Source organism: Paraburkholderia sp. EG304 (genome assembly GCF_046543485.1).
Taxonomy (GTDB): Bacteria; Pseudomonadota; Gammaproteobacteria; order Burkholderiales; family Burkholderiaceae; genus Paraburkholderia; species Paraburkholderia youngii.
The window spans coordinates 56,143-106,571 of sequence record NZ_JBKGUA010000028.1 but is presented as its reverse complement, the minus strand read 5'-3'; the positions used below and the strand labels follow the sequence as shown (position 1 = coordinate 106,571).

Below are 50,429 nucleotides of genomic sequence, written 5' to 3'. Positions count from 1 at the left end.
TCACTTTGGCGAGCTGCCCGCTCAGGCCGAGCGACACCAGCAGGCGCTGATACGCGGCCATCTGCTCGGCGCTGATTTGCGTCACGCCGGGCGCCGGACTCGCGACCAGATTGCGCAGATTGAATCTCGACTGGGCGTCCTCGATCGAGCCCGACAGGTACGTGGCCGCGCCTTGCTCAGCGCGCACCTCGCCGATCTGGCCGAGAAAATCCGACAGCCGCGTTTTCGCGATCGGCACGCCCCACAAGCCGCCCAGATACGTGATGCCCGCCGACGTATCGCCCTCGGAGCGCAGGATCAGCCGGGTCCAGTCGAGCGCGCCGCGCGCGACCCATTGCGCCTGCGACAGCAGCCGCTGATTCTCGATGCGGCGGATCTGCACCTGCTGGCGCCACAACATGCCGGACACGAGGATCGCCGACAACGCGACGACCAGCAGCGCGCTGATGATGGCCGCGCCCCGCTCGCGCGCACGTGCGCGCGAAGCGGATGCGGACTTCTTCGGCCATGAGGAGGAAAACGTCATGTCATTCTCCGACCAGAAAAACACGCGTGATCGGCCGTGCGAGCGATGTCGCGCCGATGCTGACCTGGAGCCCTGTCACCGAGCGCGGCATCGGCGCGTTGCCGAGCTGCGGCACCTTCAGATTGTTGACGGCCTGGTTCATCGCGGTTTGCACGTCGTTCATCTGGATGGTCCAGCCGAGCTTCGGCACGTACATGCGCGCCGAGATGGAGCCGACGCCGCCCATCAGCGGCACCGCGCTCCAGCCTTCGTCGCTGCCGTGCAACGCACGCCGCAAGTCGCCGACGTTGCCGATCGGCGGCGACGCATAGCGCACCACGCGGCCGTTCGAGATCTGATAGCGCACCACCTGCAGACGCGGCGCGGCGCCCGGCAGCACCATGTGCCGCACGATCTGCAGCGTGTTGCCGGACACCGAGACCGCGGCCTGGCTGGCTTCGTCGTCGCTGGCGGCCTGGCGCGCGTCGATGCGCATCTGATCGAACAGCTGCGCGAACACCCGCTCGTCTTCCATCGCGTTCGTGATCGTCGTGCGGGCGCGGATGATCTGATCGAGCCCGCGCCACGACAGCACGGCGATCACTGCGAGGATCGCGATCGCGACCAGCAGTTCGATCAGCGTGAAGCCGCGCGCGCCGTAACGGCGGCGGCGCTCACAGCGAGCGGTTGGCTTCATTCGCGACCACCGTGACCATCTGGGCGAGATTGCCGGATTGCCCCGGCATCGTCACCATCACTTCGACACGGCGAAACACCGGATTCGGCGTCGCCGTCACATGCTCGGTACAGCGCAATTGCAGATTGCCTTGCGAGCAATCGAAGCTCGTCGAGCCAATGTTCGGCCATGCATGCTTCAGATGCAGGTCCGCGAGCGCGTTGTCCGCGCTCCAGCCGGCGAGCAGACGCCGATGCAGATCGGCTTCGCCGCTCGCCAGACTGCCGACCGCGCGCAGCGACGCGGCAAGCGCGACCGCGATGATCGCGAGCGCGACCAGCACCTCGATCATCGTGAAGCCGCGCTGGCTGTGGCACGCGATAGCGCGCATGTTGAAGAGAGAAGAGGCATGGGCGGGCCTGCCATAACGACGCATCCGCATGTCAGCGCACCTCGTAGCGGCCATTGCCGGTACTGACGATCGTCGCCTGTCCGGCCGCCGAAAACAGCGTGACCTGCACCGGCACGTCGATCGCCTCGGTACCGAATACGATGCGATCGGCATGTGAATCCGAGCCCGAGTAACTGATCGCGACACTGGTCACGCCGCCTTCCCACTTACGCGGCCCGAGCAGATCGTCACGCAGCGGACGCCAGCCGTCCTGGGTGCGCTGATCGAAACGGAAGCCGCCCTCGAACGGCTGCCACGCGATCGGCCGCGCGCGCACTTGCGCTTCGTCGCCAGCCGATTCGAACAGCAGCGCGAGACGCTGCGCTTCTTCGTTCAGATCGGTGCGCGGATTGCGGGTCATCGTAAGCGCGGTCAGCGACACGAGCAGGCCCGCGATCACGAGCACGACCATCATTTCGAGCAGCGTGAAGCCAGCCGCGCGGCCGCGGCGTTGCCGGTAGCGCGGCCGCGAAGCCGTACACGGGGTGTCCACGGGGGACTTGCAAGCGGACGTGCGCATAGTGCCGGCCATCGACGATCAACGAATATTCAAACAGCAATGCATCGGTGAAACACGCGCGCTTCGTCGCGCCATGCAAATTGCGGCGCGGCGGGCAGGGCGCCCGGTGAAACCAGCGGCCAACCCAGTGCCAACGAGGGTGCGTGCGTGAACATCATCGAGCCTGGCGGATGCTCTGTTCAGCGTGCTTATTGCCAGGACCCGACGTCGGAATCGTTGCCTTCGCCGCCCGGTTTGCCATCGGCGCCGTAGCTGAATACATCGATCTCACCGTGCACGCCCGGATTCAGATACTGATACGCGTTGCCCCACGGATCGTTCGGCAGACGCTCGAGATAGCCGCCGTCCTTCCAGTTGTTCGGCACTGGGTCGGTGGACGGTTTTTCGATGAGCGCGCGCAGGCCTTGCTCCTGGGTCGGATAGCGGCCGTTGTCGAGGCGATAGAGCTTCAACGCCTGCATCACGGTGCCGATATCCTGCTTCGCGGCGACGCGCCGCGCTTCGTCCGGACGGCTCATGATCTTCGGCACGATCAGCGCGGCGAGAATGCCGAGAATCGCGATCACGACCATGATTTCGATCAGCGTGAAACCGCGTTGACGGCGGCCGCGTGAACCCGCGTTGTCAGCGCGGCGAATGGTCGACAGTTGCATAGCTTGCTACCTCTTTTCAGATGAAATTTTTGGCTCGGGTTGTCAGATTGAATACGCCGGGCCGGTCATTTTAATGTCATGCAGTTGAAGGCTTTCAACCCACCGCAATTTTCACAATAGTCCGTACAATGTGCGCATGAACGCCATCCAAATCCGCCTCCTGTCGCTCGCGCTGTTCGCCGTTTTCTGCGCGACGCTCACGTACTGGGTCATCACGCTCACCACGATGTCCGGCGCGCCGCTACCGGCTGCCGCCGCACACGCGCAGGTCTCGACCGACCAGGCCGCGACGCTGTTCGGCGGACAGCTCACGCGCAACGTCAATCAGGACATCCATCTGTTCGGCATCCTCGCGTTGAGCGAAGGCGCCGCGGCGATCGTCAGCGTCGGTGGCGAGCCGCCGCACGCGGTGTCGCTCGGCAGCGCGCTGATGCAAGGCACCAGGCTCTCCGAAGTTCGCGCCCGCTCGATCATCATCGACCGCAACGGCGCCCACTCGGAAATCTTTCTGCCCGCCAACTCCAGCGGTCCCACCATTTACGTGCGCTGAAACCTGAAGCGGTTGCGCGGCTGATACGGCACGCCGCGCAAATCTTTTCTTTTCCTTCCTCGCGGTACGGCCACCGCTACTGCACGAGGTTGTTCAGTTCGATGATCGGCAGCATCACCGCAAGCACGATCACGAGCACCACGCCCCCCATCGCCAGAATCAGCAGCGGCTCGAGCAGGCTCGTCAGGAACATCGTGCGGCGCTCCAGCTCGCGCGCTTCGCCGTCGGCTGCGCGATCGAGCATCGTCGTCACGTCGCCGGTCGCTTCACCCGAGCGGATCAGGTGCACGAGCACCGGCGGAAACGTCTTCGTGTTGCCGAGCGCGCGCGACAGCGACGTGCCTTCGCGCACCCGCACGATCGCATCGTCGATGTTCTCGCGCATCGCGTTGTTGCTGAGCGTATCGGCCGCGGCCTGCAACGCGCGCAGAATCGGCACGCCCGCCGCGGTCAGAATGCCGAGCGTGCTAGCGAAGCGCACGGTGTTATAGCCGCGCACCAGCTTGCCGAGCAGCGGCGCGGTCAGCAGCCAGCGGTCGAAGGCGAGACGCGGCCCCGGTTGCCGGAGCGTCGCGCGCACCAGATAGACGACCACGATCACGCCGATCAGCATCGCCCACCACCAGTGGCGCACGAAACCGGACAGCGCCATCATCACGATCGTCAGAAACGGCAGTTGCTGCTTGGTGCTCGCGAACACGTTGACGACCTGCGGCACCACATAGCTGAGCAGGAACGTGACGATGCCGAACGCGATGATCGTGACGATCGTCGGATACGTGAACGCCAGCACGATTTTCTGCTTCAAAGCATTGCGCTGCTCGATGTAATCGGCGAGCCGCGACAGCACCAGGCCGAGCTTGCCCGTGTGTTCGCCGGCCGCGACGAGCGCCCGGTAGATCTCGGGGAAATCCTTCGGATGCTGCTGCAGCGCGTTGGCAAGCGAATGACCGCCGAGCACTTCGGCGCGAATCGCCGCCATCAGCTCGCGGATGTAGTCGCGCTCCGACTGCTCGGTCAGCACCGAGAGCGCTTCGTCGAGCGGCAGGCCCGCGATCAGCAGACTCGCGAGCTGCCGCGTCAGAATGGCCTGCTCGCGCTGCGACAGACGACGCCCGAGCGCGAGCCGCTGATTGCGCTCGCCGCGCGTGCGCGACGCCGCCGGTTCGACGACGAGCGGCGTGAGTCCCTGCGAACGCAGGTTGGTGCGCGCGCCGCGCGCACTGTCGGCGTCGAGCACGCCTTTTTGTGCCTTGCCCGCCGCGTCGATTGCTTCAAAACGGAATGCCGGCATGCGCTTATGCTCCGCCCGTCACGCGAATCACTTCTTCGAGGGACGTCAGTCCCGATGCGAGCCAGCGCTCCGAATCCTCGCGCAGCGTGCGCATGCCCTGGGCGCGGCCCGCTTCGAGAATTTCGGCATCGGCCGCGTTGCGGTGGATCAGCGAGCGGATCGTTTCGTCGATCAGCAGCAGCTCGTAGACGCCGCGCCGTCCCGCGTAACCGGATTGCCCACAACGGTCGCAGCCGACCGGATGCCAGCGCTTGCTACCGTCTTCCTCGGTGCGCTCTTCGCGGCACACCGGGCACAGTCGCCGCACCAGCCGCTGCGCGAGCACGCCGAGCAGCGACGAGGCGAGCAGATACGGCTCGACGCCCATGTCGGTCAGACGCGTGACGGCCGATGCCGCGTCGTTCGTGTGCAGCGTCGCGAGCACCAGGTGGCCGGTCAGCGACGCCTGCACCGCGATTTGCGCGGTTTCGAGGTCGCGGATTTCACCGATCATGATGATGTCCGGGTCCTGACGCAGAATCGAGCGCAATGCGCGCGCGAAGCTCATGCCGATCCGCTCGTTGACCTGGGTCTGGCCGATGCCGGACAGGTCGTATTCGATCGGGTCTTCCACCGTCATGATGTTGGTGGTTGCCGTCTCCAGTCGCGACATCGACGCATACAGCGTCGTCGTCTTGCCTGAGCCGGTCGGACCCGTCACGAGCACGATGCCGTGCGGCTTGCCGATCAGCTTGTCGAACTGGCGGAGCGTGTCGGATGCCATGCCGAGCGCTTCGAGATTGAGCCGCGCCGCGTCTTTTTCGAGCAGACGAAGCACCGCGCGCTCGCCGTGGCCGGTGGGCAGCGTCGATACCCGCACGTCGACCGGACGACCGCCGACGCGCAGCGTAATGCGGCCGTCCTGCGGCAAACGTTTTTCCGCGATGTCGAGCTGCGCCATGATCTTGATCCGCGAGATCAGCGCGCCGTGCAGCGCTTTTTTAGGCCGCACCACGTCGCGCAGCGTGCCGTCGACGCGAAAACGCACCACCGACGCATTCTCGAACGGCTCGATATGAATATCCGATGCCTGCTCGCGTGCGGCTTGCGTGAGCAGCGCGTTGATCATACGGATGATCGGCGCGTCGTCTTCCGATTCGAGCAGATCCTCGACCTCGGGGATGTCCTGCATCAGCCGCGACAGATCGACTTCGCCTTCGACTTCGCCGACCACCTGCGCGGCGCTGCCGTCCTGGCGCGCATAGGCCTGGTTGATCGCCTGCGCGAGATCGTCGGCGGGCACGCGCACGACCGACACCACGCCGTAGTTGCGCGCGATTTCGGCAAGCGCGGCTTCGCTCGTGCGCTCGCTGATCCAGACTTCGAGGCTATCGGCATGCTGATGCGCGACCAGGATCTGGCCGCTGCGCGCAAAACCGTATGGCACGAGCCGGGCGGCAAGCGGGGACGGTGCCGCGCGCTCGCCGGCCGCGGCATCGCCGTTCAGCGGACGTTGCGAAGGCGCGGTTTGCGCGGGCATCTGCGTCACGGACGCGCTCCCGGCGACACCGTGCTCGGCACCGGGCCGCTTGCCGGCTCGACGACGGCCGGTTGCGGCATGGTTTGCGGCATCGTCTGCGGCACGGGTTGGGTCGTGGTCTGCGCGCCAGCTTGCGGCACGGCCTGCGGCGGTACCTGTTGAGGAACCTGTTGCGGTGCCTGCTGCGGCATCATCTGCTGGCGGCGCATCTGGTTCAGGTCGAACAGGTTCATCGCCGGCACCCCGCCCTGGCTCGGGCCGAGCGGCATCGGCGGCACGACCGGATCGTCGCGATCCCTCATGATGTTGTTGTCCTGACGGTACGCGCCCTGCACACCCTGGATGTAGTCGTAGCGGTTCGCCGTGACGGCCTGCGTGGTGTCGCGGTCGGCGAGAATCACCGGGCGCAGGAACACCATCAGGTTAGTCTTGTTGCGCGTCTTCTGCTCGGAGCGGAACAGCTGGCCCAGCCAGGGAATGTCGCCAAGCAGCGGCACCTTGCTGTTGCTGACCTGGTAGTTGTCCTGCATCAGGCCGCCGAGCACGATGATCTCGCCGTTATCGCACAGCACGGTCGACTGGATCGAACGCTTCGTGAATTCCGGGCCCGCCGGGTTCGTCGCCGCGTTGTTCGTGCCGTTCACGATCGCCGAATCTTCCGTGTAGAGCAGCAGCTTCAGGATGCCGCCGTCGGTAATCTGCGGCTTCACGTGCAGCGTCAGACCGACGTCGACCCGGTCGAACGTGTTGAACGCCGCGCTCGTCGTGCCGCTCGTCAGGTTCGAGTACGAACCGGTCTGGATCGGCACGTTGGTACCGACGATGATCTTCGCCTCTTCGTTGTCGAGCGTGATCAGGTTCGGCGTGGACAGCACGTTCGCGTCTGCGGTCTGCGACAGCGCCTGCAGCAGTGCGCCGAGACCCTGCACGCCGAAGATGTTGTGGATCCAGCCGACGTTCAAGCCTTGTTGCAGGGCCTGGCGGCCTAGCGCCGTCGCGAGACCGCCGGTCGAACCAGCCGCGGCCGCCGCGGCCGTCAGGTTGATGATACTGTTGCCCGAGCCAGTCGCCAGGTTGGTACCGGCAAACAGGTTGCCGTTCGCGACCTGCCACTGAATGCCGAGGTTGCCGCTCGTATTCGAGTTCAACTCGACGATCAGTGCCTCGATATACACCTGCGCGCGACGCGCATCGAGCTGGTCGATCACCGCGCGCAAGTTGCGGTACGTCGCTTCGGGCGCGGTGATGATCAGCGAGTTGGTCGCGGGATCGGCGGTAATCATGCCGCCGCCCTGATCCTCGCTCTTTTCCTTATCGCCGCCGAGAAAGCCGCCGGTATTACTGTTCGAGCCCGAAGCGCCGCCGCCCATCGGCGAGTTCATCGAGCCGCCGCCGAGGCCGCCCGACGGCAACGGCGGCGTACCCGACGAGCCCGTCGAATAGCTGCTGTTCGACAGACCGCCACCGCCACCACCACCGCCGCCGCCGCTCGTGTTCTGGTTGAACGAGTTGGCCTCGTTCGCGCCGCCTGACGAACCCTCGCCGCCGCCCTTGCCGAGCATGCTGCGCAGCGTGCGCGCGAGCTTCGTCGCGTCGGCATTGCGTAGCGGCACGACGTGGATGTTGCCCGGCATCGTGGTCGGCATGTCGAGCTGCTTCGCGAGTTCCTTGGCCGCCGCGAGGCGTGCGGTGTTCGACGCGCGCATCAGCAGCGAGTTGGTGCGCGGATCGGACGAGATCGACACCTTGAGCGTCGCGTCCGTGCTGCCGATCGAGCCCGGATCGAGCATCTTGTTCATCTGCTGCGCGATGTCGATCGCATTTGCGTTCTTCAGCGGCACGACTGCAACCGCCTGGCCGGCCGCGCTATCGACACCCGCGATGATCTGGGCGATGCGCCGCACGTTGTCGGCGTAGTCGGTGACGACGATCGTATTGTTGGAGGGGTAGGCCGCGACCGTGTTGTTCGGCGAGATCAGCGGACGCAGTACCGGCAGCAAATTGTTGGCCGACTCATTCCTCAGCGTGAAGACCTGCGTGATGACCTGGTCGCCGCGCGCCGTCGGCGCGTTGCCGACGTAGGTCGGCACGCCTTGCAGCTTGGCGTCGGCCTCGGGCACCACTTTCAGCACGCCATGATCCTGCACGAGCGCGAAACCCTGCATGCGCAGCGCGGACTGCAGGGTTTTGAGCGCCTGATCCTGAGGCACCGAATTTTCGGACACGAGGTTCAGTTGCCCCTTCACCCGCGGATCGACGATGATCGTCTTGCCGGTCGCCGCGCCGATCGCCTTCGCGACCTGGTCGATGTCGGCGTTGACGAAGTTGAGTGTCACCTGCGCGTGTGCAGTTTGCGCGGTGATCAGTCCAGCCACCAGCAGCGCCGTTGCCACCCGACGCAAAGCCATACAATTTCTTCTCATGGGATGTGATATCGATGCCGGCAACCTCTGCCACCGACGGTCATGCGATGCGGACCCGGCGGCAAGCTACCGCCCGGTCGGTTTGTGAGCCGGCCCTAAAAGCGAGTTTCGCTTCGAGTTCCGGCGTCCCGAGGTCCGAAAAAATCGAACAGTAACAGCTTTTCATGTCGGAATTGAAACAAAACAAGGGGCCCCATGCGAATTCATGAAGATCGCAGAGCTGTTATTAAATTGAAAGCTAGCCAGCATCGTACACTCACGCCATTACCCGGCTTTGTACGGTCTTATGTCGGTTAGCCAACTTGACGAAGGTCGGACTGCCGGTATGATACGAGCCGTTCGACCCACTGTTATGTGTTTGCTGACGCGGGTTTTCCCCGATGCTCGACAAACGCCCGGCCAGCTTGCCGTTGCGGCCGAAACGCGGCCGGCGAACTGCCTTACCGATTCTTACCTCGGGTTTGCTTAGTCCTATTGACCGATGAAACGTCCGCTCGTCACCGTTGCCGCCACGCTCGCGCTGCTCGCCGCGGCCGGCTCCGCGCGCGCCGACTGCTTCGATGAAGCGGCGAAGTATCAGAAGGTCAATCCGCTGATCTTACGGGCTATTGCGTGGCAGGAGTCGCACAACCGGCCGGATGCCCAGCACAAGAACGCGAATGGCTCGACCGACTACGGTGTGATGCAGATCAATTCGGTGCATCTGCCGGTGCTCGCCCAGTACGGGATCTCGCAGGGCACGCTGATGGAGCCGTGCAAGAACGTTTACATCGCGGCGTGGCATCTGCGCCGGCAGATGAACAAGTACGGCAATACCTGGCAGGCGGTCGGAGCATACCACTCGGAGACGCCGACGTTGCGGGACAAATACGCGCAACAGATCGCTGCGATTCTGCGCAGCTGGAAGTTGATGCCCGCGCAGTAAGCCATTCCAACGCTGTCGCTCGCACGAGCCGCACGCATTTTAATGCACAATGCGACTTCGTGCTTTTGTCGCGCCGTCGCAGCGATGCCGACGATTTGACCCCGCGCGCGGCACGCCTTCCAATCTTCCCGTATTCGTACCGCGATGAACCAGCCGCTATTGCCCATCACCGTGCTCTCCGGTTTTCTGGGCGCCGGCAAGACCACGCTCCTGAAGCACATCCTCGCGAACCGCGCCGGTTTGCGCGTCGCCGTGATCGTCGACGATCTGGGCGACGCCAATATCGACCCGACGCTCATGCGTAATGCGGCCGAACTGTCGGGCGTCGACGAGCAGATCGTCGAACTCAAGAATGGCTGCATCTGCTGCACGCTGCGCGACGATCTGCAAAGCGAAATCCGTCGCCTCGCCGGCGAAAAGCGCTTCGACGCGCTCGTGATCGAATCGAGTGGCATCGCCGAGCCTATGTCGATTGCCGAAACCATCACATTCGATGGCGACGACCGCCTCTCGCCCGGCGAAGTCGCCCGGCTCGATACGATGGTCACGATCGTCGATGCGTTCAACTTCCTGCGCGATTACGCGTCCGCCGATGCGCTCTCCGAACGCGGCGTCAGGGTCGACGAAGACGACGACCGCACGATCGTGGAATTGCTGATCGAGCAGATCGAGTTTTGTGACGTGCTCGTCGTGAACAAGATTGATCTCGTCAGCGCGAACGAGCTCGCGCGTTTGCAGCGCATCCTCGCGCGCCTGAACCCGCGTGCGGTGCAGCTCGTGAGCCGCTTTGCCGAAGTGCCGCTCGATCAGGTGCTGAACACCGGACGCTTCGATTTCGACGAAGCGTCGAATGCGCAGGGCTGGCTCGCGGCGCTCGAGCACAAGCACGAGAATCAGCACGGCGATCAAGATGGCCACGTGCATCACAGCGAAGCCGACGAATACGGCGTCGGCTATTTCGTCTATCGCGCACGCCGGCCGTTTCATCCGCAGCGACTGTGGGAGCTGCTGCATCAGGAGTGGAAGGGTGTACTGCGCAGCAAGGGATTCTTCTGGCTCGCGACGCGCAACGATATCGGCGGTTCGCTATCGCAGGCCGGTGGCGCTTGCCGGCACGGCCCCGCGGGCATGTGGTGGGCCGCGCAGGATCGCAGCGAGTGGCCGGAAGGCGACGACGAGTTGGCCGCCGAAATCGCCGCCGACTGGTACGGCGCGCCGGCCGATATGAGCATCGGCGATCGTCGTCAGGAGTTCGTGCTGATCGGCGTCGACATCGACCCCGCCCTCTGGCGCGCGAGGTTCGACGCCTGTCTGCTCACCGACGACGAATACGCGATCGGGCCGCCAGGCTGGCAGCAGTTCCCCGATCCGTTCCCTGCATGGGAGTTCGACGACCACGATCATGACGACGAGCATGATCACGACCATCATCACGGGCACGGCGACGACTGCGAGCATTGCGGACATGACCACGGCAAGAATGCGCATCGTCATGACTGAACGAAGCACGCCTCGCATTTGAGCCGCACGCATGGACAAAAAAAACCCGCCACTGGCGGGTTTTTCTCGCGGGTGTCAACTGCCCGGCAGCAATCTGCTTAGCGCTTGTTGACTGCGTCCTTGAACGCCTTGCCTGCCGTGAACTTGACGGTCTTGGCAGCCGGGATCTTGATGGTTTCGCCGGTCTTCGGATTACGCCCCGTACGCGCTGCGCGCTTGCCCGAACCAAAGCTACCGAAGCCGATCAACTGGACCGCCTCACCCTTCGACACAGACTTCTTGATCACTTCAAGCAACGTGTCCAGCGTTTCACCGGTTTGAGCCTTGCTGGCGCCCGTCTGTCCTGCGACAGCGTCGATCAGTTCCTGTTTGTTCATTAAGGTTCCTTTCTGAGTTTAGGTTGATACGAACAGCGCGACCGCGCCGATTATACGTGCGCGCACCGCGCCGTCGAGCAGCTGCGGCCCCGATCCTGAAGATCTCCCACGCCGGACAGGACACTGTTCGGCGGCCGTGCTGCCGCTCCCTTCGCGGCGCTTGCTATGATAGCGCAGCGCAAACCCAATCAGGATAAGGGTTTCGAGGAATTGCACGGTTTTCGGACCGTTCTTGCAAGGAAATCGAAAATTCGCCCCTCAACACCCCTAAACGAGGGCTGAAACCCAGTCCTGGCGGGGGTTAGCGTTGGTTTTTGCCAACGCAGCAAAGCGTCTGAAAGCGTCCTGATGGGTCTTTTGCGGCGACTCGCGCGCGGCGCGCGCCGACTCCAACCATCGAACCCGCTCTTTCGAGCGATCTTTTGAGCGTGTTTTCCCGTCGCGCATGACCGATCCGTTGATCCCCGCCGTCCTCGCTTTCCGCGACAACGGCAGCCCCTTCTCACCGCACTACGACGACATCTATCACAGCGCCGTCGGCGCGCTCGAGCAGGCTCACTACGTCTTTTTGCGCGGCAACGAATTGCCCGAAAGATGGCAGAGCCGTCGAACCTTCACCGTCCTCGAGACCGGCTTTGGCATCGGCATCAACTTTCTCGTCACCTGGGCCGCGTGGCGCGCCGATCCGGCACGCTGCGAGCGGCTGCATTTCGTGTCGACCGAGAAGCATCCGTTTAGCGCCGCCGATCTGCGCCGCGTCCACGCATCGACGATCTCCGATCCGCTGATCGCCCAACTCGCGGACACGCTCGCGAACGCATGGCCGATGCTTGTGCCCGGTACGCACCGGCTGGAATTCGAAGGCGGCCGCGTCGTGCTGACGTTGATCTTCGCCGATGCGCTCGAGAGCCTGCCCGCATTGCGGCTGCGTGCCGATGCGTTTTATCTCGACGGTTTCGCGCCCGCGAAAAATCCCGAGCTGTGGAGCCCGGCGATCTTCAAGGCGCTCGCGCGGGTCGCCGGCGATGACGCGACCTTCTCCACCTATAGCAGCGCAGGCGACGTCAAACGCGCGTTGACGCAATGCGGCTTCGAGTATCGCAAGGTCGACGGCTTCGGCTGGAAACGCGCGATGCTGGTCGGCCGCTTCGCGCCGCGCTGGCGTGTGCGTCGTTATGAACCGCCCGCGCCGTACGGGCACGATGAACGACACGCTGTCGTGATCGGTGCGGGGCTGGCCGGCTGCGCAGTGATCGAGCGGCTTGCGGCACGCGGGTGGCGCGTGACATCGCTCGAGCGGCATGGGTCGGTTGCACAGGATGCGTCAGGCAATCCGGCCGGCGTATTTCACCCAATGATTTCGCGCGACGACAGCGTTGCGTCGCGCGTCACGCGAGCGGGCTTTCTATACGCGCTCAATCGTTGGACCGCACTCGAAGATGCAGGGCATCGACTGGTCCGCGGCGATCGTGGCCTGCTGCAGATCGCCGCGGACGACGACGAAGCGCGCGCGATCGGCGACGCTATCGCCACGTTTCGCTATCCGTCCGACTACGTGACGCCGGTCTCCGCGGCCGATGCAGCACAACTCGCCGGCATGCCGCTCGCGCGTGGCGGCTGGTTCTTTCCGCGCGGCGGCTGGATCGATCCCGCCTCTCTTTGCGCGGCGCAATTCGCATCGGCAGGCGGCTTGCTCGAACGACGCTTCGGCGTCGACGTCGCGCGGCTCGAACGTTGCGGCGATCAGTGGACCGTCTTCGATATCGAGGGAAAGGAGGTCGCGCGAGCGCCGGTCGTAATCGTCGCCGGCGCCCATGAAGCTGCGCGCATCGCTGGCTTGCGTCATGCGCCGACCCGTAGCATTCGCGGCCAGTTGAGCTTGCTGCCGGCGGGCACCGTCGCAGCGCTTGCGCTGCCGGTGATCGGCGAGGGCTATGCCGTGCCACTCGCGAACGGCGTCACGCTGACAGGCGCGACCTATGAACTAGACGACCACGACACGTCGCTGCGCGCGGATGGTCATCGCGAGAATCTCGAGCGCGTCGCGCAGATGCTGCCATCGTTCGCAAGCGCGCTCGATGACGCGTCGCTGACCTCGCTCAGCGGACGCGTTGCGTTTCGCTGCGTGACCTCGGACCGCATGCCGATGATCGGCCAGTTCGCCGACGAAGCCGCTGCCGCACGAGATGCAGCTCGCCTGCGCGGCGCATGGCCGCTCGATCTGCCGCGCGTCGACGGTCTATACGGCGCATTCGCTTATGGTTCTCGCGGGCTGGTATGGGCCGCGCTCGGAGCCGAATTGATCGCGTCACAGATCGAAGGCGAACCGTGGCCGCTCGAACGCGGTCTCGCCGAAGACATCGACCCCGCACGTTTTCTGCTGCGGTCGTTGCGGCAGGGGACGATCGGTTAACCGGCTTCGACCATTGCGGCGTTAACGCCCGGCAGGTTAACTCCGCCCGCGCTGTAAACCACGTTAACCGACACGCCCGCTTATCCACCGCACCCTGTGGATAACCGCGCAGTTAACCGGCGCAAGTCGTGTGGAGCCGTTGTGGACGTAAACGGGGTAACTGGGACATCGCGAAAAAGTCCGAAAAGTTGCTCGCGTATACCGGCCGCCGCCGCACACGCTGTACATCCGGTTATGCGGCCGACAACTCGATGATTCATTTCGGTAAACACGGGTTATCCACAGAAAACGAGGCAGCTTGTTAACTGTTACTACGTATACATACGGTAAACCAGTAAACAGCAAAGACGGGAGCTAACGCCCCGCCTGTCGGGCTAGAAGATTTCGTTCGAGCTCGCGGAAACGGATCACTCGATGCGCTCCGTTAACCCGGGGGAGAGCACCAAAAAACGCGGACGAAACCGCACACCAAAGTCACACGCGCGAACGTAACGCACGGGGAGCGGATTCGCCGTTCGCGACGTTGTCGAAATTGACGCGATACCTCGAAAAAAGGTCGCTTTTTCCGTTCAATATAAAAATAACGTACTTTTTTACCGTTTTGCCAGCGAGTTAACGTCTTTTCGGTTAACGCGGAACAAGCTATGGCACAATCCCGGTTCTTTTCCGCGTCGTGCCACCGCATCTGACGGCACGCGCAGCAATGGAACGGTGCCGGTCAAACAGAATCTGATTCAAGGTCGACGGCGTTCCTTCACCGTGCCTGTTGCTACTGCCGCATCCCGTGAATGTGCCCGACTCCGTGCGGTTTTTTGCGGCCGCGGCGCATTCCGATCATCCGATCATTGAAACCTCGCAACGCTGACCTCGCGAAGCGCTTGCGACAACGAGCGCTCTCGGTTCGCTCGTGCCACGGCGTGCGTGTGCGCCGGTTCGTGTCGTCTGCCGTTGCTGCCAAGGAGAACCCATTACGATGAATTCGGCGTTTTCGTTTCTGCCAGCGTGGCCGCTTTCACCCGACGCCATTTTTTGGGCAGGTCTCGCATTGCTTGTCGCTGGTCTGTGCGGAGAGCTTTGCTTTCGCGCGTGGCGCTTACCGCGCATTTCCGGCTATGCGGTGATCGGCCTCATAGCGGGCGGGGCCGGCTTTGGCGTGATCGATGCTGATTCCGCGAGCGCCGCGCGGCCGCTGCTCGACGTCGCGCTAGGCCTGTTGCTGTTCGAACTGGGCAGCCGGCTCGATCTGCGCTGGATCCGCCGTAATCCGTGGCTGATTCTGTCGAGCGTCGCCGAAGCCACGCTGACTTTCGTGCTGGTGCTGCCGGTGCTGCTATTCCTGCACGTGCCGCTGATGGTCGCGACCGTACTCGCTGCGATCGCGATGGCGACATCGCCCGCGATGGTGATCCAGCTCAAGACCGAACTGCGCGCCGAAGGCCAGGTCACGCAGCGTCTTCTGACCTTGACCGCGCTGAACAGCATGTACGCGGTCGTGATCGAAAAGCTCGTATCGAGCTGGCTGCATCAGGAGGTATACGGCAACGTGTTCGCAACGATCCTGCAGCCGTTGTACCTGCTGGTCGGCTCGCTCGTGCTCGCATATCTGCTCGCGCGCACCTGCACGTTCTTCTATCGGCGCCTGAACATGCACGACGAGCATTCGTTCGTCGCGCTGTTCGGTCTCGTACTGCTCGCGATCGCGGTCGCGCATCTGTTCAAGCTATCGACGATTCTCGCGCTGCTCGCCGCGGGCATCATCGTGAAGAATCACGAAGCGCGTCCGCAGTTGTGGCCGCAGCATTTCGGCACCGCGGGCTGGCTGCTGACGGTGATTCTGTTCGTGCTGACGCTGACGTCGTTCGAATGGAGGCACATCGCGTTGGGCGGGGTCGCGGCGCTGGGCCTGATCGTTGCTCGCCTCGTCGCGAAACTGGTCGGCGTGCTGGCTTTCGCGAAGCCGAGCGGCCTGAACCTGAAGCAGGGCATCGCACTCGGCCTGTCGTTGTCACCGATGTCGGCGCTCGCGTACCTGCTTGTCGACGACACGTACAACCTGTATCCGAGCTTCGATCCGCAACTGCGCGCGATCGTCATGTGTTCGATTTTCGTGCTGCAGATCCTCGGGCCGTGGCTCGTCTATCGCAGCCTCGCGCTCGTCGCCGAGCGGCGCGAGGGGTGAGCGTGAAACGCGCGTGGTCTGCCAGGCGCGTTTCACGAACCCGACTTTTCAAAACCTTCGCCTCAAACGACCTGACTCAGGGGACGCCATGTCACTCGAACCCTTCATCGATTCGAAACCGTTCACCTTCGGTATCGAGCTCGAAATGCAGATCGTCAATACGCACGACTATGATCTGACCAAAGCCGGCACGGATCTGCTGCGCCTTATCAAGGATGAAAAAATCCCCGGCAATATCACGCCGGAAATCACCGAAAGCATGATCGAGCTGTCGACCGGCATCTGCACGTCGCACGAACAGGCGGTCGCCGATCTGCGCAAGATTCGTGACACGCTGGTATCCGCGGCCGACCATCTGAACGTCGGTCTGTGCGGCGGCGGAACGCATCCCTTCCAGCAATGGAGCGAGCGGCAGATCGTCGATACGCCGCGCTTTCAGTATCTTTCCGAGCTGTACGGCTATCTCGCGAAGCAGTTCACGGTGTTCGGCCAGCACGTGCACATCGGTTGCCCGAATCCGAACAGCGCGCTGTATCTGCTGCATTCGATGTCGCGCTTCATCCCGCATTTCATTGCGCTGTCCGCGTCGTCGCCTTTCGTACAGGGTGTCGATACCGGATTTCATTCGGCACGACTGAATTCCGTGTTCGCCTTTCCGCTGTCGGGCCGCGCGCCGTTCGTGCTGACGTGGGACAGCTTCGAGGAGTATTTCTCGAAGATGGTCCACACGGGCGTGGTCAACAGCATGAAGGATTTCTACTGGGATATCCGTCCGAAGCCGGGGTTCGGCACGATCGAGGTTCGAGTGATGGATACGCCGTTTTCGGTGGATCGCGCCGCGGCGATCGCCTGCTACATCCAGACGCTGGCTCGCCATCTGCTGCTCGACAAGCCCATCACGCCGCAGGAAGACGACTATCTGGTCTACACGTTCAACCGTTTCGAAGCCTGCCGTTTCGGACTCGGCGGCACCTGCATCAATCCGCAAACCGGTGAACGAAAGACGATTTCCGAAGATATCCTCGAAACGCTCGAACAGATCGGATCGCATGCGGAAGCGCTCGGCTCGGTCAATGCGCTGGCCGAAGTCGGCGCGATCGCGCGTGGCCAGGTCAACGACGCGACGTGGCTGCGCAGCGTGTTTGCGCAGGAAAAGTCCTTGCACGAAGCGGTCCGGCAGCAGTGTTTGCAGTGGCGCGCCTAGTCGCGAAGACCTCATGAAAGCGTTTGCGTGCGTCTAGGTACGCGACGTTCGGACGAAAACCCGCCATGCGCGGGTTTTTTTTCGTAAAAAAATTTTTAGGACTTTTCGTCCGCGCAACCCTTCAGGTTTGTCGAAAGTTTACGTATACCAGCCTAGGAGCAGTGAGCAGGCGTTGCCGAAGTCTGTGGACAACTGAATAAATACCTGCAAAGTCAATGCTCTGGGGAATTGATAACCGGGTCGATAAAAGACGCTCCGGCCACGCCTGGCAGGCGCAACCGAGGAAACGCTCGACACGCTGCAAGTGCTTGTTGCAAAACGGTACACAGGCTGTCCAAACGTTTTCCCCTGCTTATCCACAGCTCGCGCTGGATAAGTTAGCTGTACGATTTGCAGGTCTCGCATAGAATGTCGTTTTTTTGCCGCCTTCGGCTTCCAAGGCGGTGTATTTTTGAGATAGTACAAACGGCTTCATCTGCGGTTGGACGAAGCTACCCACACACGCAACGGGCGTACCCCGGCAGACAACGGCCGGCATCGCACCCCAGCGGTAAATAAACGAATCGAAGATTATGAGCGAAGGCGTATACGGAGAACAGGCAAACGGGCGAGTGACCCACAGCCTCTTGCGATTGAGCACGGCGATGCGAAGCCAGGCTTGGGAATGGGCGGAAGGCGCGGGCCTGACGCCGACCCAGGGCGAAATCCTCGTGCTGTTGATGCAACGCAAGGGGCCGATGCGTCTCGGCGAGATCGCGCGCGAAACGGCGCTGACCGCCGCGACCACTAGCGATGCGGTCAGCACGCTCGAGACCAAGGGTCTCGTCGAAAAGCGTCGCGCACTTGACGACGGTCGCGCGCTCGCGGTACGCCTGACCTCGCGTGGCCGCACCGCTGCCAAACGCGCGGCGCAATGGCCGGACTTCCTGTCCAAGGCGGTCGGCACGCTGCGCGAGGACGAACAGTCGGTGTTCTATCGCACGCTGCTCAAGACCATCTATCAGCTCGAAGCGCAAAACACGATTCCGTCGCATCGCATGTGCCTGAGCTGCACGCATTTCCAGGCAAGCAAGAATCCGAAGAAGACGCCGCATCACTGCGCGCTGCTCGACCTGAACATGTCGGATACCGATGTGCGTCTCGACTGCTCCGTGCACGAAACGGCGGACGTCGCCACCCAGAAGAAGACCTGGAAGATCTTCGCCCAATAACCGGCGTCTTCCGGAACAATCCGCTAACATGACCTGGCCGGCCAAGGCGGGCGGTGTACGCCGTCTGCTTGCCGGCTGGTGCCGTGCAAGGACAAAGTCGTTGGCGGTAAGTCGTTAGTCAACCTGAAGATAGGGCAGGCCGATGAATCGGGAAGTACTCGCCATCCGCCATGTGCACTTCGAGGATCTGGGCAGTCTCGAGCTCGTGCTCGGCGAGCGCGGGCGTCCGGTCCGCTATCTCGATGTCGGCGTCGCCCGTATCGAGGCCCCCAATCCGGTTGCCGCGTCGCTGATGGTCGTGCTGGGCGGCCCCATCAGTGCCACCGACGACGCGCTGTATCCCACGCTCGCGCCGCTGCTGTCGTTGATCGAGAAGCGCATCGCGGCCGGTTTGCCGACACTTGGTATCTGCCTTGGCGCACAGCTGATCGCCCGGGCGCTCGGTGCGCGCGTCTACCCCGCGGCTCAGGCCGAACTGGGCTGGGCACCGCTTACGCTGACCGATGCGGGCCGCGCCTCGCCACTGCGTCATCTCGATGGCGCTCATACGTCGATGCTGCACTGGCACGGCGACACCTTCGATCTGCCCGCCAACGCGACCCGTCTGGCATCGACTCCGGCCTGCGAGAATCAAGCCTTCGCATGGGGAGATCACGTGCTGGGCTTGCAGTGTCATCCTGAGATCCGCACCGATCGGTTCGAACCTTGGCTGATTGGCAATGCCAATGAACTGTCGAGTCACGGCATCGACGCGCGTCAGTTGCGCGCCGACACCGCACGATACGGTCCCGCGCTCGAAGCCGCCGGGTGCCGCATGTTCGGCGAATGGCTCGATCAGGTCGAGACGAAAGTCTGAATGGCTCGCCGAATGGCGACGTGAGTGGCCAGCGAGGTGCCCCCGTTTCTGCAGCAAACCGCGCGCGGTGCTATGCTCGATCGCTCTCGGGCTTTCACTGGACGTAATCCATGAGCGCGCTTTTTTCTCCGCTCACGCTGCGTAGCGTGACGCTTCCCAACCGTATCGTCGTCTCCCCGATGTGCCAGTACTCCGCCGAACGCGGCGAAGCGAGCGCATGGCACATGATTCACCTCGGCGGTCTCGCGCTGTCCGGCGCGGGCATGCTGTGCATCGAAGCGACCGCCGTCGAGCCGGATGGCCGCATCACCCCCGGCGATCTCGGTTTGTGGGACGACGCGACCGAAGAGGCGCTCGTGCCGGTGCTGGCCGCGATCCGCAAGCATTCGCACATCAACGTGACGATGCAACTGGCACATGCGGGGCGCAAGGCATCGAGCCATGTGCCGTGGGAAGGCGGCCAGCTGATTCCGGTGTCGCAAGGCGGGTGGCTGCCGCATGCGCCGTCGGCGCTGCCGCACAAGCCGGGCGAGGAGCCGCCGCTTGCGCTCGATGTCGCCGGCCTGCACCGGATTCGCGAGGCGTTCGCCGCGTCCGCGCGGCGCGCCGCGCGTCTCGGCATCGATGCGCTCGAAGTGCATGCCGCGCATGGCTATCTGCTGCATCAGTTCCTGTCGCCGATCGCGAATCAGCGGACCGACGACTATGGCGGCTCGCTGGAAAACCGCATGCGTTTCCCGCTCGAAATCTTCGACATCGTGCGGGCCGCATTCCCTGCCGACAAACCGGTCGGCGTGCGCGTGTCGGCGACCGACTGGGTCGAAGGCGGCTGGACGCTGGAAGACACGATCGCGTTTGCGCACGAGCTGGAAAGGCGCGGCTGCGACTGGATCGACGTGTCGTCGGGCGGTGTGTCGCCGCTGCAGAAAATCCCGCTGGAGCCGGGCTATCAGATTCCGTTCGCGAAGGCGGTCAAGCACGCAACCGGTCTGGCGACGATCGGCGTCGGGCTCATCACCGATCCGCTGCACGCCGAGCAGCTGATCGAAGCGGGCGATGCCGACCTGATCGCGCTGGCTCGCGCGCTGCTCTATAACCCGCGCTGGCCGTGGCATGCCGCCGCCAACCTCGGCGCGACCGTCGAAGCGCCGCCGCAGTACTGGCGTTCACAGCCGCGCGACCAGAAAGCGCTGTTCGGCGACATTACGTTCGGTCAACGGTGACGCTCGTCGCACGTTGAACACACGCATCGGCTGACGGTTGAAGGAAGCCGTCCACAGCGTGTAGGATGCCGGTTGTGGCGCGATGCGCGTCGCAAGTCGACGCGGCGCTCGCAGGGCGCCGCGTTTGCTATTCGCGTCAGAAAAAGCCGCGCGCGAGACGCGCCTGACGATTGCCAGACTTGATTCTCCAGTTCTTCACAAGGATTCATTCAATGAATTCACGCAGGATCGCCGTGCGCCGTTCGGGTGTGCACGGCAAAGGCGTGTTTGCTCTCGAACCGATCGCGGCGGGCGAACGACTGATCGAATACAAGGGCGAGCGGATTACCTGGAAAGAAGCGTTGCGCCGTCATCCGCATAATCCGGCTGAACCGAATCACACGTTTTATTTCGCGCTGGATAACGGCAAGGTTATCGACGGCAAGGTGAACGGCAATAGCGCGCGCTGGATCAATCATTCATGCGCGCCGAACTGCGAAGCCGAGGAAATCGACGGACACGTGTACGTGCATGCGCTGCGCGATATTGCGGAGGGCGAGGAAGTCTTTTACGACTATGGCCTCGTGATCGACGCGCGGCAGACGAAGAAGCTGAAAAAGGAATACGAATGCCGTTGCGGCGCGCGTAAGTGCCGCGGCACGATGCTGGCGCCGCCGCAAAAGGGCAAGGGCGGCGGCAAGTCGGCAAAAGGCGCCGACAAGCCGGAAAAGTCCAGCAAATCTGCGAAGAAATCGAAGAAGAAATGAGCCAGAAATGAGCCACGCGCCGGCGCGCGGCGTTAGCTGTCTGCGCTGATCGAAGCGCCAAGGCGAACGCTGCCGCGGCAGCCCGGCAAACCTTCTACAAATCGACCGGCGCCGAGTGCGCCGGTTTTTTCGTGGCGCGTCGCTCGTTGGCATCGCTGGCGGTGGCTGCGTCTGCCGACGCACTGGGCGGCAGCAACGGAATCCGCACGATAAAGCGTGCGCCACCCTCCGGCGCGTCCTCGTAATGCACGCTGCCGTGATGCAGCACCATGATGTCGTGGACGATCGCAAGGCCCAGACCCGCGCCGCTGTCGACCCCCGCCTCGGCCTGCCCGTCGCCGCGGAAGAACCGCTTGAACAGGTCCGCCTGCTGCGAACGCGGCACGCCAGGCCCGTTGTCTTCGACGATGATCTCGGCCATGCGCAGATCGTCGATCAGGGTCTGCGAAACCGTCACCGTGATGCGTCCGCCGTCGGCCCGCGAAGGTGGCACATATTTCAGCGCGTTATCGAGCAGATTTGCGATCACTTCGTGCAGCAGTACCGGGTTGCCGCGCGCCATCAACGGGTCGTCGTTCGACGGATCGTCGAGGCGCTGGAAGCCGAGGTCCACGTGTACCGCTAGCGCGCGCGGCACCCATTCGGCGCCCGTGTCGAAGGCGAGCGCGGCCATGTCGACATTGACGAAGCGGGCCGCCTGTTCGCCCGGCTCGGCGCGCGCGAGCGACAGCAATTGATTCGACAGCCGCACCGCGCGATCGGCCGCGGCGCGCAGTTCGTGCACGGCGGCGAGCGTCTGCTGCGGATCACGCGCGACGACCGCCTGCTCCGCATGCAGCTTCACCGCGGTGAGCGGCGTGCGCAGCTGATGCGCGGCATCGGCGATGAATTTGCGTTGCGCATCGAGGGCGGCTTTCAGACGATCGAGCAGCGCGTTCAGCGCGCCGGTCAGCGGACGGATCTCGACCGGCACATAGGTTTCGTCGACCGGCTCGAGCGACGTGTGCGTTTGCCGGTTCAGCGAATCGGCGAGCGCGGTCAGCGGATTGAGCTGCTGATTGACGACGCGCCACACGATCACCCAGCCGGCGAGCAGCAGCAGCAGCAACGGCATCATGATCGCGATCAGGAACTCCGCGGCGATGCGGTAGCGGTGATGCACGGGCTGCCCGACTTCGACGACGATCGGATTGCCGCTCGGCTGGTCGACGCGCACCTGAGCGACCCGCACGGTCACGCCTTCGTGCTGCGTCTCGAATACGTACGCGTAATGCATGCGGCGCACGTTGGTGCCTTGCAGCGGCAGATTATGGTCGCCGGCGATTTCGCTGTCACCGGTGCTGATCCGGTAGACCAGATGTTCGACCGGGTCGGAGAACATCGCTTGCGCGAGCGGCGGCACCGTGATCGGCGCTTCCGGTCCGGCAATCTGGATCTGTTTGGAGATCGCGGTCGCGAGGTCCGCGAGCGAACGATCGACCACGTGCTGCGTGTACTGCCAGGCGAGCCAGTAGGCGATCAGGCCGCTCATCAGCGCGAGCAACGACAGGGGAGCAGCGAGGCGCCGCAGCAGCGTGCGGCGCAGACTATTGGCGGCCGGCTGGTGCATGATCGTAGGCGCGGGAAAGTTGTGACTGCGGTGGAAACTGCGGTAGCAACGGCGCGAAGCGCCTTGAGACAGTCCGGGGTCCGGCCCGACGCGCAGCGGGCACAGCCGATGCGCGGCGCCGGCGCGGCGCCGTTAGGCCGCGACGCAATGCGCGGCCTTCACGACGGTCATGCGGCCTGGCGGATTTCCTGCAACAGATAGCCAAAGCCACGCACGGTGACGATTTCGACACGGCAGTTTTCGAGCTTCTTGCGCACACGGTGCACGTAGACTTCGATCGCGGTATCGCCGAGATCGCCGCCGAAGTGCGTCAGGTGATCCTGCAGTTGCGCCTTGCTGACGACGCGGCCATGACGCAGCAGCAGCATTTCGAGCACTGCGAATTCGCGCGGCGACAGTTCGAGCGGTTTGTCGTCGTTGAAGATGCGGCGGTCGACGCCCGACAGCCGCACACCGCCCAGTGACACTTCCGGACGCGGCATGTCGCCGTGCGGACCGCTGCGGCGCATCACCGCGCGAATACGCGCTTCGAGCTCAGCCGGTTCGAACGGTTTCAGCATGTAGTCGTCCGCGCCCGAGTTCAGGCCTTGCACGCGGTCGTTCAGTTCGTCGCGCGCGGTCAGGATGATCACCGGCGTGTGACGGTTGCTCTGGCGGAAACGCGACAGCAGTGTCATGCCGTCGATGCCCGGCAGACCCAGATCGAGGATCACGAGTTCGTGGCGGTTTTGCGTGAGGGCCTGTTCGGCAAAGATGCCGTCATGGACCATGTCGACGGTGAAGCCGGCTTGTTCGAGACTGCTTTGGATGCCGCGTGCGATGGGGCGGTCATCTTCGATCAGAAGGAGTCGCATGGATTTCGCTCAAGTACAATGGGTTTAGGCGTTTTGGCAAGCGGTTCGCCGGGGCGCCTGCAACACAGCCAGCGTGCGACGCGGCGGCAGAGGCCCCACGAAGCAGCTGTCGAGCCGACTCGAAGCGCCGTGCCAGTCATCACGAAGTCATGTCCGAGATCAGCATTCACGAACTGGAAGCCGCGATCAACTTCTGGCGCGCCCGCTCACCTTCGAGCGGCGACGAACACGTTCTGTGCAAGGAGGCAAGCGCGCTCTCCAAGCCGTATGCGCTGCTGATTGTACAGCGTCAGCAGTCGCTATCACTCGATCGTTTTGACCCGATTGCAAGGCAGGCCTGGGAAGCTTACGTTCAACTTAAGAATAGCCTGTAGAACTGAAGGTTTGCCCAGGGTATTGCCTGCATTGTCCTTTCATTGTGGACCGATTACGCGGCGAGTTGTATATAAACGCGCGTCAGGGCCCGTAATTATTTGTATTACGTAGTAACACTGTCGATGAATGTCGCGAGCGCGATGTCGCGTTCGGTCACGCCGTTCGCTTCATGGGTGGAGAGCGTGATATCGACCTTGTTGTACACGTTGAACCACTCCGGGTGATGATCCATTTCCTGCGCCTTGATCGCCACGCGTGTCATGAAGCCGAACGCCTCGTTGAAGTCGGCGAATTCAAAGGTGCGGCGAATCGCGTCACGCTGCGCCACGCTTTCCCAGCGAGGCAGTTTCGCCAGTTGCTGGGTGCGCTCGGCGGAAGTCAGCTTCTGAATCATGGTGTTACCTCGTTGGTCAAACACGCTCGCCGGCGGGCGGGCGAAACCGTTATTTTTTCACGGTTGCGCAACGCTCGCCGCGCGCCGGGCGAGGGCGGGTCGGTCTAAGGCGGCTTGGCGTTCAAACGTCGCCGCTGGTTTGCCATCCCTCGCGGGTTCCGCGCGAGATCACGCGGTCGCCATCGAGTACGTCGCCCGCTGCGTAGGCCGGTGCATTGGCGAGCTTCGTCAGCAGCGGCGCGAAGTCGGATTGTGCGACGCGGAACAGTTGCGCGAAGTCATCGATGACGAAGTAGGTTTGCTGGAACGTATCGATGCGATAACGCGTGCTCATCACCCGTTCCAGCGCGAAGCCAAGCCGGTTCGGCGCAGCGCTTTGCTGGCTGTATACTGTCTCGGCCTTGCTCGAGACGATGCCGGCACCGTAGATCTTCACGCCGTTCGGACTCGCGGCATCGCGGATCAGCCCGAACTCCACTGTGTACCAATAGAGCCGCGCGAGCAGCGGCAGTGCGCCCGCTTCGTTGGCAGCGAGCGCGGCGCGGCCGTACGCGTGCATGTAGTCAGCAAACACCGGGTTGATCAATAGCGGCACATGGCCGAACAGATCGTGAAAGCAGTCGGGCTCCTGCAGATAGTCGAGCTGGTCGGGGCGGCGCATCCACCACGTGACTGGAAAGCGGCGATTCGCCAGGTGCTCGAAAAACACCTGATCCGGCACGAGGCCGGGCACGGCGACGAGGCGCCAGCCGGTTGCGGGCGTGAGCTTCGCGTTGACGTCGTCGAAAGACGGCACGCGCTCGGACGGCAGGCCGATACGTTCGACGCCCGCGAGGAATTCATCGCAGGCACGGCCTTCGAGCAAGGCCGTTTGGCGCGCGTACAACTGTTGCCAGACCGCATGGTCGACCGTGCCGTAGCGCTCGAGCGGCTGGTCGATCGTAAAGTCGGCGTGGGTCTCGAGACATGCGTCGAACTGTTCTTTGAGTTTGGCGGTGCTGGCGGCGGACATAACGAAGCTTTAACAGAGGAAAGCGCAGGAAATCGATGTATGCGAGTGTAGAGCGGAGCGGATGCGGAAGGGGCGCAAGATGGGCGTGAAAACGCAGACGTATGCCATAATTGTGCATTAACTGGCCAATTGATGCGGGATATCACCATGCTTGAACTCGACCACTTCGATCTCGCGCTGCTCGACGTGCTGCAGCGCTTTGGCCGCGCCACGCATCAGCAACTGGCAGAGCAGGTGCCGCTGTCGCCGTCGCAGATCGGGCGACGCCTGCAGCGGCTGGAACAGGTCGGCGTGGTGGATGGCTATCGCGTCGTGCTGCGGCCCGAAAAGCTCGGCCTCGGCGTCACCGCTTTCACGAGCCTGAAGCTGAAGCATCACGGCGATTCGATCATCGAGCAGTTTCAGCAGCAGATCGACGTGCTGCCCGAAGTGCTGGAATGTCACGCGGTCGTCGGCGATGCGGACTATCTGCTGCGCATCGTCGCGCCCGATCTGAATTACCTGTCGACTTTCGTGATGAAGAAGCTGATGCGCGTGCCGGGTGTCGATAGCGTGCGCTCGAATATCGTGCTGACCACGTTCAAACGCAACGGGCCGTTGCCGCTGGGGCATCTGGCGCCGGGGGCGGCACCGGTTTGAAGGTTTGAGGCGGTTGCCGGCGGTGTCGAGGGCAGGAAGAGGGAGCCGCGCGAGTCGCGCCGCGGCCCCTACAGAAACGCGATCTTTATGCTGCTCGCTTAGGCTCGTCGTCGGCATTCAGCAGATCGACATACGCGACCGGCACCAGATCCGCTTCGGATACGCCGAGGCTCTTGAACAGCGCTTCCGCTTCGGCGTGGCCGCCTTCTTCGTCGTCGTCCTGCGCGAGCACCACTTCGAGTTCGATGAAATCGCCGAGACCGTCGACGCGATCGAGATGAATCCGAGTGCGCCCGCTCAGATACACGTGACGCTCTTTCGAGACGATGCCGCGGGTGGTCAGCGCGGTCGCGAGCAGCGCATGCATCGCTTCGGGATTCGTGACCGGACTGCGCGTGTAGTACGACGCCTTCGGGCCGTCGCGGTCGTCGCGCTGGTAGAAGATCAACTCGGCTGGCGTGCCGTCGTCGAACTGGCGCAGCTTCAGGCGGCCGCGCGGCACGTCGTAAAAAAAGTCCTGCTGGCGAAAGATCAGCGGCGCGTCCGTCGCGAGCTGCGCGGCGCGCTCGCGAAGTTGGTCGAAATGCTGGGCGCGGGCTTTGATTTCGATGTTGCGTGCCATGTGGGCTCCTGTAAATGGCCGGAGTGATCGACGGGTTCCGGGGGCTGCTGCTGGTGTTGCCGGGGAGAAGCCGCCGGGAAGGACGAAGGAACGGAAAGCGATACGAGGGCGCTGCGCGAGCGCAAACCGACAATCTAGCAAAAACTCCGTGACGAAGTGGTTTCAGCCCGGGCGGTAGGTGGGAGAAGGGCGGGCATTAGCGGGACTCATATCGCAGCGCGTCAGACCGTCCTCGCTCAGATCGTCCACTGCTGTTCGATCAGCTTCAAGGCCGCCGCGATCGCCGGCTCGTCTTTGCGCTCGTCGAGCGTGATGAAGCTCAGCTGCGTCGGCACGGTGATGCCATCGACGATCGTCAGCGCGTGCGCATGCGCCTCGGCGATTGCGGTTGCGTCGCGCGCGAGCGTGAGACCGACGCCCGACTTGACCAGATCGAGCATCGACGGCTCCTGGTCAACTTCTGCCACCTTGACCGGTTTCACGCCCGCCTCGCCGAAACAGCGCGACAGCAGCCGGTTGTGCGCGGACGCCGGCGGCGTCCAGATCCACGGCAGCGCCGCGAGCGAGCACCAGTCCCGCGCACCCTTCACGCGATCTTTCCAGCCCGCAGGAGCGAGCACGCGATACTGGAAGTGGGTGAGCGTGACCGCGTGAAACGTGGCGCCGTCGCGGGTGTCGTCGTCGGAGGGCAGGCCGATGTAATAGCCGACGTCGAGTTCGCCTGCGCGAATCTGTTCGCGCACCCAGCCCGACATGCCGTGGCGCAGCGCGGTTTCGATCTGCGGCCAGGTCTCGACGAGCTGCTTCAGGAAGCCGCCGAGACGCAAAAACTCGGGGTCGAGAATGGTGCCGATGCGCAGGCGCCCGCGCACTTCCTGGCGCAGCGATTGCGCCGCGCGCTGTACGTCGGCTGCCGCGCCCAGCGCGCGTTCAGCGTGCGGCAGCAGCGCCTGGCCGTCGCGCGTCAGCGCGAGCCCGTGGGAAGTCCGCGTGAACAGCGTCACGCCCAGCGTCTCCTGCAAGTGTTTGACTTGCAGGCTGACGGCGGGTTGGGTCAGGTGCAGTTGCACCGCGGCACGCGTGAGGTTGCCCTCGCGTGCGACGGTGACGAAAGCCCTAAGCAGAGTCAGATCCATATCCTGATATTAGCGCGGCTTATAGCGCAGTTGAGCATTACTCATTGGATTTGTCGCTCGTGGACGCCGTACGCTGAGCGTTGGGCATGCTTCGGCGCGCGGTATCGAGCGCGAAGCGGAAGATTTCACAGCAAAGAGGAACGAGATGAGCGAGACATATTCCGACGCAACCGCGCAGGACGACACCGCACGCAGCGCGGCGGGCGCACACGCGCTGGGCCATTTCATCAACGGCAAGACCGTCGACGGCACGAGCGGGCGCTTCGGCGACGTCTTCAATCCGGCGCTCGGCAGCGTCAGCGCACGCGTGCCGCTCGCGAGCGTCGCCGAGGTGGACGCTGCTGTTGCCGCGGCCAGAGGCGCGTTTCCCGCCTGGAGCGAAACCGCGCCGATCAAGCGCGCGCGGGTGCTGTTCAAGTTCAAGGAACTGCTCGACCGCCATCACGACGAACTCGCGGAACTGATCACGCGCGAGCACGGCAAGGTGTTTTCCGACGCCAAGGGCGAAGTGATGCGCGGCATCGAGATCGTCGAATTCGCGTGCGGCATCCCGAATCTGCTGAAAACTGATTTCACCGATCAGATCGGCGGCGGCATCGACAACTGGAATCTGCGGCAGCCGCTCGGCGTGGTCGCCGGCATCACGCCGTTCAATTTCCCGATGATGGTGCCGTGCTGGATGTTCCCGGTCGCGCTCGCGTGCGGCAACACCTTCGTGCTCAAGCCGTCCGAACGCGATCCGTCCGCATCGATCCGGCTCGCCGAACTTCTCAAGGAAGCGGGCCTGCCGGACGGCGTGTTCAACGTCGTGCACGGCGACAAGGTCGCGGTGGATGCGCTGCTCGCGCATCCCGAGGTGAGCGCGCTGTCGTTCGTCGGTTCGACCCCGATCGCCGAATACATCTACACGGAAGGCACGAAGCACGGCAAGCGCGTGCAGGCGTTGGGCGGGGCCAAGAATCACCTCGTCGTGATGCCCGACGCCGATCTCGATCAGGCCGTCGACGCACTGATCGGCGCCGCCTACGGTTCGGCCGGCGAGCGTTGCATGGCGATTTCGGTGGCGGTCGCGGTGGGTCATATCGCCGATGAGCTGATCGAGCGTCTGACGCCGCGCGTGAAGAACCTAAAGATCCTCAACGGCATGGAAGCGGCGGCCGAGATGGGGCCGCTCGTCACCGGCGCGCATCGCGACAAGGTGGTCGGCTATATCGACGCTGGCGTCGCCGCGGGCGCGAAGCTCGTCGTCGATGGACGCGCTCATCAGGTCGTGGGACACGAGAAGGGCTTCTTCCTCGGCGGCACGCTGTTCGACGACGTGTCGCCTGACATGAAGATCTACCGCGAGGAAATCTTCGGGCCGGTGCTGTGCGTCGTGCGCGTGCCAGACTTTGCCTCGGCGGTCGAGCTGATCAACGCGAATCAGTTTGCGAACGGCGTGTCGCTGTTCACGTCCGACGGCGGCATCGCGCGCGCGTTTTCCCGGCAGATCGAGATCGGCATGGTCGGCATCAACGTGCCGATTCCGGTGCCGATGGCCTGGCATTCGTTCGGCGGCTGGAAGAAGTCGCTGTTCGGCGATCATCACGCGTACGGCGAGGAAGGCGTGCGGTTCTACACCCGCTACAAGAGCATCATGCAGCGTTGGCCCGACAGCATTGCGAAGGGCGCGGAATTCACGATGCCGGTCGCTAAATAAGCTGGCGGCTTTGCGCCGCGTCAAGTCGGCGAACGCGCGAACAAAAGAGTAAAAGCGAATAAAAGCGCGTCGCGGCGTAAGCGTGGAGGCGATCGAGCTTCCACGCCTGCGCTGCGAAAAATGCTTAGGAGACTGAACGATGGGTCATACCGACAGTACGCCTCGCGCCGCACGGCGGCTCGAAGGCGAGTTCGACTACATCATTGTCGGTGCGGGCACTGCGGGCTGCGTGCTGGCGAACCGGCTCACCGAAGATCCCGACATCCGCGTGCTGCTGCTGGAAGCCGGTGGGAAAGACGACTATCACTGGATTCATGTGCCGGTCGGCTACCTGTATTGCATCGGCAATCCGCGCACGGACTGGCTGTACAAGACTCAGGCAGAGCCGGGTCTGAACGGCCGCGCGCTGTCCTACCCACGCGGGCGTGTGCTCGGCGGGAGTTCGTCGATCAACGGCATGATCTATATGCGCGGTCAGCGTGAAGACTACGACGAATGGGCCCGTGTGACCAACGACAGCACGTGGTCATGGAACGCGGTGCTGCCGGTCTTCAGGCGCAGCGAGGATCACCACGGCGGCGCCAACGAAGCGCACGGCGCAGGCGGACCCTGGCGCGTCGAGAAGCAGCGGCTCAAATGGAAGATCCTCGAAGAGTTCGCGCAAGCCGCGCAGCAAACCGGCATTCCCGCCACCGACGATTTCAATCGCGGCGACAATACCGGCGTCGGCTACTTCGACGTCAACCAGAAGCGCGGCATTCGCTGGAATGCGTCGAAGGCGTTTTTGCGGCCCGCGTTGAAGCGGGGGAACCTCACGGTTATTACCGGTGCGCACACGCAGCGCGTCGTGTTCGACGGCCGCCGCTGCAGGGGAGTCGAATATTCTGGCGGCGACGTCGAGTATCTCGCCAAAGCGCGTTGCGAAGTGATCCTTTCCGCCGGCGCGGTCAACTCGCCGCAACTGCTCGAATTGTCCGGCGTCGGCAATGGTGCGCGTCTGCAGAATCTCGGCATCGAGATCGTTCAGGATCTGCGCGGCGTCGGCGAAAATCTGCAGGACCATCTGCAACTGCGCATGGCGTATCAGGTGCAGGGCGTGCGCACGTTGAATACGATGTCCGCGCACTGGTGGGGCAAGCTGATGATCGGCATGCAGTACGCGTTGTTTCAGAGCGGACCGATGTCGATGTCGCCGTCGCAACTCGGCGCGTTCGCGAAGTCCGATGCCGACGATCGCTCGCTGTCGCGACCCGATCTCGAGTATCACGTGCAGCCTTTGTCGCTCGACCGCTTTGGCGAACCGTTGCATCGCTTCAATGCATTCACGGCGTCGGTGTGTCAGCTGCGCCCGACGTCGCGCGGCAGCATTCATATTGCGTCGGCCGATTCTTCCGCGCCACCGTTGATCGCGCCGAACTATCTGTCGACCGACTATGACCGCCACGTCGCCGCGAACGCGCTACGTCTGACGCGCCGCATCGTCGCGGCGCCCGCGCTCGCGCGCTATCAGCCGCGGGAGATTCTGCCGGGCCTGCAGTATCAGAGTGAAGAAGAATTGCAGCAGGCCGCGGGCGCGGTCGGCACGACGATCTTCCATCCGGTCGGCACCTGCCGCATGGGCACGACCGACGATCCCGCCGCGGTCGTCGACAACCGGCTACGGGTTATCGGAGTTGAGGGCTTGCGTGTCGTCGATGCATCGGTGATGCCTAACATAACGTCGGGCAACACCAATTCGCCGACGCTGATGATCGCCGAACGCGCGAGCGACATGATCCGCGAGGATCGTCGCGCGCGTGTGAGCGGCAGCATCGGAGCGCAAATGGGTGTGGCTGCGTCGATGTCGCCTGTGTGACATTCAACGTGCGATGGAAACTGAGCGGATCGGTTATGTTTTCCGCCGCATACATGAAACATGCTAACCGCGTGCCAGGTGCGCACGGCGCGGGCCTCGTTCACTAAGTGCAAATCCCAATGAATGCGCTGCATCATTGGGGCGACAATGGCAGCCATGCTGCGTGCCGCGCCATGGATCACCGTCCGGATTGGTGCAGCACGCCAACGAGCGGCAAGGGGTGCCGCCAACATAACAAGTCGCGCAGAAGTTCGCGCGGAAAGATCGTAGTGCTTCGCCTTACTGCGTATGGAAGGGAACATGATTCTCGGCGATACGATTCTCGAAACGCGCGGCCTCACCCGCGAGTTCAAAGGCTTTGTCGCCGTGAACGGCGTGAACCTGCGTGTGCGCCGTGGCTCGATCCATGCGCTGATCGGGCCCAATGGAGCGGGCAAGACCACCTGCTTCAATCTGCTCACCAAATTTCTCGAACCCACCGCGGGGCAGATAGTTTTCAACGGGGTCGATATCACCGGCGAACGTCCGGCGCAGATCGCGCGGCGCGGCATCATCCGTTCGTTCCAGATTTCCGCGGTATTTCCGCATCTGACGGCATTGCAGAACGTGCGCATCGGGTTGCAGCGCTCGCTCGGCACCGCGTTTCACTTCTGGAAGAGTGAGCGTACGCTGCGGCGTCTGAACGATCGCGCGATGGATCTGCTGACTCAGGTCGGCCTGACCGATTTCGCCGATGTGTTGACGGTCGAGCTCGCCTACGGCCGCAAGCGCGCACTCGAAATCGCGACCACGCTCGCGATGGAGCCGGAACTGATGCTGCTCGACGAGCCGACGCAAGGCATGGGTCATGAGGACGTCGACCGCGTGACCGCGTTGATCAAAAAAGTATCGGCGGGCCGCACGATCCTGATGGTCGAACACAACATGAATGTGATCGCCGGTATCTCCGACACGATCACCGTGCTGCAACGGGGTGAAGTGCTCGCCGAGGGCAGCTACGCGGAAGTGTCGAAGAATCCGCTCGTGATGCAAGCCTACATGGGCAGCGCCGACGCGGCGCTCGCCGGAGCCCACGCATGAATACGACGGTCGAGCGCGAAGGCCTCGAAGCGAACGAAACAAAAAGCGGCGCGCCCGCGCTGGAAATCGCGGGACTGCAAGCCTGGTACGGGGAATCCCATATTCTGCACGGCGTCGATCTGTCGGTCGGCCGGGGCGAGGTCGTGACGCTGCTCGGGCGCAATGGTGCGGGCCGCACCACGACGCTGCGCGCGATCATGGGCCTGACGGGCCGCCGAACCGGCTCGATCCGGATCGGCGGACGCGAAACGATCGGCCTGCCCACGCATCGCATCGCGCATTGCGGCATCGGCTATTGCCCCGAAGAGCGCGGCATTTTTTCGAGCCTGTCGTGCGAGGAAAATCTGCTGCTGCCGCCGCCCGTTGGCGATAAGGCGCACATGATGTCGCTCGAGGAAATCTACGCGATGTTCCCGAATCTGCACGAGCGGCGCATGAGCCAGGGCACGCGGCTCTCGGGCGGCGAACAGCAGATGCTCGCGGTCGCGCGAATTCTGCGTACCGGCGCGAATCTGCTGCTGCTCGACGAAATCTCGGAAGGGCTCGCGCCCGTGATCGTGCAGGCGCTCGCGCGGATGATCATCACGTTGAAGGCGCGCGGCTACACGATCGTGATGGTCGAGCAGAACTTCCGCTTCGCCGCGCCGCTCGCGGATCGTTTCTATGTGATGGAGCACGGCATGATCGTCGAGCATTTCGGGGCTAGCGAGCTCGAAGGCAAGATGCCGGTGCTGCACGATTTACTGGGCGTATAGAGAAGGGACACACACGCGCCCGACTGCCTCTGATAACCACAAGCGAAGAACCAGGAGACATGCATGAAAAAGAATCCACTCGCGCGAATCGCCTCACTCTGTTTCGCGGTCGCCGCCGGCACCGCACTGACGCTGGGCAGCGCGCAAGCGGCCGACGATGCCGTGAAGATCGGCTTCATCACGGATCTGTCGGGACTGTACGCGGATATCGACGGGCAGGGCGGTCTTGAAGCGATCCGGATGGCAGTCGCCGACTTCGGCGGCAAGGTCAACGGCAAGCCGATCACGGTGCTGTACGCGGATCACCAGAACAAGGCGGACATCGCGGCGTCGCGCGCTCGCGAATGGTTCGACCGCGATGGCGTCGACGTGGTGATCGGCGGCACCAACTCGGCGACCGCTCTGTCGACGAACACCGTCGCGGGCGAGAAGCACAAGGTCTACATCAACGTCGGCGCGGGCGCCGATACGCTGACCAACGAGCAATGCACGCCGTACACGATCCACTACGCATACGACACCACCGCGCTCGCAAACGGCACGGGCTCGGCGGTTACGAAGCAGGGTGGCAAGACGTGGTACTTCCTGACCGCCGACTACGCGTTCGGGAAGGCACTCGAAAAAGCGACCTCGGACGTCGTGAAGGCGAATGGCGGTCAGGTGCTCGGCTCGGTGCGTCATCCGCTGTCGGCGTCGGACTTCTCGTCGTTCCTGTTGCAGGCGCAGGCGTCGAAGGCGCAGATCCTCGGCCTCGCGAATGCGGGCGGGGACACGATCAACTCGATCAAGGCCGCGAAGGAATTCGGCATCACGAAGACGATGAAGCTCGCTGCGCTGCTGATGTTCATCAACGACGTGCACAGCCTCGGTCTCGAAACGACGCAGGGTCTCGTGCTGACCGACAGCTGGTACTGGAACAAGGACGCCGACACCCGCAAGTGGTCGCAACGCTACTTCGAGAAGATGAAGAAGATGCCGTCGAGCCTGCAGGCCGCCGATTACTCGGCCGCGATGAACTATCTGAAGGCGGTGCAGGCAGTCGGCTCGACCGATCCGGACAAGGTGATGGCGCAGCTGCGCAAGACCAAGATCGACGACTTCTACGCGAAGGGCTACATCCGTCAGGACGGCAGCATGATCCACGACATGTACCTGATGCAGGTGAAGACGCCGGCCGAATCTAAGGAGCCGTGGGACTACTACAAGATCATGGCGACGATTCCGGGCGATCAGGCGTTCACGACCAAGGCGCAGACTCGCTGCGCGCTGTGGAAGTAATAGCGGACGGGCAGGATGCGGTCGAGGACCGCGCAGACCTGAGAGAACCGCCGGCGCTGCAGCGATACGCGCTGGCGGGTAACCGTTTCAGATGCCGCACGCGATGGGCAGTGTCGCCGCTCGCCGCGTGCCGGCCGGATCGTGCGTTACCGATCTCACCTTGACGATGGCTTGAAGGGCTAAGGGCTTCAATGGACATCTTTGGCGTTCCGCTGCCGGCGATGCTGAGCCAGCTTCTGCTCGGGCTCGTGAACGGCTCGTTCTACGCGATTCTGAGCCTCGGGCTGGCTGTGATTTTCGGCCTGCTCAACGTGATCAACTTCGCGCATGGCGCACTATTCATGCTCGGCGCGATGCTCGCGTGGATGGGGCTTTCGTATTTCAATTTGCCGTACTGGGTGATGCTCGTGCTCGCGCCGCTGATCGTCGGACTCGTCGGCGTCGCGATCGAGCGCTCGATGCTGCGCTGGCTTTACAAGCTCGATCATCTGTATGGCCTGTTGCTGACGTTCGGCCTCACGCTCGTGATCGAAGGCGTGTTCCATTCGATCTACGGCTCGTCGGGCCAGCCGTACGACGTGCCGTCGGCGCTGTCGGGCGCGACCAATCTCGGCTTCATGTATCTGCCGAACTATCGCGCGTGGGTGGTCGTCGCGTCGCTGATCGTGTGCTTCGTGACATGGTTCGTGATCGAGAAGACACGGCTTGGCGCGTATCTGCGAGCGGGTACCGAAAACCCGAAGCTCGTCGAGGCATTCGGCATCAATGTGCCGCTGATGATCACGCTGACCTACGGCTTCGGCGTCGCGCTCGCGGCGTTTGCCGGCGTGCTCGCCGCACCGGTGATTCAGGTCTCGCCGCTGATGGGCCAGCCGATGATCATCACTGTATTCGCGGTGGTCGTGATCGGCGGCATGGGCTCGATCATGGGCTCGATTCTGACCGGGCTGATGCTCGGCGTAATCGAAGGACTCACGCGTGTGTACTACCCCGAGGCGTCGGCGACCGTCGTCTTCGTGATCATGGCGCTCGTGTTGCTCGTGCGTCCGGCGGGTCTTTTCGGCAGGGAAAAATGATGCAGAGAAAAGTGCTCTACGGTCTGCTGCTGATCGTGCTGCTCGCGGTGCCGGTGCTCGGCATCTATCCGCTCTTCGTGATGAAGGTGCTGTGCTTCGCGCTGTTCGCGGCCGCCTTCAATCTGCTGATCGGCTATACGGGCTTGCTGTCCTTCGGCCATGCGATGTTTCTCGCGTCGGCCGGTTACGTGACCGGCTATGCGATGCAGACGCTCGGCTTTTCGCCTGAGCTCGGCGTGCTGAGCGGCACTGCGGCGGCGACGCTGCTTGGCCTCGTCGTCGGCTTCTTCGCGATTCGCCGTCAGGGCATCTACTTTGCGATGGTGACGCTCGCGCTCGCGCAGATGGTTTACTTCGTGTTCCTGCAGGCGCCGTTCACGCACGGCGAAGACGGTCTGCAAGGCGTGCCGCGCGGGAATCTGTTCGGCCTGTTGAGTCTTTCGTCCGATGTCGCGCTGTATTTCGTCGTGCTCGCGGTGATCGTCCTGGCATTCCTGCTGATCGTGCGGATCGTGCATTCGCCGTTCGGCCAGGTGCTCGTCGCGATCAAGGAAAACGAGCCGCGTGCGGTGTCGCTCGGCTACGATACCGACCGTTTCAAGCTGCTCGCCTTCATTCTGTCGGCCGGCATCGCGGGTCTCGCGGGCTCGCTGAAGGTACTCGTGCAAGGCTTCGAAACGCTGAGCGATGCCTATTGGACGATGTCCGGCCTCGTGATCCTTATGACGCTGGTGGGCGGCATGGGCACGTTGTTCGGGCCGCTGCTCGGCGCCGCACTGATCGTGTCGCTCGAAGACAGGCTCGGCGATATCGGCTCGGCGCTCGCGTCGATGACCGGCATCGACTGGTTCCGCTCGCTCGGCGAATCGGTGACGATCGTCACGGGGCTGATTTTCATCGCGTGTGTGCTGGCGTTCCGGCGCGGCATCGTCGGCGAGATCGTCGCGCGCGTGCGACCGTTGCGGGCTTGAGATTGGCTGTATGATGCCGGCCGGGAGGGCGCGTGCTTGATGCAGTGCGATACGCGATTGCTTCGACGTCCGATGTAATCGCGGCTTGGGCTGAAGGTCCGGTGGATCGGGGAACTGGAGCGAACCTGCGGCAAACCGTGTGACGAAATGCGCGCAGCGCGCCCCAATCCGGTGCCGCAGTGCACCACTAGGGTAATTGCTAGTTGTGACTGCAGGGGTGGTCGTTTAATCTTCATCCAGTTCTGATGCACCACGAATTTGCAGGTGGAGAACGAGGAGACAATTGAGGCACTAAGTGCCCAGAAGAAAGCGCTGTTGGATTGATATCCAACAGCGCTTTTTTATTTGTGTTTTTCGAATTTCCTGATGCAATCTCCCGCTTATTTCGAGCGCCATTTTCTATTCCTCGGCAGCCGCTGCAGCTAAACATCACAAGCCTTCGAAACGGCTGCAGCACGGCGCGTGCGTCCGCTAAACTCGCTATTCACCGACCACTGGGTTGGCAATTAAATCCGTGGATTTAATTGCAATTGAACAACGGGTTTAATAGAGGAGCAGGATGAAGTCGGCATTGCGTTGGATCAGCGCGGCATTGGTCGCCACAGGGGTTTCGGCTGCATGGAGCGGCCATGCATTTGCGGATGTGAAAATCGGCGTCACCGTGTCGGCAACAGGGCCGGCCGCATCGCTCGGTATTCCGGAAAAGAACACGATTGCGCTGCTGCCGAAGGAAGTAGCGGGCCAGAAGATCGACTACATCGTTCTCGACGACGCAACCGATTCCACTCAGGCGGTCAAGAATGCCCGCAAGCTCACTAGCGAAGACCACGTCGATGCATTGATCGGCTCGACCGTCGTGCCGAATTCGCTCGCCATGATCGACATTGCGTCAGAAACCTCCACGCCGATGATCTCCCTGGCCGCGGCTGCGGGCATCGTCGAACCGATGGACGCGAAGCGCGCGTGGGTCTTCAAGACGCCGCAAAACGACATTCTGATGGCCACGGCGATCGCGCAGCACATGGCCAATCACGGCGTGAAAACGGTCGCGTTCATCGGTTTTTCCGACGCGTACGGCGAGAGCTGGTTCAAGGAATTCAGCAAGGCCGCTGACCTCGCGAAGATCCGGATCGTCGCGAACGAGCGCTTCGCGCGCAACGACGCGTCGGTCACGGGTCAGGTGCTGAAGATGATGTCGCAGAACCCGGACGCGGTGCTGATCGCCGGTGCGGGCACGCCGGCCGCATTGCCGCAGAAAACGCTGAAGGAGCGCGGCTACAAGGGCAAGTACTATCAGACGCACGGCGTCGCGAACAACGACTTCCTGCGCGTGTGCGGCAAGGATTGCGAAGGCACGTGGCTGCCCGCCGGCCCGCTACTGGTCGCCGAGCAACTACCCGAGACGAATCCGGTGAAGAAGAGCGCGCTCGCGTACAAGCATGCATATGAAACGGCGTACGGCGCGGGTTCGGTGTCGACGTTCGGCGGTCATGCGTGGGACGCGGGTCTGGTGCTGCAGCGTGCGATCCCGCTCGCGTTGAAGAAGGGTCAACCAGGCACGCCGGCATTCCGCGACGCGCTGCGTGCCGCAGTCGAAGGCACGAAAGATTTGCCCGGGTCACACGGCATCTTCAACATGAGCGCGAACGACCACGCCGGTCTCGATCAGCGGGCGCGCGTGATGGTGCAGATCGTCGACGGCAAGTGGAAGCTCGCCGGCGACTGAGCGAAGTCTCTGCGCCACGAGACCTCATCGAAAAGACGCGTGCAGTTGACGCGTCTTTTTTTGTTACCCGGGCCAGGTGTCTGCAGCGCGCAAAAGTGTGGTTTCGGTGCTTCAGGACAAACCCGCATTTAGCAAACGCTCTCTTGACCGTCGATAATGCAGAACGCAAGCTACTAACATATTAGTGGTTTGTGAAGGTCCGGTTGGAAATAAAGCCGCGGCAAACAAACGCGGCGTACGACGCGAATGCGCACTCGCGCGACGCGAGAGGAGCGGTAGCCGACAAAGCGGGGAAGGTGTGCGCGCCGAGCAGGGAAAACCATGCTTGGCACACCTGAACTCGCTCACTAGATTCAGACACCGGGCCATGCAAGCCGGTTTATAGATAGGCGCTTTTGAAGGCGTTTGGAGACTCGCAATGAAAAAGACAAGGCATTGGGTACGCACCGGCATCGCGATGGCGCTGATGTGCGGCGCGGGGGCGGCATTCGCGCAGGTGAAGATCGGCGTCACGTTGTCGACGACGGGGCCGGCAGCGTCGCTCGGAATTCCTGAGAAGAACACGATCGCGTTGTTGCCGAAGGAGATCGGTGGCAAGAGCGTGCAGTACATCATCCTCGACGACGGTTCGGACACCAGCAAGGCCGTGCAGAACACGCGCAAGCTGATCGACGAAGACCACGTCGACGCGATCATCGGCTCGACCGTCACGCCGAATTCGCTCGCGATGCTCGATCCGGCTGCTGAGGGCAAGACGCCGGTGATCTCGCTCGCGGCGTCGGCAGCGATCATTCAGCCGATGGATGCGAAGCGCGCATGGGCGTTCAAACCGCCTCAGAACGACAGCCTGATGGCCGACGCGATCGCCGATTACATGCAGCACCACGGCGTGAAGACGGTCGGCTTCATCGGTTTCTCGGACGCCTATGGCGACAGCTGGAATACGACGTTCGATGCCGTGGCTAAAGCGCACAACCTGAAGATCGTGTCGAACGAGCGCTTTAACCGCACCGACGCTTCGGTGACGGGCCAGGTGCTGAAGACAATGGGCGCGAATCCCGACGCGGTGCTGATCGCGGGCTCGGGCACGCCGTCGGCGCTGCCGGCCAAGACGCTCAAGGAGCGTGGCTACAAGGGCAAGATCTATCAGACGCACGGGGTCGCGAACAACGACTTCCTGCGGGTATGCGGCAAGGATTGCGAAGGCGAACTGCTGCCGGCTGGTCCGATTCTCGTCGTCGATCAATTGCCGGATTCGAACCCGGTGAAGAAGTCGTCGGAAGCCTATAAGAACGCCTATGAGAAGGCTTATGGCGTGGGTTCGGTGGCGACCTTCGGCGGTCACGCATGGGATGCCGGCCAGATGTTGCAGGCTGCGATTCCGGTCGCGCTGAAGACCGCACAGCCAGGCACGCCCGAGTTCCGCGTGGCGCTGCGCAACGCGCTCGAAAACATCAAGGAACTGCCGGTGTCGCACGGCATCATGAACACCACCGCGAACGACCACAACGGCCTCGACCAACGCGCGCGCGTCATCGTGCAGATCGTCGACGGCAAGTGGAAGCTGCAGAACGACTAAGACGATCTACAAAAACAACTAGCGGTACGCGCCTCTCGCGCAAACTGCGGTGTATGACGCCGCATTGCCATTGTGTTCGACGAAAATGGCATCGACCGCCGCGCCGTGACCCGGCGCGGCGGTCGTCTTTTCAGACATTGCAGATCGATGGCCGGCTACGCGCCGCGCCGTCACGACTGTTTCCCGGTTTTTCGATTTCGACGCTTCAGGACGAGGAAGTATGGATCTATCAATTGCGGCGATCCTCGCGCAAGACGGCATCACGACCGGCGCGATCTACGCGCTGCTCGCGCTTGCGCTGGTGCTGGTGTTCTCCGTCACGCGGGTGATCTTCATCCCGCAAGGAGAGTTCGTTTCGTACGGCGCGTTGACGCTCGCCGCACTGCAGACGCAGAAGTTTCCTGCCACGTGCTGGCTGTTGATGGCGATGGGCGCAGCATGCTTCGTCGTCGAGACGGTGGCCGTTTTGCGGCATGCCGAGCGGCGTCGTCATGCGGCGCGCACGCTGCCTGTGCTGGCAGGGAAGTATCTGCTGTTTCCGATCGCGGTCTACGCGCTCACGCGCGGCATCTTTTTGCAGCCGCTGCCGATGATCGTGCAGATCGCGCTGACACTGCTGATCGTGATTCCGATGGGTCCGTTCGTTTATCGCCTTGCCTATGAGCCGATCGCAGAGGCGGCCACGCTGCTGCTGCTGATCGTCGCGGTGGCCGTGCATTTCGCGATGGTCGGTCTCGGCCTCGTGATGTTCGGCGCCGAAGGCTCACGCACCAACGCGTTTTCCGATGCGACATTCAACGTGGGCACGTTGTCGATCTCCGGACAGAGCCTGTGGGTGATCGGCACCGCGGTCGTGCTGATCGGTGCGCTGTATCTGTATTTCGATCGCTCGATCTCGGGCAAGGCGCTGCGCGCGACGTCCGTGAACCGGGTCGGCGCACGGCTCGTCGGCATCGGCACGACGCAGGCGGGACGCCTCGCGTTCACGCTTGCAGCGGGCCTCGGCGCGCTGTGCGGCATCCTCGTCGCGCCGCTCACGACGATCTACTACGACTCGGGCTTTCTGATCGGTTTGAAGGGCTTCGTGGGCGCGATCATCGGCGGTCTGGTCAGCTATCCGCTCGCGGCGGCCGGCTCGATTCTGGTCGGTCTGCTGGAGTCGTATTCGTCGTTCTGGGCCAGTGCTTACAAGGAAGTGATCGTGTTCACGCTGATCATCCCGGTGCTGCTGTGGCGCAGTCTTGCGAGCCCGCATGCCGAAGAGGAAGAGGAGTGACACGATGAAACGGATCATGCAAAAGAAGTTCTTCTGGTTGTTCCTCGTGGTGCTGTTCGCTTTGCCGGTTCTGCCGCATCCGATTCATGTGCCGGAGTACTGGGTCACGCTGCTGAACTACATCGGTCTCTATTCGATCGTTGCGATCGGCCTCGTGCTGTTGACCGGTATCGGCGGCATGACGAGCTTCGGGCAGGCCGCGTTCGTCGGCATCGGCGCTTATGCAACGGCGTATCTGACGACGAACTTCGGCGTGTCGCCGTGGCTCGCACTGATCGCCGGCGTAATCGTGACAGCGCTGATCGCGCTGATGCTCGGTCTGGTGACGATGCGCCTGTCCGGCCACTTCCTGCCGCTCGGCACGATCGCGTGGGGGCTCGCGCTGTTCTACCTGTTCGGCAATCTGGAAATGCTCGGCAAGTACGACGGCATCAACGGCATCCCGGTGCTGAATGTTTTTGGGATCAACCTCGAGTCCGGCCGCCATATCTACTACCTGATCTGGGTGGTCGTGCTCGGGGCAGTCGTTTCTGTTCAGAATCTGCTTAATAGCCGTCCGGGTCGCGCAATTCGCGCGCTGCGGGGCGGCGGTCTGATGGCGGAAGCAATGGGCGTCAACACCGGCTGGATGCGCGTCGTGATCTTCGTCTATGCGGCGGTGCTGGCGTCGGTGTCGGGCTTTCTGTACGCGCACCTGCAGCGCGCGGTGAATCCGACGCCGTTCGGGCTGAATCACGGCATCGAGTTTCTGTTCATGGCGGTGGTGGGTGGCGTCTCGCACGTGTGGGGCGCGGTGCTCGGCGCGGCGATCCTGACGGTGCTGCAGGATTATCTGCAGACGCTGCTGCCGAAACTGCTCGGCGAGAATGGCAACTTCGAAGTGATCGTGTTCGGCATCATCATGGTGCTGTTGCTGCAGTATGCGCGGCAGGGCGTCTGGCCGTTCGTCGCGCGCTTCTTCCCGCGGGGCCCGCGGGCGCATCTCGCGGATCACGCGGACCCTCTGCCGCAGCGCAACAAGCCGCAAGCAGGCGAAGACCTCCTGACGGTGAACAAGGCACGCAAGCAGTTCGGCGGCCTCGTTGCGGTGAACGATGTCAGCTTCGAAGTCAAAGCGGGGCAGATCCTCGGGCTGATCGGACCGAACGGCGCGGGTAAGTCGACCACGTTCAATCTGGTGACCGGCGTGCTGCAGGCGACGAGCGGCGCGATCACGTTCCGCGGCGAGCGCATCGATGCGCTCAGTTCACGTGAAATCGTCAAGCGTGGCATCGGCCGGACCTTCCAGCATGTAAAGCTGCTTCCGGGTATGACCGTGCTCGAGAACGTCGCAATTGGCGCGCATCTGCGTGGCCATGCGGGTGTGTGGCGCAGTGTCGTGCGGTTGAACAGCTCGGAAGAGGCGCGGTTGATGGCCGAAGCCGCTCGGCAGATTCGGCGGGTCGGCCTCGAACAGCATATGTATGACGAAGCGGGCAGCCTCGCGCTGGGTCAACAGCGGATTCTCGAAATTGCACGCGCGCTGTGTTGCGATCCGACTCTGCTATTGCTCGACGAACCGGCCGCTGGTCTGCGCTATCAGGAAAAGCTGCAGCTCGCCGATCTGCTGCGCAAGCTGAAGGCGGAAGGGATGAGTGTGCTGCTCGTCGAGCACGACATGGATTTCGTGATGAATCTGACGGACCGGCTCGTAGTGATGGAGTTTGGCACGCGAATCGCTGAAGGCCTGCCGCAAGAAGTGCAGCAGGATCCGGCGGTGCTCGAAGCGTATCTGGGTGGGGTGGAATGATGGACAACACGACAACGACCGGCGTGGCGGCAGCGGGACCGATTCTCGAAGTGGACCGTCTGTCGGTCCGTTACGGCAAGGTCGAGGCGCTGCACAATGCGGCGATCAAGGTGCGGGCGGGGCAGATCGTCTCCGTGATCGGTCCGAACGGAGCGGGGAAGTCGACGCTGCTGAATGCGACCATGGGCGCGCTGCCGACGTCTGGTCATGCGAAAGGCGCGGTTTTCTATCAGGGAGAGGACGTCAGCGCGATGCCGGTGGAAAGGCGGGTCGCACTTGGTATGTGCCTGGTGCCGGAAAAGCGCGAGTTGTTCGCGTCGATGAGCGTTGAGGACAATCTCCTGCTTGGCGCCTACCGACGCAAGCGGGCAGGGGAGCGCAACTTTCTCGATCAACTGGAACCGGTGTTCGAACTGTTCCCGCGGCTGAAGGAGCGGCGCAAACAGGCGGCGGGCACGCTTTCGGGCGGCGAACGGCAGATGCTCGCGGTCGGCCGCGCGCTGATGGGCAAGCCCGATCTGCTGATGCTGGACGAGCCGAGCCTCGGTCTTGCGCCGTTGATCGTGAAGGAAATCTTCCACATCATCAGCGCGTTGCGGCAGACGGGCGTCGCGACGCTGCTGATCGAGCAGAATGCGCGGGCTGCGTTGCAAATCTCGGACTACGGCTACGTGCTGGAAACCGGAGAGCTGGCGCTGGAAGGGCCGGCGACCGACCTCGCGCAAAATCCTCGGGTGATCGAAACCTATCTCGGCTTGGCTAAAAAAGTCGCATAAGCGCGCACCGTTTTCGGCGATCGCTGTCTTTCGAAGCGGTGTGTTTCACGTGAAACACACCGCTTTTTTCTTGTTTCACCATTCGGACGAAATTCGGGCCGAAACTTAACCCGTTATAATTCGCCCATACATTTTCCTTTGAAGGCTCACGCGACGATCTGGCGTGAGATCCCGCGATGCTTTTTCCCACAGAATTTGACGTAATCGTCGTCGGCGGCGGTCATGCCGGCACCGAAGCCGCTTTGGCGTCGGCGCGCATGGGCAATAAAACGCTGCTTTTGACCCATAACATCGAGACCCTCGGTCAGATGAGCTGCAATCCGTCGATTGGCGGCATCGGCAAAGGCCATCTGGTCAAGGAAGTCGATGCGCTTGGCGGCGCCATGGCGGCTGCCACCGACGAAAGCGGCATCCAGTTCCGCATCCTGAATTCGTCGAAAGGGCCGGCGGTGCGCGCGACGCGCGCTCAGGCCGACCGCGTGCTGTACAAGGCGGCGATCCGCCATCGCCTCGAGAATCAGCCGAATCTGTGGCTGTTCCAGCAGGCCGTCGACGATCTGATCGTCGAGGGCGACCGCGTAGTCGGCGCCGTCACGCAAGTCGGCATTCGTTTCCGGTCGCGCGCGGTGGTGCTTACGGCAGGCACGTTCCTCGACGGCAAGATTCACGTCGGCTTGAATAACTACACCGGCGGCCGCGCGGGGGACCCCGCCGCGGTCTCGCTGTCGGCTCGGCTGAAAGAGCTGAAGCTGCCGCAGGGCCGGCTGAAGACGGGTACGCCCCCGCGGATCGATGGCCGCACGATCGACTATTCGCAGCTCGAAGAGCAGCCGGGCGATCTGGACCCGGTGCCCGTGTTCTCGTTCCTCGGGCGGGTCGAGCAGCACCCACGCCAGGTGCCGTGCTGGGTCACGCATACGAATCAACGGACACATGACATCATTCGCGGCGGTCTCGACCGTTCGCCGATGTACACGGGCGTGATCGAGGGAGTGGGGCCGCGCTATTGTCCGTCGATCGAGGACAAGATTCACCGGTTTGCGTCGAAGGAATCGCATCAGATCTATCTCGAGCCCGAAGGTCTGACCACTAACGAGTTCTATCCCAACGGGATTTCCACGAGCCTGCCGTTCGACGTGCAGCTCGAACTGGTCCGATCGATGCGCGGTCTGGAGCATGCGCATATCCTGCGGCCCGGCTATGCGATCGAGTACGACTATTTCGATCCGCGTGGGCTGAAGGCATCGCTGGAAACGAAGGTGATCAGTGGCCTGTTCTTCGCGGGGCAGATCAACGGTACGACTGGCTACGAAGAGGCGGCAGCGCAGGGCGTTCTGGCCGGCATCAATGCCGGTCTGTTCGTGCAAGGCAAGGAAGCATGGTGCCCGCGTCGCGACCAGGCTTACCTCGGCGTGCTCGTCGACGATCTGGTCACGCGCGGGGTGTCCGAGCCGTACCGGATGTTTACTAGCCGTGCAGAGTACCGTCTGAGCTTGCGCGAAGACAATGCGGACATGCGGCTGACGGAGATCGGGCGCGAACTGGGTGTGGTCGATGACACCCGCTGGGACGCCTTCAGTCGCAAACGTGATGCTGTTTCACGTGAAACACAGCGCTTGCGTTCAACGTGGGTCAATCCTAAGACGTTGCCTGCGGAAGAAGCGACCGCATTGCTCGGCAAGCCCATTGATCACGAATACAGTCTCGCGGACCTGCTGCGTCGTCCGGGTGTCAGCTACGACGGCGTCTGCGCGCTGCGTGACGGCACTTGTGGCGCGCCCCAAGCACTGGCGGAAGACCCGGTGCTGCTCGCGCAGATCAAGGAACAGATCGAAATCGGCGTCAAATATCAGGGCTACATCGACCGACAGGCCGGCGAGATTGAACGCAACGAGGCCCAAGAGAACACCCGTCTGCCAGAAGGGCTGGACTACACCGAGGTGCGTGGACTGTCGTTCGAAGCTCGCCAGAAGTTAATGCAGTTCCGGCCGGAGACGATCGGCCAGGCGTCGCGTATTTCGGGCATCACGCCTGCCGCGATCTCGCTGCTGATGGTCCATCTGAAGCGCGGCCTCGGGCGTCGCGCGTCGAAACCCGCCGAACCCGGCGCCGACAGCACGCCGGTGGTGCAATGACGGCAGCGCAAAGGGGAAGCGATCAGCAGGCGTTGGTATCATTGCTGGCGGACGGCGTCCGTGAACTCGGGCTCGAACTCAGCGACGCGCAGCAGCGCAAGCTACTGGATTACGTCGCGCTGCTCGCGAAGTGGAACAACGTCTACAACCTGACGGCAATCCGCGATCCACGGCAGATGCTGATTCAGCACATCCTCGATTCGCTGTCGATCGTGCCGCACCTGGCGCCGCGTGGACCGTCGTCGGTGCTCGACGTGGGCTCGGGCGGGGGCATGCCGGGCATCGTGCTCGCGATCGTGCTGCCCGATTGGACCGTCACGACGAACGACATCGTCCATAAGAAGACGGCATTTCAGGCGCAGGCGAAGGCCGAACTGGGTCTCGCGAACCTGTCGGTCGTGACCGGCCGGGTGGAGACGCTGCAGCCTGGCGCCGAAGTACCGGCAAAGTTCGACGTAATCGTCTCGCGCGCATTCGCAGACCTCACGGATTTCGTTACACTGGCCCGTCATCTGGTTGCGGAGCAGGGCGCGATCTGGGCGATGAAGGGCGTGCGACCGGATGCCGAAATCGCGCGTCTACCGGCGGGTGCCCACGTGGAACAGATCATCCGGCTGAACGTGCCGTTGCTCGACGCCGAGCGGCATCTGATCGAGGTGCGAGTGGACACCGAAGGCTAACGGCCGTCGCGGCCTCTAAGCAACCTCAACGATTTTCACTTCATCCAAGCAGCAAAAGGGACACACCAACGATGGCAAAAATCTTCTGCGTTGCGAACCAGAAGGGCGGTGTCGGCAAGACGACCACCGCAGTCAATCTGGCCGCGAGCCTGGCAGCGCAGGGACAGCGAGTCCTTCTCATCGATCTGGACCCGCAAGGCAACGCCACGATGGGCAGCGGTATCGACAAAGCCGAATGCACGAACACGGTCTATGAGGTCCTCGTGGACAGCGTGTCCGTGGCCGATGCGCGCGTGCGACCCGAGGCGGTCGGATACGACGTGCTGCCCGCGAACCGTGAGCTCGCGGGCGCCGAGGTCGAGCTCGTCAGCATGCAGAATCGCGAGCGTCAACTTAGGACGGCGCTCGCCGTGGTCGAGGGCGAGTACGATTTCGTGCTGATCGATTGCCCGCCGGCTCTATCGCTGCTAACGCTCAACGGACTATGCGCCGCGCACGGCGTCGTCATTCCGATGCAGTGCGAATACTTCGCGCTCGAAGGGCTGTCCGACCTCGTCAACACGATCAAGCAGGTGCACGCGAACCTGAATCGCGACCTCAAGGTGATCGGTCTGCTGCGCGTGATGTTCGATCCGCGCATCACGTTGCAACAGCAAGTCTCGGATCAATTGAAAGAGCACTTCGGCGACAAGGTGTTCGACGCAGTGATTCCACGCAATGTGCGATTGGCCGAGGCGCCCAGCTACGGGCTGCCCGGTGTGGTGTTCGACAGGGCGTCGCGAGGCGCGCAGGCGTACGTGCAGTTCGGCGTCGAAATGATTGAGCGGGTGCGCGCGCTGAATGACGCGCCCCAGGCATCCTAAGCGGATCGAGGAAGAACGATGAACGCAGTAGCAAGAAAGAAGGGACTTGGCCGCGGTCTGGAGGCATTGCTCGGCGGCACCGCGGATATCACTGAAGCAGCGGTGATCGACGGCGCGCCGAATGTACTGCCGCTCGGCAAGATGCAGGCCGGCAAATACCAGCCGCGTACGCGCATGGACGAAGGCGCGCTGCAGGAGCTCGCGGCGAGCATCCGCGCGCAAGGGCTGATGCAACCGATTCTCGTGCGTCCGATCGCGGCGGATCGCTACGAGATCATCGCGGGCGAGCGGCGTTTTCGCGCGGCGCGACTCGCGGGCCTCGATGAGGTGCCGGTGCTTGTGAAGGACGTGCCCGATCAGGCCGCCGCGGCGATGGCGCTGATCGAAAACATCCAGCGCGAGGATCTGAATCCGCTCGAAGAGGCGCAGGGCATCCAGCGCCTGCTCGACGAATTCAATTTCACGCATGAGCAGGCGGCAGAGTCGGTGGGTCGTTCGCGCAGCGCGGTGTCGAACCTGCTGCGGCTGCTGAATCTCGCGACGCCGGTACAGACGATGTTGCTTGCCGGCGATCTGGACATGGGTCACGCTCGTGCGCTGCTCGCGGTCGATGCCGCGACGCAGATCACGCTGGCCAATCAGGTAGTCAACAAGCGCCTGTCTGTGCGCGAGACCGAAAAGCTGGTCGCGATGACCACGAAGGTGACGCCGGCGGTAAAGGCGCGCGCGAACCCGGATGGCGGCCGTGACACGCGACGGCTAGAAGAGGAACTGTCGGACCTGTTGTCGGCGACAGTGAAAATCAAGCTCGGCCGACGCGGTCGCGGCCAGGTGCTGGTGGACTTTGGCGATCTCGATGCGTTGGAAGGCATTCTTGTTCGCTTGCGCGGGAACGCGAACGTCTGAGTGCAGAATGGCGCTCGAAGGGGGGAAACGGCTGGCGGCCTGTGCATGAGCACTGCCGCGAGTTGGATTACTCAGTGCCAGCAACTATCGTGGATTCCAAAACAACCGATGCAAAAATAATCAGTAATCCTAGTTTCAAACCTTCGACGTCGACGCGGTAATCATCCTTACGAGCCGCTATCGCAAAGCGGCTGATCATCATGAAAGCCGCGGCGAGAATGGCTCAGTTCAATTGAAGAGCCGTTCCGTTTAGCCCTTAAAAAAGCGGCATTTGTTGCATTTTCGAGACGTCCGTCAGAGCGTCGAAACGTCCTGCCAAAGAGCTTCGATCCACGCGACTACCCACTCGGGTTTCGCGGTCCCCCGTCCACCTTACATTTGACGTGATTCGTGTCGTTAGCATACGTTTTACCGCATCGTGAAGGCACGTTTCACGCAGTTATAGGTTGGCCTAAAGTCTTGAATTGCCTGCAACTATCGCTTACAATCGCCCGGATTTAATTGCACGGCAACCCCGTAAGCGCTGCGTAAACTCGCGGGCTGAACGAGACTTTCGGAACATTGCGATGGCGGTTAAAACGTCGAATCTGTCGCCGGAAAATGGTGACGACAGACACCGCGCTGAACGCTCCGTACCCGAGACATCCGCCAGTCGGCAGTTCGATCCGGCCGAAGCGTGGGATGACGCGCAGGAAGATAACAATATCGTTCCGCTCACGCGGGCCGAGGCGGAAAAGCTGTTTGGTCCCGGCGTGGGTCGTCCATCGCGCGTGACGCCGTTCAGGGTCGTCGCAGCGCAAATGGTTTTGTCCCTGGTTGCAACGCTGTTGTGGTGGCTGTTCTACAAGCCGCCGGGCGCTGCTGCGCTGTCAGCGTTCCTGGGGGGGGCGATCTGCTGGGTGCCGGGTGCGTTGTTCGCGGCGCGATTGAAAAAGCTGGGCGGCGCCGAGACCGTGATGATCTGGATGATCGGTGAAGCACTAAAGATGGGGACAACGATTGCGATGTTTGTCGCAATCGCCTTCTGGTATCACGACGTACGTTGGATTCCGCTGCTGGTGACCTACCTCATCGCGTTGAAGACTTACTGGATCGCCTTGGCGTGGCGCTAAGGTAGCAGCACAAAAAATAGCAGCAAAAAGAATTTAAGGCCGGCGCCTAGCGCTGGCACGGGTGTGCGGACGAGACAGGGCCTGCACCCGGCGCGTTCCCGCAATACGGCGGGAACGGCCTCGAACGATTTTCGACAATTTGGGTGGCTTTAACGATATGGCAGCTAGCGAAGGCACGCGCGCAATGGATCCGTCCGAGTACATCGCGCACCACTTGCAGAACTTTTCCACCGCACACCAGACGTCGATTTTCGACATCCATGTGTGGAATCTCGACACCCTTTTCTGGTCGATCGTGTGCGGTCTCGTCACGATCCTCGTGCTGCATCTGGCAGCCCGCAAGGCAACGTCCGGCGTGCCGGGCCGCTTCCAATGCGCGATCGAAATGCTGGTCGAAATGGTCGAGGATCAATCGAAGGCCATGATCCACGGCTCACGCACCTTCATCGCGCCGCTTGCGCTGACGGTGTTCGTCTGGGTCGCGCTGATGAACTCGCTCGACTTCATTCCCGTCGACCTGCCGGGCCGCTTGATTGGCTGGCTTGGCCTCTCCGAAGTCATTCCGCACCACCGCCTCGTACCGACCGCCGACCTGAACGGCACGATCGGCATCGCCCTCGGCGTTTTCGTGCTGATGATTTACTACAACTTCAAGATCAAGGGCGCTGGCGGCTTCGTGCATGAACTGCTGTCCGCTCCGTTCGGCGCGCATCCGCTGCTGTGGATCCCGAACCTGGCACTGAACATCATCGAGTTCGTCGCGAAGACGGTCTCGCTCGGCATGCGGCTCTTCGGCAACATGTACGCGGGCGAACTGTTGTTCCTGCTGATTGCCCTGCTCGGCAGCATCTGGAGCTTCGGCGCGGACACGACGGTGCTTGGCTTCATCGGCCACGTGGTCGCCGGCACAGTGTGGTCAATCTTCCACATCCTGATCGTTCTGCTGCAGGCGTTCATTTTCATGATGCTGACGCTGGTGTACATCGGCCAGGCACACGACGCGCACT

45 protein-coding genes (1 of these 45 running past the window's edge) are annotated in these 50,429 nt (G+C 62.8%); 30 read left to right on the top strand and 15 right to left on the bottom strand.

Annotated elements, in window-relative coordinates; genetic code table 11:
- The 5 genes from gspK to gspG form a co-directional block, all read right to left on the bottom strand.
- The coding region (gspK, locus tag ACLFKU_RS27975; RefSeq protein WP_410851218.1) for a type II secretion system minor pseudopilin GspK at positions 1–526 on the bottom strand (526 nt) is incomplete at its 3' end.
- Position 527: 1 nt separating this feature from the next.
- Positions 528–1,202 carry a type II secretion system protein J gene (locus ACLFKU_RS27970; RefSeq protein WP_368584844.1) on the bottom strand — a complete coding sequence of 225 codons (675 nt, stop codon included), beginning with the start codon at positions 1,200–1,202 and terminating at the stop codon, positions 528–530.
- Positions 1,180–1,572, bottom strand: a complete 393-nt coding sequence (gene gspI, locus ACLFKU_RS27965; protein ID WP_410851222.1) for a type II secretion system minor pseudopilin GspI — start codon at positions 1,570–1,572, stop codon at positions 1,180–1,182. Before gspI ends, ACLFKU_RS27970 begins: the two co-directional genes overlap by 23 nt.
- Before the next feature lie 52 nt (positions 1,573–1,624).
- Positions 1,625–2,164 (bottom strand): GspH/FimT family pseudopilin, encoded by a 540-nt coding sequence (locus tag ACLFKU_RS27960; protein WP_410851217.1) that lies wholly within the window; start codon positions 2,162–2,164, stop codon positions 1,625–1,627.
- 176 nt (positions 2,165–2,340) lie between these two features.
- Positions 2,341–2,805, bottom strand: coding sequence for a type II secretion system major pseudopilin GspG (gspG, locus tag ACLFKU_RS27955; RefSeq protein ID WP_013090996.1), 465 nt, complete (start codon positions 2,803–2,805; stop codon positions 2,341–2,343).
- 136 nt (positions 2,806–2,941) lie between these two features.
- Between gspG and ACLFKU_RS27950 the strand changes: the two genes are divergently transcribed.
- A complete protein-coding gene (locus ACLFKU_RS27950; protein WP_410851216.1) occupies positions 2,942–3,355 on the top strand; it encodes a hypothetical protein in 414 nt (137 codons plus the stop codon).
- 76 nt (positions 3,356–3,431) lie between these two features.
- Here the strand turns inward: ACLFKU_RS27950 and gspF are convergent, their stop codons facing one another.
- Genes gspF through gspD form a run of 3 tightly spaced genes read right to left on the bottom strand, consistent with a single transcriptional unit; the run spans position 3,432 to position 8,576 of the window.
- Entirely contained in the window at positions 3,432–4,649 is a 1,218-nt protein-coding gene (gspF, locus tag ACLFKU_RS27945) for a type II secretion system inner membrane protein GspF (RefSeq protein WP_176380597.1), read from the bottom strand.
- 4 nt (positions 4,650–4,653) lie between these two features.
- A complete protein-coding gene (gene gspE / locus ACLFKU_RS27940; protein WP_368624141.1) occupies positions 4,654–6,168 on the bottom strand; it encodes a type II secretion system ATPase GspE in 1,515 nt (504 codons plus the stop codon).
- 5 nt (positions 6,169–6,173) lie between these two features.
- Entirely contained in the window at positions 6,174–8,576 is a 2,403-nt protein-coding gene (gene gspD, locus ACLFKU_RS27935) for a type II secretion system secretin GspD (RefSeq protein ID WP_410851215.1), read from the bottom strand.
- Between the two features lie 496 nt (positions 8,577–9,072).
- Between gspD and ACLFKU_RS27930 the strand changes: the two genes are divergently transcribed.
- Together ACLFKU_RS27930 and ACLFKU_RS27925 are read left to right on the top strand one after the other, a co-directional pair.
- Positions 9,073–9,516, top strand: coding sequence for a lytic transglycosylase domain-containing protein (locus tag ACLFKU_RS27930; protein WP_013090991.1), 444 nt, complete (start codon positions 9,073–9,075; stop codon positions 9,514–9,516).
- Between the two features lie 144 nt (positions 9,517–9,660).
- On the top strand, positions 9,661–11,016 hold the full coding sequence (locus tag ACLFKU_RS27925; RefSeq protein ID WP_410851214.1) for a GTP-binding protein: 1,356 nt from the start codon (positions 9,661–9,663) through the stop codon (positions 11,014–11,016).
- A gap of 98 nt (positions 11,017–11,114) precedes the next feature.
- Here the strand turns inward: ACLFKU_RS27925 and ACLFKU_RS27920 are convergent, their stop codons facing one another.
- Positions 11,115–11,393 carry an HU family DNA-binding protein gene (locus tag ACLFKU_RS27920; protein ID WP_013090989.1) on the bottom strand — a complete coding sequence of 93 codons (279 nt, stop codon included), beginning with the start codon at positions 11,391–11,393 and terminating at the stop codon, positions 11,115–11,117.
- Between the two features lie 445 nt (positions 11,394–11,838).
- Between ACLFKU_RS27920 and mnmC the strand changes: the two genes are divergently transcribed.
- The 7 genes from mnmC to ACLFKU_RS27885 all read left to right on the top strand — a co-directional run bounded on the left by mnmC (position 11,839) and on the right by ACLFKU_RS27885 (position 21,225).
- The gene (mnmC, locus tag ACLFKU_RS27915) at positions 11,839–13,806 is read left to right on the top strand and encodes a bifunctional tRNA (5-methylaminomethyl-2-thiouridine)(34)-methyltransferase MnmD/FAD-dependent 5-carboxymethylaminomethyl-2-thiouridine(34) oxidoreductase MnmC (protein ID WP_410851213.1); all 1,968 of its coding nucleotides are present in this window, start codon (positions 11,839–11,841) and stop codon (positions 13,804–13,806) included.
- Between the two features lie 973 nt (positions 13,807–14,779).
- A complete protein-coding gene (locus ACLFKU_RS27910; RefSeq protein ID WP_368584850.1) occupies positions 14,780–15,985 on the top strand; it encodes a cation:proton antiporter in 1,206 nt (401 codons plus the stop codon).
- Between the two features lie 88 nt (positions 15,986–16,073).
- Complete coding sequence (locus ACLFKU_RS27905; RefSeq protein WP_368584851.1) at positions 16,074–17,189, top strand: YbdK family carboxylate-amine ligase; 1,116 nt, start codon at positions 16,074–16,076, stop codon at positions 17,187–17,189.
- A 572-nt stretch (positions 17,190–17,761) separates the two neighbouring features.
- On the top strand, positions 17,762–18,400 hold the full coding sequence (locus tag ACLFKU_RS27900) for a MarR family winged helix-turn-helix transcriptional regulator (RefSeq protein WP_176109905.1): 639 nt from the start codon (positions 17,762–17,764) through the stop codon (positions 18,398–18,400).
- Between the two features lie 142 nt (positions 18,401–18,542).
- Entirely contained in the window at positions 18,543–19,256 is a 714-nt protein-coding gene (locus ACLFKU_RS27895) for a glutamine amidotransferase (protein ID WP_368584852.1), read from the top strand.
- Between the two features lie 110 nt (positions 19,257–19,366).
- Entirely contained in the window at positions 19,367–20,479 is a 1,113-nt protein-coding gene (locus ACLFKU_RS27890) for an NADH:flavin oxidoreductase/NADH oxidase (RefSeq protein ID WP_368584853.1), read from the top strand.
- A 212-nt stretch (positions 20,480–20,691) separates the two neighbouring features.
- On the top strand, positions 20,692–21,225 hold the full coding sequence (locus ACLFKU_RS27885) for an SET domain-containing protein (protein ID WP_368584854.1): 534 nt from the start codon (positions 20,692–20,694) through the stop codon (positions 21,223–21,225).
- A 94-nt stretch (positions 21,226–21,319) separates the two neighbouring features.
- Here the strand turns inward: ACLFKU_RS27885 and ACLFKU_RS27880 are convergent, their stop codons facing one another.
- Both ACLFKU_RS27880 and ACLFKU_RS27875 read right to left on the bottom strand, forming a co-directional pair.
- Positions 21,320–22,834: a sensor histidine kinase gene (locus ACLFKU_RS27880; protein WP_410851212.1), complete on the bottom strand. Its 1,515-nt coding sequence runs from the start codon at positions 22,832–22,834 to the stop codon at positions 21,320–21,322.
- A gap of 167 nt (positions 22,835–23,001) precedes the next feature.
- Positions 23,002–23,688: a response regulator transcription factor gene (locus ACLFKU_RS27875; RefSeq protein ID WP_013090980.1), complete on the bottom strand. Its 687-nt coding sequence runs from the start codon at positions 23,686–23,688 to the stop codon at positions 23,002–23,004.
- A 149-nt stretch (positions 23,689–23,837) separates the two neighbouring features.
- Between ACLFKU_RS27875 and ACLFKU_RS27870 the strand changes: the two genes are divergently transcribed.
- On the top strand, positions 23,838–24,062 hold the full coding sequence (locus ACLFKU_RS27870; protein WP_013090979.1) for a DUF3717 domain-containing protein: 225 nt from the start codon (positions 23,838–23,840) through the stop codon (positions 24,060–24,062).
- A 104-nt stretch (positions 24,063–24,166) separates the two neighbouring features.
- On the opposite strand, the gene ACLFKU_RS27865 is transcribed toward ACLFKU_RS27870, so the two are convergent.
- Both ACLFKU_RS27865 and phhA read right to left on the bottom strand, forming a co-directional pair.
- Positions 24,167–24,481, bottom strand: a complete 315-nt coding sequence (locus ACLFKU_RS27865; protein WP_368584857.1) for a 4a-hydroxytetrahydrobiopterin dehydratase — start codon at positions 24,479–24,481, stop codon at positions 24,167–24,169.
- A gap of 97 nt (positions 24,482–24,578) precedes the next feature.
- Positions 24,579–25,469 carry a phenylalanine 4-monooxygenase gene (phhA, locus tag ACLFKU_RS27860; protein ID WP_410851211.1) on the bottom strand — a complete coding sequence of 297 codons (891 nt, stop codon included), beginning with the start codon at positions 25,467–25,469 and terminating at the stop codon, positions 24,579–24,581.
- A gap of 147 nt (positions 25,470–25,616) precedes the next feature.
- Here phhA and ACLFKU_RS27855 point away from each other — a divergent pair, with 147 nt between their 5' ends.
- Positions 25,617–26,108 carry an Lrp/AsnC family transcriptional regulator gene (locus tag ACLFKU_RS27855; protein WP_013090976.1) on the top strand — a complete coding sequence of 164 codons (492 nt, stop codon included), beginning with the start codon at positions 25,617–25,619 and terminating at the stop codon, positions 26,106–26,108.
- Between the two features lie 85 nt (positions 26,109–26,193).
- Here ACLFKU_RS27855 and ACLFKU_RS27850 read toward each other — a convergent pair whose 3' ends face one another.
- Complete coding sequence (locus ACLFKU_RS27850) at positions 26,194–26,730, bottom strand: class IV adenylate cyclase (protein WP_410851210.1); 537 nt, start codon at positions 26,728–26,730, stop codon at positions 26,194–26,196.
- A 236-nt stretch (positions 26,731–26,966) separates the two neighbouring features.
- Complete coding sequence (locus ACLFKU_RS27845; protein ID WP_410851209.1) at positions 26,967–27,866, bottom strand: LysR family transcriptional regulator; 900 nt, start codon at positions 27,864–27,866, stop codon at positions 26,967–26,969.
- Positions 27,867–28,011: 145 nt separating this feature from the next.
- Between ACLFKU_RS27845 and ACLFKU_RS27840 the strand changes: the two genes are divergently transcribed.
- The 18 genes from ACLFKU_RS27840 to atpB form a co-directional block, all read left to right on the top strand.
- Positions 28,012–29,565, top strand: coding sequence for a CoA-acylating methylmalonate-semialdehyde dehydrogenase (locus tag ACLFKU_RS27840; RefSeq protein ID WP_410851208.1), 1,554 nt, complete (start codon positions 28,012–28,014; stop codon positions 29,563–29,565).
- Positions 29,566–29,704: 139 nt separating this feature from the next.
- Positions 29,705–31,420, top strand: a complete 1,716-nt coding sequence (locus ACLFKU_RS27835; RefSeq protein WP_410851207.1) for a GMC family oxidoreductase — start codon at positions 29,705–29,707, stop codon at positions 31,418–31,420.
- A 300-nt stretch (positions 31,421–31,720) separates the two neighbouring features.
- Positions 31,721–32,500, top strand: coding sequence for an ABC transporter ATP-binding protein (locus ACLFKU_RS27830; RefSeq protein WP_018418872.1), 780 nt, complete (start codon positions 31,721–31,723; stop codon positions 32,498–32,500).
- The gene (locus ACLFKU_RS27825; protein ID WP_368584863.1) at positions 32,497–33,255 is read left to right on the top strand and encodes an ABC transporter ATP-binding protein; all 759 of its coding nucleotides are present in this window, start codon (positions 32,497–32,499) and stop codon (positions 33,253–33,255) included. Before ACLFKU_RS27830 ends, ACLFKU_RS27825 begins: the two co-directional genes overlap by 4 nt.
- Positions 33,256–33,318: 63 nt before the next feature.
- Entirely contained in the window at positions 33,319–34,533 is a 1,215-nt protein-coding gene (locus tag ACLFKU_RS27820) for an ABC transporter substrate-binding protein (protein WP_368584864.1), read from the top strand.
- A 191-nt stretch (positions 34,534–34,724) separates the two neighbouring features.
- Positions 34,725–35,609, top strand: a complete 885-nt coding sequence (locus ACLFKU_RS27815) for a branched-chain amino acid ABC transporter permease (RefSeq protein WP_368584865.1) — start codon at positions 34,725–34,727, stop codon at positions 35,607–35,609.
- The gene (locus tag ACLFKU_RS27810; protein WP_368584885.1) at positions 35,609–36,580 is read left to right on the top strand and encodes a branched-chain amino acid ABC transporter permease; all 972 of its coding nucleotides are present in this window, start codon (positions 35,609–35,611) and stop codon (positions 36,578–36,580) included. Before ACLFKU_RS27815 ends, ACLFKU_RS27810 begins: the two co-directional genes overlap by 1 nt.
- Positions 36,581–37,139: 559 nt before the next feature.
- Positions 37,140–38,306 (top strand): ABC transporter substrate-binding protein, encoded by a 1,167-nt coding sequence (locus ACLFKU_RS27805; protein ID WP_368584866.1) that lies wholly within the window; start codon positions 37,140–37,142, stop codon positions 38,304–38,306.
- Positions 38,307–38,724: 418 nt separating this feature from the next.
- Complete coding sequence (locus tag ACLFKU_RS27800) at positions 38,725–39,885, top strand: ABC transporter substrate-binding protein (RefSeq protein ID WP_368584867.1); 1,161 nt, start codon at positions 38,725–38,727, stop codon at positions 39,883–39,885.
- 220 nt (positions 39,886–40,105) lie between these two features.
- Positions 40,106–41,161, top strand: coding sequence for a branched-chain amino acid ABC transporter permease (locus tag ACLFKU_RS27795; RefSeq protein ID WP_368584868.1), 1,056 nt, complete (start codon positions 40,106–40,108; stop codon positions 41,159–41,161).
- A 4-nt stretch (positions 41,162–41,165) separates the two neighbouring features.
- Positions 41,166–42,950: an ABC transporter permease subunit gene (locus ACLFKU_RS27790; RefSeq protein WP_410851206.1), complete on the top strand. Its 1,785-nt coding sequence runs from the start codon at positions 41,166–41,168 to the stop codon at positions 42,948–42,950.
- Positions 42,950–43,726, top strand: coding sequence for an ABC transporter ATP-binding protein (locus ACLFKU_RS27785; protein WP_410851205.1), 777 nt, complete (start codon positions 42,950–42,952; stop codon positions 43,724–43,726). The genes ACLFKU_RS27790 and ACLFKU_RS27785 overlap by 1 nt, the downstream gene beginning before the upstream one ends.
- A 176-nt stretch (positions 43,727–43,902) precedes the next feature.
- On the top strand, positions 43,903–45,861 hold the full coding sequence (mnmG, locus tag ACLFKU_RS27780) for a tRNA uridine-5-carboxymethylaminomethyl(34) synthesis enzyme MnmG (RefSeq protein WP_410851204.1): 1,959 nt from the start codon (positions 43,903–43,905) through the stop codon (positions 45,859–45,861).
- Positions 45,858–46,541: a 16S rRNA (guanine(527)-N(7))-methyltransferase RsmG gene (gene rsmG, locus ACLFKU_RS27775; RefSeq protein ID WP_410851203.1), complete on the top strand. Its 684-nt coding sequence runs from the start codon at positions 45,858–45,860 to the stop codon at positions 46,539–46,541. Before mnmG ends, rsmG begins: the two co-directional genes overlap by 4 nt.
- 71 nt (positions 46,542–46,612) lie before the next feature.
- Complete coding sequence (locus ACLFKU_RS27770; RefSeq protein WP_410851202.1) at positions 46,613–47,404, top strand: ParA family protein; 792 nt, start codon at positions 46,613–46,615, stop codon at positions 47,402–47,404.
- 18 nt (positions 47,405–47,422) lie between these two features.
- A complete protein-coding gene (locus ACLFKU_RS27765) occupies positions 47,423–48,310 on the top strand; it encodes a ParB/RepB/Spo0J family partition protein (protein ID WP_129956626.1) in 888 nt (295 codons plus the stop codon).
- 566 nt (positions 48,311–48,876) lie between these two features.
- Positions 48,877–49,422, top strand: coding sequence for an ATP synthase subunit I (locus ACLFKU_RS27760; protein ID WP_410851201.1), 546 nt, complete (start codon positions 48,877–48,879; stop codon positions 49,420–49,422).
- Positions 49,423–49,579: 157 nt separating this feature from the next.
- A protein-coding gene (gene atpB / locus ACLFKU_RS27755) for a F0F1 ATP synthase subunit A (protein WP_013090956.1) crosses the window boundary here: on the top strand, positions 49,580–50,429 show its 5' portion. The gene runs 2 nt beyond the window's last position; 850 of the gene's 852 nt are visible here — the first part of the coding sequence; it begins with the start codon at positions 49,580–49,582; only part of the stop codon is in view: it crosses the right edge, with 1 base visible at position 50,429.

Bases quoted from the DNA above. Each gene is read 5' to 3' on its own strand.
- ACLFKU_RS27970 (WP_368584844.1), bottom strand. From the start codon at position 1,202: ATGAAGCCAACCGCTCGCTGTGAGCGCCGCCGCCGTTACGGCGCGCGC.
- ACLFKU_RS27760 (WP_410851201.1), top strand. From the start codon at position 48,877: ATGGCGGTTAAAACGTCGAATCTGTCGCCGGAAAATGGTGACGACAGA.
- ACLFKU_RS27900 (WP_176109905.1), top strand. From the start codon at position 17,762: ATGAGCGAAGGCGTATACGGAGAACAGGCAAACGGGCGAGTGACCCAC.
- ACLFKU_RS27905 (WP_368584851.1), top strand. From the start codon at position 16,074: ATGTCACTCGAACCCTTCATCGATTCGAAACCGTTCACCTTCGGTATC.
- ACLFKU_RS27895 (WP_368584852.1), top strand. From the start codon at position 18,543: ATGAATCGGGAAGTACTCGCCATCCGCCATGTGCACTTCGAGGATCTG.
- gspE (WP_368624141.1), bottom strand. From the start codon at position 6,168: ATGCCCGCGCAAACCGCGCCTTCGCAACGTCCGCTGAACGGCGATGCC.
- ACLFKU_RS27765 (WP_129956626.1), top strand. From the start codon at position 47,423: ATGAACGCAGTAGCAAGAAAGAAGGGACTTGGCCGCGGTCTGGAGGCA.
- ACLFKU_RS27870 (WP_013090979.1), top strand. From the start codon at position 23,838: ATGTCCGAGATCAGCATTCACGAACTGGAAGCCGCGATCAACTTCTGG.
- mnmG (WP_410851204.1), top strand. From the start codon at position 43,903: ATGCTTTTTCCCACAGAATTTGACGTAATCGTCGTCGGCGGCGGTCAT.
- ACLFKU_RS27810 (WP_368584885.1), top strand. From the start codon at position 35,609: ATGCAGAGAAAAGTGCTCTACGGTCTGCTGCTGATCGTGCTGCTCGCG.
- ACLFKU_RS27840 (WP_410851208.1), top strand. From the start codon at position 28,012: ATGAGCGAGACATATTCCGACGCAACCGCGCAGGACGACACCGCACGC.
- ACLFKU_RS27815 (WP_368584865.1), top strand. From the start codon at position 34,725: ATGGACATCTTTGGCGTTCCGCTGCCGGCGATGCTGAGCCAGCTTCTG.
- ACLFKU_RS27850 (WP_410851210.1), bottom strand. From the start codon at position 26,730: ATGGCACGCAACATCGAAATCAAAGCCCGCGCCCAGCATTTCGACCAA.
- gspD (WP_410851215.1), bottom strand. From the start codon at position 8,576: ATGGCTTTGCGTCGGGTGGCAACGGCGCTGCTGGTGGCTGGACTGATC.
- ACLFKU_RS27800 (WP_368584867.1), top strand. From the start codon at position 38,725: ATGAAAAAGACAAGGCATTGGGTACGCACCGGCATCGCGATGGCGCTG.
- ACLFKU_RS27875 (WP_013090980.1), bottom strand. From the start codon at position 23,688: ATGCGACTCCTTCTGATCGAAGATGACCGCCCCATCGCACGCGGCATC.
- ACLFKU_RS27950 (WP_410851216.1), top strand. From the start codon at position 2,942: ATGAACGCCATCCAAATCCGCCTCCTGTCGCTCGCGCTGTTCGCCGTT.
- rsmG (WP_410851203.1), top strand. From the start codon at position 45,858: ATGACGGCAGCGCAAAGGGGAAGCGATCAGCAGGCGTTGGTATCATTG.
- ACLFKU_RS27785 (WP_410851205.1), top strand. From the start codon at position 42,950: ATGGACAACACGACAACGACCGGCGTGGCGGCAGCGGGACCGATTCTC.
- ACLFKU_RS27795 (WP_368584868.1), top strand. From the start codon at position 40,106: ATGGATCTATCAATTGCGGCGATCCTCGCGCAAGACGGCATCACGACC.
- ACLFKU_RS27925 (WP_410851214.1), top strand. From the start codon at position 9,661: ATGAACCAGCCGCTATTGCCCATCACCGTGCTCTCCGGTTTTCTGGGC.
- ACLFKU_RS27790 (WP_410851206.1), top strand. From the start codon at position 41,166: ATGAAACGGATCATGCAAAAGAAGTTCTTCTGGTTGTTCCTCGTGGTG.
- ACLFKU_RS27880 (WP_410851212.1), bottom strand. From the start codon at position 22,834: ATGCACCAGCCGGCCGCCAATAGTCTGCGCCGCACGCTGCTGCGGCGC.
- ACLFKU_RS27770 (WP_410851202.1), top strand. From the start codon at position 46,613: ATGGCAAAAATCTTCTGCGTTGCGAACCAGAAGGGCGGTGTCGGCAAG.
- ACLFKU_RS27890 (WP_368584853.1), top strand. From the start codon at position 19,367: ATGAGCGCGCTTTTTTCTCCGCTCACGCTGCGTAGCGTGACGCTTCCC.
- ACLFKU_RS27830 (WP_018418872.1), top strand. From the start codon at position 31,721: ATGATTCTCGGCGATACGATTCTCGAAACGCGCGGCCTCACCCGCGAG.
- ACLFKU_RS27835 (WP_410851207.1), top strand. From the start codon at position 29,705: ATGGGTCATACCGACAGTACGCCTCGCGCCGCACGGCGGCTCGAAGGC.
- ACLFKU_RS27910 (WP_368584850.1), top strand. From the start codon at position 14,780: ATGAATTCGGCGTTTTCGTTTCTGCCAGCGTGGCCGCTTTCACCCGAC.
- ACLFKU_RS27825 (WP_368584863.1), top strand. From the start codon at position 32,497: ATGAATACGACGGTCGAGCGCGAAGGCCTCGAAGCGAACGAAACAAAA.
- ACLFKU_RS27930 (WP_013090991.1), top strand. From the start codon at position 9,073: ATGAAACGTCCGCTCGTCACCGTTGCCGCCACGCTCGCGCTGCTCGCC.
- phhA (WP_410851211.1), bottom strand. From the start codon at position 25,469: ATGTCCGCCGCCAGCACCGCCAAACTCAAAGAACAGTTCGACGCATGT.
- ACLFKU_RS27855 (WP_013090976.1), top strand. From the start codon at position 25,617: ATGCTTGAACTCGACCACTTCGATCTCGCGCTGCTCGACGTGCTGCAG.
- ACLFKU_RS27885 (WP_368584854.1), top strand. From the start codon at position 20,692: ATGAATTCACGCAGGATCGCCGTGCGCCGTTCGGGTGTGCACGGCAAA.
- gspF (WP_176380597.1), bottom strand. From the start codon at position 4,649: ATGCCGGCATTCCGTTTTGAAGCAATCGACGCGGCGGGCAAGGCACAA.
- ACLFKU_RS27920 (WP_013090989.1), bottom strand. From the start codon at position 11,393: ATGAACAAACAGGAACTGATCGACGCTGTCGCAGGACAGACGGGCGCC.
- ACLFKU_RS27960 (WP_410851217.1), bottom strand. From the start codon at position 2,164: ATGGCCGGCACTATGCGCACGTCCGCTTGCAAGTCCCCCGTGGACACC.
- ACLFKU_RS27805 (WP_368584866.1), top strand. From the start codon at position 37,140: ATGAAGTCGGCATTGCGTTGGATCAGCGCGGCATTGGTCGCCACAGGG.
- gspI (WP_410851222.1), bottom strand. From the start codon at position 1,572: ATGCGCGCTATCGCGTGCCACAGCCAGCGCGGCTTCACGATGATCGAG.
- gspG (WP_013090996.1), bottom strand. From the start codon at position 2,805: ATGCAACTGTCGACCATTCGCCGCGCTGACAACGCGGGTTCACGCGGC.
- mnmC (WP_410851213.1), top strand. From the start codon at position 11,839: ATGACCGATCCGTTGATCCCCGCCGTCCTCGCTTTCCGCGACAACGGC.
- ACLFKU_RS27820 (WP_368584864.1), top strand. From the start codon at position 33,319: ATGAAAAAGAATCCACTCGCGCGAATCGCCTCACTCTGTTTCGCGGTC.
- ACLFKU_RS27845 (WP_410851209.1), bottom strand. From the start codon at position 27,866: ATGGATCTGACTCTGCTTAGGGCTTTCGTCACCGTCGCACGCGAGGGC.